This window comes from Pseudomonas edaphica, from assembly GCF_965277385.1.
GTDB lineage: Bacteria > Pseudomonadota > Gammaproteobacteria > Pseudomonadales > Pseudomonadaceae > Aquipseudomonas > Aquipseudomonas edaphica.
In genome coordinates this window covers 5,614,293-5,671,664 of the sequence record NZ_OZ255725.1, presented here as the reverse complement: position 1 = coordinate 5,671,664, position 57,372 = coordinate 5,614,293, and the positions used below count along the sequence as shown (strand labels likewise).

At 61.6% G+C, this 57,372-nt stretch carries 51 protein-coding genes (2 of these 51 running past the window's edge); 36 read left to right on the top strand and 15 right to left on the bottom strand.

What is annotated here, in order from left to right; translation table 11 throughout:
• A protein-coding gene (locus ACQY47_RS25855) for a hypothetical protein (RefSeq protein WP_099550017.1) crosses the window boundary here: on the bottom strand, nt 1-398 show its 5' portion. Its footprint begins 13 nt before the window's first position; only the first 398 of its 411 coding nucleotides appear in the window; it begins with the start codon at nt 396-398; its stop codon lies off the left edge, out of view.
• A gap of 225 nt (nt 399-623) precedes the next feature.
• Here ACQY47_RS25855 and ACQY47_RS25850 point away from each other — a divergent pair, with 225 nt between their 5' ends.
• The 3 genes from ACQY47_RS25850 to ACQY47_RS25840 are packed head-to-tail and all read left to right on the top strand — an operon-like array spanning nt 624 to nt 6,403.
• On the top strand, nt 624-3,845 hold the full coding sequence (locus ACQY47_RS25850; protein ID WP_169988159.1) for an efflux RND transporter permease subunit: 3,222 nt from the start codon (nt 624-626) through the stop codon (nt 3,843-3,845).
• The gene (locus ACQY47_RS25845) at nt 3,835-5,001 is read left to right on the top strand and encodes an efflux RND transporter periplasmic adaptor subunit (protein ID WP_428553038.1); all 1,167 of its coding nucleotides are present in this window, start codon (nt 3,835-3,837) and stop codon (nt 4,999-5,001) included. The genes ACQY47_RS25850 and ACQY47_RS25845 overlap by 11 nt, the downstream gene beginning before the upstream one ends.
• The gene (locus ACQY47_RS25840; protein WP_428553035.1) at nt 4,985-6,403 is read left to right on the top strand and encodes an efflux transporter outer membrane subunit; all 1,419 of its coding nucleotides are present in this window, start codon (nt 4,985-4,987) and stop codon (nt 6,401-6,403) included. Before ACQY47_RS25845 ends, ACQY47_RS25840 begins: the two co-directional genes overlap by 17 nt.
• A 161-nt stretch (nt 6,404-6,564) precedes the next feature.
• On the opposite strand, the gene ACQY47_RS25835 is transcribed toward ACQY47_RS25840, so the two are convergent.
• Both ACQY47_RS25835 and ACQY47_RS25830 read right to left on the bottom strand, forming a co-directional pair.
• Complete coding sequence (locus ACQY47_RS25835; protein WP_428553032.1) at nt 6,565-7,848, bottom strand: Zn-dependent hydrolase; 1,284 nt, start codon at nt 7,846-7,848, stop codon at nt 6,565-6,567.
• A 172-nt stretch (nt 7,849-8,020) separates the two neighbouring features.
• Entirely contained in the window at nt 8,021-9,508 is a 1,488-nt protein-coding gene (locus ACQY47_RS25830; protein ID WP_099550011.1) for an NCS1 family nucleobase:cation symporter-1, read from the bottom strand.
• A 593-nt stretch (nt 9,509-10,101) separates the two neighbouring features.
• On the opposite strand from ACQY47_RS25830, the gene hydA reads away from it, so the two are divergent.
• The 3 genes from hydA to preA all read left to right on the top strand — a co-directional run bounded on the left by hydA (nt 10,102) and on the right by preA (nt 14,328).
• The gene (gene hydA, locus ACQY47_RS25825) at nt 10,102-11,541 is read left to right on the top strand and encodes a dihydropyrimidinase (protein ID WP_428553029.1); all 1,440 of its coding nucleotides are present in this window, start codon (nt 10,102-10,104) and stop codon (nt 11,539-11,541) included.
• Between the two features lie 145 nt (nt 11,542-11,686).
• A complete protein-coding gene (locus ACQY47_RS25820; RefSeq protein WP_428553026.1) occupies nt 11,687-13,054 on the top strand; it encodes an NAD(P)-dependent oxidoreductase in 1,368 nt (455 codons plus the stop codon).
• A complete protein-coding gene (gene preA, locus ACQY47_RS25815; protein WP_056861379.1) occupies nt 13,054-14,328 on the top strand; it encodes an NAD-dependent dihydropyrimidine dehydrogenase subunit PreA in 1,275 nt (424 codons plus the stop codon). The genes ACQY47_RS25820 and preA overlap by 1 nt, the downstream gene beginning before the upstream one ends.
• 126 nt (nt 14,329-14,454) lie before the next feature.
• Here the strand turns inward: preA and ACQY47_RS25810 are convergent, their stop codons facing one another.
• Nucleotides 14,455-15,075, bottom strand: a complete 621-nt coding sequence (locus ACQY47_RS25810) for a TetR/AcrR family transcriptional regulator (protein WP_017136448.1) — start codon at nt 15,073-15,075, stop codon at nt 14,455-14,457.
• Between the two features lie 188 nt (nt 15,076-15,263).
• On the opposite strand from ACQY47_RS25810, the gene ACQY47_RS25805 reads away from it, so the two are divergent.
• From ACQY47_RS25805 to ACQY47_RS25755, 11 genes are all read left to right on the top strand, one after another.
• Nucleotides 15,264-16,127, top strand: a complete 864-nt coding sequence (locus ACQY47_RS25805; protein ID WP_428553021.1) for a diguanylate cyclase domain-containing protein — start codon at nt 15,264-15,266, stop codon at nt 16,125-16,127.
• A 75-nt stretch (nt 16,128-16,202) separates the two neighbouring features.
• Entirely contained in the window at nt 16,203-16,670 is a 468-nt protein-coding gene (locus ACQY47_RS25800) for a GNAT family N-acetyltransferase (RefSeq protein WP_017136446.1), read from the top strand.
• Nucleotides 16,664-17,029 carry a copper homeostasis periplasmic binding protein CopC gene (copC, locus tag ACQY47_RS25795; RefSeq protein WP_099550007.1) on the top strand — a complete coding sequence of 122 codons (366 nt, stop codon included), beginning with the start codon at nt 16,664-16,666 and terminating at the stop codon, nt 17,027-17,029. Before ACQY47_RS25800 ends, copC begins: the two co-directional genes overlap by 7 nt.
• 3 nt (nt 17,030-17,032) lie before the next feature.
• Entirely contained in the window at nt 17,033-17,890 is an 858-nt protein-coding gene (copD, locus tag ACQY47_RS25790) for a copper homeostasis membrane protein CopD (RefSeq protein ID WP_428553017.1), read from the top strand.
• Nucleotides 17,891-18,133: 243 nt separating this feature from the next.
• The gene (locus ACQY47_RS25785) at nt 18,134-19,396 is read left to right on the top strand and encodes an OprD family outer membrane porin (protein WP_169988145.1); all 1,263 of its coding nucleotides are present in this window, start codon (nt 18,134-18,136) and stop codon (nt 19,394-19,396) included.
• Between the two features lie 231 nt (nt 19,397-19,627).
• Nucleotides 19,628-20,446: an NAD-dependent epimerase/dehydratase family protein gene (locus ACQY47_RS25780; protein ID WP_170040746.1), complete on the top strand. Its 819-nt coding sequence runs from the start codon at nt 19,628-19,630 to the stop codon at nt 20,444-20,446.
• A gap of 30 nt (nt 20,447-20,476) precedes the next feature.
• On the top strand, nt 20,477-21,352 hold the full coding sequence (locus ACQY47_RS25775; protein WP_428553012.1) for an SMP-30/gluconolactonase/LRE family protein: 876 nt from the start codon (nt 20,477-20,479) through the stop codon (nt 21,350-21,352).
• Nucleotides 21,353-21,403: 51 nt separating this feature from the next.
• Nucleotides 21,404-22,366: a TRAP transporter substrate-binding protein gene (locus ACQY47_RS25770; RefSeq protein ID WP_099550003.1), complete on the top strand. Its 963-nt coding sequence runs from the start codon at nt 21,404-21,406 to the stop codon at nt 22,364-22,366.
• Between the two features lie 64 nt (nt 22,367-22,430).
• Nucleotides 22,431-22,958: a TRAP transporter small permease gene (locus ACQY47_RS25765; protein ID WP_017136439.1), complete on the top strand. Its 528-nt coding sequence runs from the start codon at nt 22,431-22,433 to the stop codon at nt 22,956-22,958.
• Entirely contained in the window at nt 22,958-24,238 is a 1,281-nt protein-coding gene (locus ACQY47_RS25760; RefSeq protein WP_428553008.1) for a TRAP transporter large permease, read from the top strand. The genes ACQY47_RS25765 and ACQY47_RS25760 overlap by 1 nt, the downstream gene beginning before the upstream one ends.
• Nucleotides 24,238-25,095, top strand: coding sequence for an aldose 1-epimerase (locus ACQY47_RS25755; protein WP_428553005.1), 858 nt, complete (start codon nt 24,238-24,240; stop codon nt 25,093-25,095). The genes ACQY47_RS25760 and ACQY47_RS25755 overlap by 1 nt, the downstream gene beginning before the upstream one ends.
• 121 nt (nt 25,096-25,216) lie before the next feature.
• Here the strand turns inward: ACQY47_RS25755 and ACQY47_RS25750 are convergent, their stop codons facing one another.
• The 5 genes from ACQY47_RS25750 to ACQY47_RS25730 form a co-directional block, all read right to left on the bottom strand.
• Complete coding sequence (locus tag ACQY47_RS25750) at nt 25,217-26,365, bottom strand: HlyD family secretion protein (protein ID WP_428553002.1); 1,149 nt, start codon at nt 26,363-26,365, stop codon at nt 25,217-25,219.
• Nucleotides 26,362-28,008 carry an MFS transporter gene (locus tag ACQY47_RS25745; RefSeq protein ID WP_017136435.1) on the bottom strand — a complete coding sequence of 549 codons (1,647 nt, stop codon included), beginning with the start codon at nt 28,006-28,008 and terminating at the stop codon, nt 26,362-26,364. Before ACQY47_RS25745 ends, ACQY47_RS25750 begins: the two co-directional genes overlap by 4 nt.
• Before the next feature lie 663 nt (nt 28,009-28,671).
• Nucleotides 28,672-29,478, bottom strand: coding sequence for a sulfite exporter TauE/SafE family protein (locus tag ACQY47_RS25740; RefSeq protein WP_428552999.1), 807 nt, complete (start codon nt 29,476-29,478; stop codon nt 28,672-28,674).
• A complete protein-coding gene (locus ACQY47_RS25735; RefSeq protein ID WP_170040872.1) occupies nt 29,479-30,723 on the bottom strand; it encodes an NAD(P)/FAD-dependent oxidoreductase in 1,245 nt (414 codons plus the stop codon).
• Nucleotides 30,724-30,774: 51 nt separating this feature from the next.
• Nucleotides 30,775-31,110, bottom strand: a complete 336-nt coding sequence (locus ACQY47_RS25730; protein WP_017136253.1) for an ArsR/SmtB family transcription factor — start codon at nt 31,108-31,110, stop codon at nt 30,775-30,777.
• A 94-nt stretch (nt 31,111-31,204) separates the two neighbouring features.
• Between ACQY47_RS25730 and ACQY47_RS25725 the strand changes: the two genes are divergently transcribed.
• Nucleotides 31,205-32,068 (top strand): MBL fold metallo-hydrolase, encoded by an 864-nt coding sequence (locus ACQY47_RS25725; protein ID WP_428552995.1) that lies wholly within the window; start codon nt 31,205-31,207, stop codon nt 32,066-32,068.
• 121 nt (nt 32,069-32,189) lie between these two features.
• Here the strand turns inward: ACQY47_RS25725 and bkdR are convergent, their stop codons facing one another.
• Nucleotides 32,190-32,678: a Bkd operon transcriptional regulator BkdR gene (gene bkdR, locus ACQY47_RS25720; RefSeq protein WP_017136255.1), complete on the bottom strand. Its 489-nt coding sequence runs from the start codon at nt 32,676-32,678 to the stop codon at nt 32,190-32,192.
• Between the two features lie 195 nt (nt 32,679-32,873).
• Here bkdR and ACQY47_RS25715 point away from each other — a divergent pair, with 195 nt between their 5' ends.
• From ACQY47_RS25715 to ACQY47_RS25695, 5 genes are all read left to right on the top strand, one after another.
• Nucleotides 32,874-34,109, top strand: a complete 1,236-nt coding sequence (locus tag ACQY47_RS25715; RefSeq protein WP_017136256.1) for a 3-methyl-2-oxobutanoate dehydrogenase (2-methylpropanoyl-transferring) subunit alpha — start codon at nt 32,874-32,876, stop codon at nt 34,107-34,109.
• Nucleotide 34,110: 1 nt separating this feature from the next.
• Complete coding sequence (locus ACQY47_RS25710; RefSeq protein ID WP_138450567.1) at nt 34,111-35,169, top strand: alpha-ketoacid dehydrogenase subunit beta; 1,059 nt, start codon at nt 34,111-34,113, stop codon at nt 35,167-35,169.
• Nucleotides 35,170-36,429, top strand: coding sequence for a dihydrolipoamide acetyltransferase family protein (locus ACQY47_RS25705; RefSeq protein ID WP_428552990.1), 1,260 nt, complete (start codon nt 35,170-35,172; stop codon nt 36,427-36,429).
• A 3-nt stretch (nt 36,430-36,432) separates the two neighbouring features.
• Complete coding sequence (lpdA, locus tag ACQY47_RS25700; RefSeq protein WP_428552987.1) at nt 36,433-37,812, top strand: dihydrolipoyl dehydrogenase; 1,380 nt, start codon at nt 36,433-36,435, stop codon at nt 37,810-37,812.
• Between the two features lie 224 nt (nt 37,813-38,036).
• A complete protein-coding gene (locus ACQY47_RS25695; RefSeq protein WP_017136260.1) occupies nt 38,037-39,056 on the top strand; it encodes a branched-chain amino acid aminotransferase in 1,020 nt (339 codons plus the stop codon).
• 66 nt (nt 39,057-39,122) lie between these two features.
• Here the strand turns inward: ACQY47_RS25695 and ACQY47_RS25690 are convergent, their stop codons facing one another.
• Nucleotides 39,123-40,016, bottom strand: coding sequence for a GNAT family acetyltransferase (locus ACQY47_RS25690; RefSeq protein WP_428552983.1), 894 nt, complete (start codon nt 40,014-40,016; stop codon nt 39,123-39,125).
• Between the two features lie 284 nt (nt 40,017-40,300).
• Here ACQY47_RS25690 and ctlX point away from each other — a divergent pair, with 284 nt between their 5' ends.
• From ctlX to ACQY47_RS25655, 7 genes are all read left to right on the top strand, one after another.
• The gene (gene ctlX / locus ACQY47_RS25685; RefSeq protein ID WP_428552980.1) at nt 40,301-41,227 is read left to right on the top strand and encodes a citrulline utilization hydrolase CtlX; all 927 of its coding nucleotides are present in this window, start codon (nt 40,301-40,303) and stop codon (nt 41,225-41,227) included.
• Nucleotides 41,228-41,238: 11 nt separating this feature from the next.
• Nucleotides 41,239-42,285 carry an ornithine cyclodeaminase gene (locus ACQY47_RS25680; RefSeq protein WP_017136262.1) on the top strand — a complete coding sequence of 349 codons (1,047 nt, stop codon included), beginning with the start codon at nt 41,239-41,241 and terminating at the stop codon, nt 42,283-42,285.
• Between the two features lie 226 nt (nt 42,286-42,511).
• Nucleotides 42,512-43,291, top strand: a complete 780-nt coding sequence (locus tag ACQY47_RS25675) for an ABC transporter substrate-binding protein (RefSeq protein ID WP_169988128.1) — start codon at nt 42,512-42,514, stop codon at nt 43,289-43,291.
• Nucleotides 43,292-43,445: 154 nt separating this feature from the next.
• Nucleotides 43,446-44,147 (top strand): ABC transporter permease, encoded by a 702-nt coding sequence (locus tag ACQY47_RS25670; protein ID WP_428552975.1) that lies wholly within the window; start codon nt 43,446-43,448, stop codon nt 44,145-44,147.
• Nucleotides 44,144-44,857, top strand: coding sequence for an ABC transporter permease (locus ACQY47_RS25665; RefSeq protein ID WP_056861353.1), 714 nt, complete (start codon nt 44,144-44,146; stop codon nt 44,855-44,857). Before ACQY47_RS25670 ends, ACQY47_RS25665 begins: the two co-directional genes overlap by 4 nt.
• Before the next feature lie 3 nt (nt 44,858-44,860).
• Nucleotides 44,861-45,691, top strand: coding sequence for an ABC transporter ATP-binding protein (locus ACQY47_RS25660; RefSeq protein ID WP_428552970.1), 831 nt, complete (start codon nt 44,861-44,863; stop codon nt 45,689-45,691).
• 4 nt (nt 45,692-45,695) lie between these two features.
• A complete protein-coding gene (locus ACQY47_RS25655) occupies nt 45,696-46,193 on the top strand; it encodes an Lrp/AsnC family transcriptional regulator (protein WP_003192319.1) in 498 nt (165 codons plus the stop codon).
• Between the two features lie 123 nt (nt 46,194-46,316).
• Here ACQY47_RS25655 and ACQY47_RS25650 read toward each other — a convergent pair whose 3' ends face one another.
• From ACQY47_RS25650 to ACQY47_RS25635, 4 genes are all read right to left on the bottom strand, one after another.
• Nucleotides 46,317-47,150, bottom strand: coding sequence for a TIGR03915 family putative DNA repair protein (locus ACQY47_RS25650; protein ID WP_056861350.1), 834 nt, complete (start codon nt 47,148-47,150; stop codon nt 46,317-46,319).
• Nucleotides 47,147-48,367 (bottom strand): putative DNA modification/repair radical SAM protein, encoded by a 1,221-nt coding sequence (locus ACQY47_RS25645; protein ID WP_056861349.1) that lies wholly within the window; start codon nt 48,365-48,367, stop codon nt 47,147-47,149. Before ACQY47_RS25645 ends, ACQY47_RS25650 begins: the two co-directional genes overlap by 4 nt.
• Before the next feature lie 115 nt (nt 48,368-48,482).
• The gene (locus tag ACQY47_RS25640) at nt 48,483-49,820 is read right to left on the bottom strand and encodes a lysine N(6)-hydroxylase/L-ornithine N(5)-oxygenase family protein (RefSeq protein ID WP_428552965.1); all 1,338 of its coding nucleotides are present in this window, start codon (nt 49,818-49,820) and stop codon (nt 48,483-48,485) included.
• A gap of 119 nt (nt 49,821-49,939) precedes the next feature.
• Nucleotides 49,940-50,422 carry a sigma-70 family RNA polymerase sigma factor gene (locus ACQY47_RS25635; RefSeq protein WP_017136268.1) on the bottom strand — a complete coding sequence of 161 codons (483 nt, stop codon included), beginning with the start codon at nt 50,420-50,422 and terminating at the stop codon, nt 49,940-49,942.
• 257 nt (nt 50,423-50,679) lie between these two features.
• Between ACQY47_RS25635 and ACQY47_RS25630 the strand changes: the two genes are divergently transcribed.
• From ACQY47_RS25630 to ACQY47_RS25605, 6 genes are all read left to right on the top strand, one after another.
• The gene (locus tag ACQY47_RS25630) at nt 50,680-51,852 is read left to right on the top strand and encodes an efflux RND transporter periplasmic adaptor subunit (protein ID WP_428552962.1); all 1,173 of its coding nucleotides are present in this window, start codon (nt 50,680-50,682) and stop codon (nt 51,850-51,852) included.
• A 1-nt stretch (nt 51,853) separates the two neighbouring features.
• Nucleotides 51,854-53,827 (top strand): MacB family efflux pump subunit, encoded by a 1,974-nt coding sequence (locus tag ACQY47_RS25625; RefSeq protein WP_428557390.1) that lies wholly within the window; start codon nt 51,854-51,856, stop codon nt 53,825-53,827.
• Nucleotides 53,820-55,223, top strand: coding sequence for an efflux transporter outer membrane subunit (locus ACQY47_RS25620; RefSeq protein WP_169988120.1), 1,404 nt, complete (start codon nt 53,820-53,822; stop codon nt 55,221-55,223). The genes ACQY47_RS25625 and ACQY47_RS25620 overlap by 8 nt, the downstream gene beginning before the upstream one ends.
• A gap of 100 nt (nt 55,224-55,323) precedes the next feature.
• Nucleotides 55,324-56,082 (top strand): alpha/beta fold hydrolase, encoded by a 759-nt coding sequence (locus tag ACQY47_RS25615; RefSeq protein WP_017136272.1) that lies wholly within the window; start codon nt 55,324-55,326, stop codon nt 56,080-56,082.
• Between the two features lie 109 nt (nt 56,083-56,191).
• Nucleotides 56,192-56,959 (top strand): FadR/GntR family transcriptional regulator, encoded by a 768-nt coding sequence (locus ACQY47_RS25610; RefSeq protein ID WP_017136273.1) that lies wholly within the window; start codon nt 56,192-56,194, stop codon nt 56,957-56,959.
• Nucleotides 56,960-57,202: 243 nt separating this feature from the next.
• Nucleotides 57,203-57,372, top strand: the 5' end (the start) of a protein-coding gene (locus tag ACQY47_RS25605) for an ABC transporter substrate-binding protein (protein ID WP_428552957.1). Its footprint extends 1,033 nt past the window's final position; the window shows 170 of its 1,203 coding nt (coding positions 1-170); its start codon is at nt 57,203-57,205; the stop codon falls past the right edge of the window.

Below are 57,372 nucleotides of genomic sequence, written 5' to 3'. Positions count from 1 at the left end.
CAATTAAAGTCCTGAGTCGCTGCAACCTCCTTGCCGCGACCGTCTTTGAGCACGGCACGCACGGTAGTGCCCAGGCTGGATTCCACCAGCGTGTAGTGCTCACCCGCCTTGAAGTTCTTGTACTCGACCCGGCCCTGGCAGTCTTGCTGGTTGTCGTCGCCCGGCTCTTCTTCAAACAGTGTCACATCCAAACGATGGTCCCCCGGCGTCACTTCAAAATAGCGACCGTCATCCACGCGGTGGCCGTCGACGCGCTCGGCCATCAGGTCATTTGGCGCTTCTTCCTTCAGACCAATCCATGCCTCGCTCGGGTCAGCTTTAGGGATGGGGCCGGCGCAGGCTGACAACAACAAAACAACACCAAGCGCGGGGATCAACAACAGAGGTTTGAATGACATGGCAGGGCTCCAAAGGGCATCAGTAAAAACGTTGAAGGCGATTCAACTGTATCGCCGCCGATGGGTTACAAGCTTGGAGAGCTGCCCTATGTAGAACAAATGAATACATATGAAACGATCTTCAGCCGTTAACTAAATGTTCCTTCACCTGGCTGAAAGGTGCGTGTTAGGTGGGTCGGGCAAGACTGCCGGGGTTTGCAATCCTGCTCCCTCGGAGGTTCACGCATGCTCGGGCTGGTAAAGACCGCACTGCAAAAGCCCTACACGTTTATCGTGTTGGCCATATTCATCTGCATCATCGGGCCGATGGCGGCCCTGCGAACCCCCACGGATGTTTTTCCCGATATCGGCATCCCCGTCGTCGCTGTGGTTTGGCAGTACAACGGCCTGTCGCCGGACGCCATGGCCGGTCGGGTGATCTACACCTACGAACGCTCCTTGAGCACCACTGTCAACGACATCGAACACATCGAATCGCAATCGCTGCCCGGCATGGGCATCGTGAAAATCTTCTTCCAACCGGGTGTGGATATCCGCACCGCCAACGCCCAAGTCACGGCCGTGTCACAGACCGTGCTCAAGCAGATGCCACCGGGCATCACGCCGCCGCTGATCCTCAACTACAGCGCCTCCACGGTGCCGATCCTGCAACTGGCGTTTTCCAGCCCCAGCCTCTCGGAAGCCAAGATCCGCGACCTGGTACAGAACAATATCCGCCTGCCCTTGAGCGCCCTGCCCGGCCTGGCCATGCCCACGCCAATGGGTGGCAAGCAACGCCAGATCACCCTCGACCTCGACCCGCAGGCGCTGGCCGCCAAAGGCTTGTCGGCACAGGACGTGGGCAACGCCCTGGCGCTGCAAAACCAGATCATTCCAGTGGGTACCGCCAAACTCGGCCCCAACGAATACACGATCCTGCTCAACAACAGCCCCAAGGCGATTGATGAGCTCAACGACCTGCCGATCAAGACGGTCGACGGCGCAATCATCACCATCGGCCAAGTGGCCCACGTGCGTGACGGCTCGCCGCCGCAGACCAACATCGTGCGCGTCGACGGCCACCGCGCGGTGCTGATGCCAGCGTTGAAAAACGGCAGTATCTCTACCCTGTCGATCATCGACGGCATCCGCCAGATGCTGCCGCGCATCAATGAAACCCTGCCGCCGTCGCTGAAGACCTCACTGCTGGGCGACGCCTCGGTGTTCGTCAAACAATCGGTGGGAAGCGTGGCCCAGGAAGGCATCATCGCGGCGCTGCTGACCAGTGCGATGATCCTGCTGTTCCTCGGCAGCTGGCGCTCCACCTTGATCATCGCCGCCTCGATTCCGTTGGCGGTGTTGTCGGCCATTGCATTGCTGGCGGCCACCGGGCAAACCCTCAACGTGATGACCCTCGGCGGGCTCGCATTGGCGGTGGGGATACTGGTCGATGACGCCACGGTGACCATCGAAAACATCAACTGGCACCTGGAACAAGGCAAGGCGGTGAAGACCGCGATCCTCGACGGCGCCGCGCAGATCGTCGGCCCGGCGTTTGTGTCGCTGCTGTGTATCTGCATCGTGTTTGTGCCGATGTTCCTGCTGCAAGGCATCGCCGGTTACCTGTTCCGGCCGATGGCGCTGGCGGTGATTTTCGCCATGGCCAGCTCGTTCATTCTCTCGCGGACCCTGGTGCCGACCCTGGCGATGTTTTTGCTCAAGCCGCATGTGCCGGAACAAGGGCCAGGGCATCACCCGGAAGATGAATTCATCAACCATCACGAAGGTGAACAACACAAGAAGCCGCGCAATCGCGTGCTGCAATCGGTGCTGAATTTCCAGCAGGGTTTCGAGCGCCACTTCTCGAATATCCGCGACACTTACCACGGTTTGCTGACCCTGGCGCTGGGCGCACGCAAGCGCTTTATCGTCGGTTTCCTGGCCTGCGTGCTGGCCTCGTTCCTGCTGTTGCCGAGCCTGGGCCAGGACTTTTTTCCGGCCACCGACGCCGGCGCCCTGGCCCTGCACGTGCGCTTGCCATTGGGCACGCGTATTGAAGAAAGCGCGGCGGCGTTCGACCGCATTGAAGCGCGGATTCGCGAAGTGATCCCGGCCGAGCAACTCGACACCATCGTCGACAACATCGGCATCCCGCTCAGCGGCATCGACATGGCCTACAGCAGCAGCGGCACCATCGGCCCGCAGGACGGCGACATCCAGGTCAGCTTGAAAAAGGACCACGCGCCGACCGCCGACTACGTGAAAAAACTGCGTGAAGCCTTGCCGCAAAGCTTCCCCGGCAGCCACTTTGCGTTCCTGCCTGCCGACATCAGCAGCCAGATTCTCAACTTCGGTGCCCCGGCGCCGCTGGACGTGAAAATCTCCGGGCGCAGCGATGCAGAAAACCGCGCCTACGCCATCGAACTGGAGCGTCGCCTGCAACATATTCCGGGCATTGCCGACCTGCGCATCCAGCAGTCCACCGGCTACCCGTCGTTGCAAGTGAACGTCGACCGTATGCGTGCCAATGGCCTGGGCATCACCGAGCGCGACGTGACCAACAGCATGGTCGCCTCGCTGGCGGGCAGCTCACAGGTGGCGCCGACGTTCTGGCTTAACCCGGCCAACGGCGTGTCGTACTCCATCGTCGCCGCCACCCCGCAATACCGCCTCGACAGCCTGCCGTCACTGGAAGCCTTGCCGGTGACCGGTGCCGATGGGCAATCGCAAATCCTCGGCGGCGTGGCGAGCATCTCTCGCGTGCAAAGCCCGGCGGTGGTGACCCACTACAACATCGAGCCGACCCTGGACCTGTACGCCAACGTGCAAGGCCGCGACCTCGGCGGCGTGGCCCGTGACGTGCAAAAAGTGCTGGACGACACCGCCTCCATGCGCCCCAAAGGCGCGGTGATCAGCCTGCACGGGCAGATCGATGCGCTGCATGAAGCGTTCAGCGGGTTGAGCTTCGGCTTGCTCGGCGCCGTGGTGCTGATCTACCTGCTGATCGTGGTCAACTTCCAGTCGTGGGCTGACCCGTTTGTGATCATCACTGCACTGCCGGCCGCACTGGCGGGGATTGTGTGGATGCTGTTCCTCAGCGGCACCTCGCTGTCGGTACCGGCACTCACCGGCGCCATCCTCTGTATGGGCGTGGCCACCGCCAACTCGATCCTGGTGGTGAGCTTCTGCCGTGAACGCCTGGCCGAACATGGCGACGCGCTGAAGGCGGCCATGGAAGCCGGTTACACGCGCTTCCGCCCGGTGTGCATGACCGCCCTGGCGATGATCATCGGCATGTTGCCGCTGGCGATTTCCGAGGAGCAGAACGCCCCGCTCGGCCGTGCCGTTATCGGTGGCTTGATCTTCGCCACCATCGCCACATTGTTGTTTGTACCCGTGGTCTTCAGCCTGGTCCACGGTCGTCACCCTACTCGCGCAGCTGCTGGAGAAACTTCACATGTCGTCTGATCACAAACCCTCGCGCAAGCGTCTGATGCTCCTGGGTGTCGGCGGCCTCACCTTGGCCGCCCTGTTGGTCGCCAACGGCCTGCACGCCCGCACCACCCACGAAGAGGCGGTTACGGCCTGGACCGAAACCGCCGCCATCCCTCAGGTGATGGTGTTCCAGCCCAAGCAGAACGCGGCCGGCGATACCCTGCGCCTGCCCGCGCACCTCGACGCCTGGAGCAAGGCGCCGATCCATGCGCGGGTGAGCGGTTACTTGAAGGACTGGAAAGTCGACATCGGCAGCCAGGTGAAAGCCGGGCAAATCCTCGCTGAAATCGACAGCCCGGACCTCGACCAGCAACTGGCGCAAACCCACGCGCGCCTGCTCCAGGAACAGGCCAACGCACGCCTGGCCGCAACCACCGCCACACGCTGGCAGAACCTGCTCGCCAGCCATTCGGTGTCGCGTCAGGAGGCGGATGAAAAAACCTCCAACGCCGCTGCCGCCAAAGCCAACGCCGAGGCCGCCGCTGCCGACTATGCGCGGCTGTCGGCGCTGGAAAGCTACAAGACCCTCCGCGCGCCGTTCGCCGGCACCATTACCGCGCGCAACACCGATATCGGCCAGTTGATCAAGGCCGACACCGACAGCGACCCGGAACTGTTCAACATCGCCGACACTCACCAACTGCGTCTGTATGTGCCGGTGCCGCAGAACTACGCGTCGGTGATCCACCCTGGGCTTGAGGCCGAGCTGACCGTACCCGAGCACCCTGGCGAGCACTTCAAGGCGCGCCTGATCGGCGACTCCACCGCCATCGACCGCCGTTCCGGCACCCTGCTTGCGCAGTTTGTCGCCGACAACCCCAACGGCGAACTGCTGCCCGGTGACTACGCCGAAGCCACGCTGCCAATCCCGACCGACACCCACGGCGTGAGCATCCCGGCCAGCGCCTTGATCTTCCGCGCCCAAGGCACCCAAGTGGCGGTGCTGGACGCGCAGAACCATGTGCACCTGCAAGACATCCACATCGGCCTGGACCTGGGCGAACGCCTGGTGATCGACCAAGGCCTCAAACCCGCCGACCGCGTGGTCGACAACCCGCCCGACGCCCTGCGCGAAGGCGACCCGGTAGAGCTTGCCCAAGCCGGAGGTGCGCATGCGCATAAGGTTTAACCCTCTCGCGGCGCTGGTGCTGCTGGCCCTGCAAGGTTGTTCGATGGCGCCCACCTACAAGGTGCCCGCCGTTGACCTGCCGGCCGGCTACCGCGAACAGACCAGCGATGGCCCGTGGCACAGCGCACAACCGTCCGACCAACTGGCACCCGAATGGTGGAAGCTCTACAACGATTCGCGCCTCAATGACCTGCAACAGCAACTGCTCAAGGCCAACCCGGACCTGGCGGCGGCGCTGGCGCACTTTGATGCGTCCCAGGCGTATGCCAGCCAATTGCATGCCGGGCTGTTCCCGCAAATCACCGCCAGCGCGCAGCCATTGCGCCAGCGGCAATCGGATTCGCGGCCGCTGCGTGGCGATACGCAGCCATCGGTGTACAACAGCAATACCGCAGCGTTTTCGCTGAGCTACGACCTGGACCTGTGGGGCAAGATCCGCAACCAGGTCGCAGCGGGCGACGCCCAGGCACAAGCCTCCGGGGATGACCTGGCAGTGGCGCGCCTGAGCCTGCAGCATCAATTGGCGACCCTGTATGTGCAGCTCAATGGGCTGGATGCACAGAGTCGGATCCTCAATAGCTCGCTGGAGGATTTCAGCCAGGCGCTGCAACTGACGCGCAGCCGATACGAAGGCCAGATTGCTTCCGAACTCGACCTGACCCGTGCGCAAAACCAGTTGGCCGAAGCCAAAGCCCAGCTGGATGAAGTGCGCGGGCAACGCAACCTTACCGAGCACGCCATTGGTGAATTGGTGGGTGTGGCAGCCAGCAACTTCACGTTGCCGCCAAGCCGGCAATTGATTGCCCTTCCGGGCATCCCATCGCAACTGCCGAGCCACCTGCTGCAACGTCGTCCGGACATTGCGGCGGCGGAACGGCGGGTGTTTGCGGCCAATGCCAATATTGGCGTGGCCAAGGCGGCGTGGTATCCGGATTTCAGTCTCACCGGGTTAATCGGTGGGCAGACCCAAGGGGTTGGCAACCTGCTGTCTGCCGGCAACCGCTACTGGGCGCTGGGGCCGTTGGTGAATCTGCCGATCTTTGATGGTGGGCGGCTGAGCGCCAATGAACGGCAGGCCAAGGCTGAGTTTGAAGAGGCGTCGGCGCAGTACCGTAGCCATGTGCTCAAAGCGGTGCGTGAGGTGGAAGATAACCTGGCGCAATTGCGGGACCTGCAGCAGGAAGCCCAGGATGAGCAAGCGGCAGCGGATGCGGCGCAGCATACGCAGGCATTGGCGATGAACAGCTATCAGGCCGGGGCCGTGAGTTATCTGGATGTGGTGACCGCGCAAACGGCGGCGTTGCAGGCGCAGCGGACCTTGCAGGCGGTGCAAACGCGGCAATTGCAGGCGAGTGTAGGGTTAGTCACGGCCCTCGGCGGTGGCTGGCAACCCGGCGCCTGACACAGTTCGCCAGCATAGCCGGGATTAAAGGTGGGAGCTGGCTTGCCTGCGATGAGCATAGGTATCTACCCACCTTTTTAAAGCTGCCACAACAGCCCGCTTGCCACAGACTTTGTATTCAACACAAGTTGCTTAGATACCTGTACTGCGATAGCACCCTATCAGGCAGCAAGCTTCCCACTGGCAATCGCCGCCGACGCGGCCAGCATCGCCCGCAGCAAGACGGCACACCCTGCCGCCAGATCATCCGGCGCGGCATTCTCGATTTCGTTATGGCTGATGCCACCTTCACACGGCACGAAGATCATCCCCGCCGGGCCCAGTTCAGCGACAAAGATCGCGTCGTGCCCTGCCCCGCTGACAATATCCATGTTCGACAAGCCCAACCCATTCGCCGCATCACGCACCGCGTCCACGCAGCCTTTGTCGAAGTACAACGGCGGGAAGTCAGCAGTGGGTTCCAGCTCGAACGTCAGCCCATGCTTGGCACAGGTCTCATCAATCACCTTGCGCACCTGCGCAATCATCGAATCCAGCCGCGCCGGTTCCAGGTGGCGCAAGTCCAACGTCATGCGCACTTCACCGGGGATCACATTGCGTGAGCCTGGGTAGGCTTGCAGGCAACCGACAGTGCCGCACGCATGCGGTTGATGCCCCAACGCCGCGGCATTCACCGCCGCCACCACGGCGGCCGCACCCACCAAAGCATCCTTGCGCAGGTGCATCGGCGTCGGCCCCGCATGCGCCTCAACACCGCGCAGTTTCAGGTCGAACCACTTCTGCCCCAATGCCCCCAGCACCACGCCGATGGTTTTCTTCTCGTCCTCCAGAATCGGGCCTTGCTCGATATGCGCTTCGAAATACGCGCCAACCTTGTGGCCACTGACAGCACGCGTGCCCGCATAGCCAATCGCATTCAACGCATCGCCCACGCTGACGCCATCCACATCAACCTTGGCCAAGGTATCGGCCAAAGTGAATTTCTCGGCAAACACGCCCGAGCCCATCATGCACGGCGGGAAGCGTGAGCCTTCTTCGTTGGTCCACACCACCACTTCCAGCGGCGCTTCGGTTTCGATCTTGAGGTCATTGAGGGTGCGCAGCACTTCCACGCCCGCCAGCACGCCGAAGCAGCCGTCGAACTTGCCGCCCGTAGGCTGGGTGTCGATATGGCTGCCGGTCATCACCGGTGGAAGGTTGGGATTGCGGCCAGGGCGCCGGGCGAAAATATTGCCGATGCCATCGATGGTCACGGTGCAACCCGCGTCTTCACACCACTGCACAAACAGGTCGCGGGCCTTGCGGTCGAGATCGGTAAGGGCCAGGCGACAAACACCGCCCTTGGGCGTGGCGCCAAGTTTGGCCAGGTCCATCAGCGACAGCCACAGGCGGTCGCGGTTGATGTGCTGATGGGTCGATTGCAGAACGTCCAGGGCAGCGTTCATGGGGATCTCCTCAGGCTGTGTTTCTTATGATTTAACTCGATCCAATGTGAACCGAGCTTGTGTGGGAGCTGGCTTGCCTGCGATACAGGCGACTCGGTATTCCCGCCGAACCGTGGTGATGCAATCGCAGCGGTGCGACGACTCGACAAGCCAGCTCCCACAGTGACCGCATTTACACAGGTGATTTGGCGGCGACCGGTCTGATGCCACGCTTGGCATTCAGGCCGTAATACAGCACCCCACCCAACGCCGAGCCGGTGAACCAGCCGTAGCTGTAAAACCAGCTGAACGCATCACTGCTCAGCGACAGCAAGGTCAGCACCACCGGCACGCCGAAGGCAACAAAGCCGCTCCAGTTCCACGCCGGGTACACGTCATCGCGGTACAAACCGGCCAGGTCCAACTGCTGTTTGCGCGTGATGAAATAGTCCACCACCATGATCCCGGCGATCGGGCCGAGCAGGCTGGAGTAGCCCAGCAACCAGTTGGAATACACGGTTTCCAGGCTCACATTCGAGACGATCAGCCCGAGTTTTTTCAGCAGTTCGTGGGCCATCAACGCGAGCCCGACCAGGCCGGTAAGAATCACCGCCGTGGTACGGTTGATCAGCTTGGGCGCGATGTTCTGGAAGTCGTTGGTGGGCGAGACGATGTTCGCGGCGGTGTTGGTGGACAAGGTGGCGATGATGATCAGCGCCATGGCGATGGCCACCCACACCGGACTCTGAATGTGCCCGATCAGGGTGACGGGATCGGAGACGCTGACGCCTACCAGCTTCACCGACGCCGCGGTCATGATCACGCCGAGGGCGGCGAACAGGAACATGGTCAGCGGCAGGCCGAAAATCTGCCCGAGAATCTGGTCCTTCTGGCTTTTGGCGTAGCGGCTGAAGTCGGGAATGTTCAGCGACAAGGTGGCCCAGAACCCGACCATGGCTGTCAGCCCGGCCATGAAGTAACCGGTGAGGCTTGCGCCTTCGGGGCGCTTGGGTGGAATCGCCATCAGTTCACTCAGCGACACATTCGGCATCGCCCACACCAGCAAGCCTATTCCCACCGCCACCAGCAGCGGCGCCGACAAGGTTTCCAGGCGCTTGATCGACTCGGCGCCGCGCAGCACCACCCACAGGTTCAGGGTCCAGAAAATCATGAAGCCGATCACTTCACCGGTGCCACCAAGGGACTTCCAACCTTCGAAAATCGAGCCCAGGAACAGGTGAATCGCCAGCCCGCCGAACATCGTCTGGATGCCAAACCAGCCACAGGCCACCAGCGCGCGAATCAGGCACGGCACGTTGGAGCCGAGGATGCCGAAGGACGAACGCAACAGCACCGGAAACGGAATGCCGTACTTGGTACCCGGGAAGGCGTTAAGGGTCAGCGGGATCAGCACCACGATGTTGGCGAGCAAAATCGCGATCAGCGCCTCGCCCACCGACAGCCCGAAATAGGCGGTGAGCACCCCGCCCAGGGTGTAGGTCGGCACGCAGATCGACATACCGACCCACAGCGCAGTGATGTGCCACTTGTTCCAGGTGCGTTCATGCACCTTGGTCGGTGCCATGTCGTGGTTGTAGCGTGGGCTGTCGAGGACGTCGGGGCCGGCGTCGAGTTCATACAGGCCGTTGCGTTCAATGACTTGCGATCTGTTCTGTTGCATGGCCGCTCCACGGTTTTTTTTAAAATTATTGTTGCTCATCCAGCGCGTGGCGCCGGATGGCCGGAGTACCTCGTAAACAACATGACATCACGGGCTCGGCCAGCCGCCACTGCACTCAAAATCCGTGCCGACAACCGCATCTGAACCCGCACCGCTTATATAACTCGCTGATGTTTATCAGCTTTCCGATTGTGCCCTGGGTACTTGTCGCCTTACTCAGGCTAAATAACGCGAAAGTTGCCCGAACTGTCAGGACTCAATCTGGTGCAACACAATTATTTTTATTTACCCACGCCGTCAAGCGGCATGTCTCAAGCGCCTGATTTGCAATAAGAAATGTTGCTCAATTCAAGAACCTGTCAAGTGCGTCAAAATGGTGAAGGGGCGCTACATTTTGGTGATTTTTAGTTTTTATCCTTATAAATCAATAATTTAATAACGATATATGCTTATAAAAAATCTTCTTGCCCATTCGAAAAACTCGGGCTAGTTTCTATTCCTGTCACCGATGACAGGATTAAACCCTGCATCGGCAAGCAGCATTACAACACTTAGAACTGGCACAAGCCGGTCAAGCCTGTGAGGAACTCGACATGTCGCTGTTGATCCGTGGCGCCACCGTTATTACCCATGATGAAAGTTACCGCGCCGATGTGTTATGCGCAGGCGGTCTAATTCGCGCTATTGGCACTAATCTGGAGGTGCCCGCCGGCACTGAAACACTCGATGGCAGCGGCCAATACTTGATGCCCGGCGGCATCGACCCGCATACGCACATGCAACTGCCCTTCATGGGCACTGTGGCCAGTGAAGACTTTTTCAGTGGCACGGCGGCGGGTCTGGCAGGTGGCACCACCTCGATCATCGACTTCGTGATTCCCAACCCGCAGCAATCGCTGATGGAGGCTTTTCACCAGTGGCGCGGCTGGGCGGAAAAATCCGCCTCCGACTACGGTTTTCACGTGGCGATCACCTGGTGGAGCGAGCAGGTGCGCGAGGAGATGGCCGAGTTGGTCAGCCACCATGGCATCAACAGCTTCAAGCACTTCATGGTCTACAAGAACGCAATCATGGCGGCGGATGACACCTTGGTCGCCAGCTTCGAACGCTGCCTGGAACTGGGCGCGGTGCCGACGGTGCACGCAGAGAACGGTGAGCTGGTGTATCACCTGCAACGCAAGTTGATGGCCCAGGGCATTACCGGGCCGGAAGCGCATCCACTGTCGCGTCCGTCCCAGGTGGAAGGTGAGGCCGCCAGCCGCGCCATTCGCATCGCCGAGACCATCGGCACGCCGTTGTACCTGGTGCATGTGTCGACCCAGGAGGCACTGGATGAAATCACCTACGCCCGTGGCAAAGGCCAGCCGGTCTACGGCGAAGTGCTCGCCGGGCACTTGCTGCTGGATGACAGCGTGTACCAGCACCCCGACTGGCAAACCGCCGCCGGTTACGTGATGAGCCCGCCGTTCCGCCCGCGAGGGCATCAGGAAGCACTCTGGCACGGCTTGCAGTCCGGCAACCTGCACACCACCGCCACCGACCACTGCTGTTTCTGCGCCGAGCAAAAAGCTGCCGGCCGTGATGACTTCAGCAAGATCCCCAACGGCACCGCCGGTATCGAAGACCGCATGGCACTGCTGTGGCACGAGGGCGTGAACACCGGGCGGTTGTCGATGCAGGAGTTCGTCGCGCTGACGTCGACCAATACCGCGAAGATCTTCAATCTCTACCCGCGCAAAGGCGCGATCCGCGTGGGTGCCGATGCAGACCTGGTGCTGTGGGATCCCGAGGGCACGCGCACGATTTCGGCCAAGACGCACCATCAGAAAGTCGACTTCAACATCTTCGAAGGCAAGACCGTGCGCGGCGTGCCGAGCCACACCATCAGCCAGGGCAAGCTGGTATGGGCCGATGGTGATTTGCGCGCCGAGCGCGGTGCCGGGCGGTATGTGGAACGGCCGGCGTACCCGGCGGTGTTTGAGCAGTTGAGCAAGCGGGCTGAGCATTCCAGGCCCACTGCTGTAAAGCGCTGAGACCGCTATCGCAGGCAAGCCAGCTCCCACATGTTGATGTGCGAACACATTCAAATGTGGGAGCTGGCTTGCCTGCGATGAGGCCGGTACAGGCAACAAAAATGCCCGCCAGAGGCAATCCCAAAAAAACCGTGAGGCCAAAACCGTGATCCAGACCCTGACCCACCTCCCCCATCCCCATGAAGATGGGCCGACACTCGCCAGCCACTTCACCGACCTGGCGCCGCCCCTCAACGCCCGCCAGGCGCAACTGGAAGCCTCGCGATGCCTGTATTGCTACGACGCGCCTTGCGTGAATGCGTGCCCCAGCGAAATCGACATCCCGTCGTTCATCCGCAATATCCACACCGAGAACGTGCAGGGCGCCGCGCAGAAAATCCTCTCGGCCAACATCCTCGGCGGCAGCTGCGCCCGCGTGTGCCCCACCGAGATTCTGTGCCAGCAAGCCTGCGTGCGTAATAACGCCGAAGAATGCGCGCCGGTGCTGATCGGCCTGTTGCAGCGCTACGCCATCGACAACGCGCACTTTCGCGAACACCCGTTCCAGCGCGCTGCACCGACCGGCAAACGCATCGCCGTGGTCGGCGCCGGGCCTGCGGGCCTGGCTTGCGCACACCGCGCGGCCCTGCATGGCCATGACGTGGTGATTTTCGAAGCACGGGAAAAAGCTGGCGGCCTGAACGAATACGGGATCGCCAAATACAAGCTGGTGGATGACTTCGCCCAGAAGGAGCTGGATTTCCTCCTGCAGATCGGCGGCATCGAGATCCGCCACGGCCAGCGCCTGGGTGGCAACCTGACGTTAAGCGAACTGCATCAGCAATTCGATTCGGTATTCTTGGGCCTCGGCCTTGCCGCCAGCAAACAGCTGGGCTTGCCCCATGAAGACGCGCCCGGCCTGCTCGCCGCCACCGACTATATCCGCGAACTGCGCCAGGCCGATGACTTGAGCCAACTGCCGCTGGCCGACCGCTGCATCGTGCTCGGCGCCGGCAACACCGCCATCGACATGGCCGTGCAAATGGCCCGCTTGGGCGCCCGCGATGTCAACCTGGTGTACCGCCGTGGCTTGGCCGACATGGGCGCCACTCACCATGAACAAGAGATTGCCAAGGGCAATCAGGTACGGCTGCTGACCTGGGCTCAACCGGATGAAGTGTTGCTGGATGATCAAGGCCGTGTGCGCGGCATGCGTTTTTTGCGCACGCACATGGAGAACGGTCGCCTGCTCCCTACTGGCGAGACCTTTGAACTGGCCTGCGACGCGATCTTCAAAGCCATCGGCCAGGGTTTTGACAACGAGGCGCTGCACGACCCGTTGGCTCAGCAACTGCACCGCGTGGGCGAACGCATCTTCGTCGACGAACAGCTGCAAACCAGCATTCCAGGCATCTATGCCGGTGGCGATTGCGTCAGCCTCGGCCAGGACCTCACCGTGCAGGCGGTGCAACACGGCAAGCTGGCCGCCGAAGCCATGCACGCCCAACTCATGCTGAACGTGGAGGCTGCGTAATGGCCGATCTCTCGATTGTATTTGCCGGTATCAAAGCCCCCAACCCGTTCTGGCTGGCCTCCGCGCCGCCCACCGACAAGGCCTACAACGTGGTCCGCGCCTTCGAAGCCGGCTGGGGCGGCGTGGTGTGGAAAACCCTCGGTGAAGACCCGGCGGCGGTCAACGTATCCTCCCGTTACTCGGCGCACTATGGCGCCAACCGCGAGGTACTGGGCATCAACAATATCGAGTTGATCACCGACCGCTCCCTGGAGATCAACCTCAAGGAAATCACCCAGGTGAAAAAGGATTGGCCCGACCGCGCATTGATCGTGTCGCTGATGGTGCCGTGCGTTGAAGAGTCCTGGAAGAACATCCTGCCGCTGGTGGAGGCCACCGGTTGCGATGGCATCGAGCTGAACTTCGGCTGCCCCCACGGCATGCCCGAGCGCGGCATGGGCGCAGCGGTCGGCCAGGTGCCGGAGTATGTAGAACAGGTGACGCGCTGGTGCAAGACCTACTGCTCGCTGCCGGTGATCGTCAAGCTCACGCCGAACATCACCGACATCCGCGTGGCGGCACGCGCGGCGTATCGCGGCGGCGCGGATGCGGTGTCGCTGATCAACACCATCAACTCCATCACCAGTGTGGACCTGGAGCGCATGGTCGCCCTGCCGGTGGTTGGCACGCAAAGTACCCATGGCGGTTATTGCGGCTCGGCGGTCAAGCCGATTGCGTTGAACATGGTGGCTGAAATCGCCCGCGACCCACAGACCCAGGGCCTGCCGATCTGCGGCATCGGTGGCATTGGCAACTGGCGTGACGCGGCGGAATTTGTCGCACTGGGCTGTGGCGCGGTGCAGGTGTGCACGGCGGCGATGCTGCATGGGTTTCGGATTGTGGAAGAGATGAAGGACGGGCTGTCGCGGTGGATGGACAGCCAGGGTTACGCCAACCTGCAGGCGTTTTCCGGGCGGGCGGTGGGCAATACCACGGATTGGAAGTACCTGGATATCAACTATCAGGTAATTGCCAAGATCGATCAGGAGGCGTGTATCGGCTGCGGGCGTTGCCATATTGCCTGCGAGGACACGTCACACCAGGCGATTGCCAGCTTGAAGCAGGCGGACGGCACGCACAAATACGAGGTGATTGATGATGAGTGTGTTGGCTGCAATTTGTGCCAGATCACTTGCCCGGTGGCCGATTGCATCGAGATGGTGCCGATAGAAACGGGCAAGCCGTTTTTGAACTGGACGCAGGATCCGCGTAACCCTTACCGCGAAGCTGTGTAGCCCTTTAGACCGCCATCGCAGGCAAGCCAGCTCCCACATTTGAATGTATTCACAAATCAAACTGTGGGAGCTGGCTTGTCGGATCGCCGCACCGCTGCGATGGCTCCCTCAGCCACACCACCAAGCTCAAGGCTCCAAGCCAATCCCACGCAAAATCACACTGGTCACCGTCTGGATTGCCTTCTCGAACTGCCTGTCCGACAACGGCTGGTGATCATTCAAGATCTTCACCTGGTGATCAAAGTCCGCATAGTGCTGGGTCGAGGCCCAAATCATATACAGCAGGCTTGACGGCTCCACTGGCAGGATGCGTTTGTCTTCTACCCACTGACGAATTTTCGCCTCTTTCATCTTGGCCCAGTCGTACAGGCTTTCGTCCAGCGCCTCACCGAGGGTCGGCGCGCCGTGGATGATTTCATTCGCCCAGACTTTCGAACCATGCGGCCGCGTGCGTGAGCGCTGCATCTTGGCGCGGATGTAACTGCTGAGCACCACGCGCGGGTCATCGAAGGTTTCAAAGCTCAGGGCGTCCTGCTTCCACAGGTCCAGCAGGTCAAACAGCACGGCGCTGTACAGCTCGCTTTTGGTGCTGAAGTAGTAATGCAGGTTGGAGCGCGGCAGTTGCACTTCTTCGGCAATATCGGCCATGGCGGTGCTGCCATAGCCCTTCTCGGCAAAGACTTTCTCTGCCGCCAGCAGGATTTTCTCGACGTTGCTGCGCCGGATACCGATCTTGTGATTGCCCATGGATGATGGAGCCCCAGTCACTTTTAAATACAATTCATTTTCAACCATCACATCATGAACCGCCTCATTAGGCTACACGCCATTGATCGCCAGATCGGCGCCAGCGCTTCAAAGCCCGCAGTATTCCAAGGCGTCAGCCTGCGTGATCGAGCTATGATCGGCGCATCTGAACCGGACACCCCTGACCTATGGCCGTTGACCTGCACGCCCTCTACCCGAAATTGATCCACTTGATGCTGGACACGGTCTTCGTGGTCGACAGTGACAACCTGATCGTGTTTGTCAGCGATGCCTGCGAAGCCCTGCTCGGTTACCGCGCCGATGAACTGACCGGCACCCCCATCACCGACTACATGCACCCCGAAGACCTGGCGCGCACCCGGGCCTCGATTGTGCGGGTGATGAATGGCCGGCCCCACGTGGATTTTCGCAACCGTTATCTGCGCAAGGATGGCAGCGTGGTGCACATCCTGTGGGCGGCGTTCTGGTCCGAAGAAGTCGGCGCGCGCATCGGCGTGGCGCGCGACGTGACGGCGCTCACCCAGGCCGAGGAGGAACTGCGTTTCCTCGCCCACCATGACCCACTGACGGCGCTCACCAACCGCTCGTTGTTCAACGATGGCCTGGCGTCGGCCCTGCACACCGCACAGCGTCATAACACCCGGCTGGCGTTGCTGTTTCTGGACGTCAATGACTTCAAGGGCATCAACGATGTGCATGGCCACGCGGTGGGCGATCGCGTGCTATGCGTGATTGCACGGCGGCTGGAACGCTGCGTGCGTGACAGCGACCTGGTGGCGCGCATGGGCGGTGATGAATTCACGGTGTTGCTGACCGACGTGCAGTCACACGAAGCGGTTAGCGCCAAAGTCGCGCAAATTCTCGCGGCCATGGCCGAGCCGCTGGGCGCTGAGTTTGGCCCGGTCAAGATGCCGTCGTGCAGTGTGGGCGTGGCGTTTTATCCGGCCGACGGTGCAGACGCCGATACCCTGCTCAGCCACGCAGACAGCGATATGTACCGAATAAAAAGGCTGCGGTTGGCCGCCGAGTGATGAAACTTCCTACGCGAACCTTTCCCGCCAAAAACGGATTGGTTAGGATCGCGGTCCACTTGAAGGATCATTGCAATGACTATTCGACCTCGCGTGGCTGCCGACGACCCGGTGCTGGGCGCACTGTGGGAGCGCTCGGTGCGAGCCACCCATGACTTCCTCCCCGAAGACGACATCCAGCGTTTGCTGCCGCTGGTGCGCGACGCCTACCTGCCAATGCCGGCCCTCGACGTGTGGGTGTATGAAGACCACCACGGTATCGCCGGTTTTATCGGCACTGGCGGGCATAACGTCGAAATGCTGTTTATCGACCCCGAGCGCCGCGGCCAGGGCGTCGGCCGCCAATTGCTCGACCACGCCCGCGCCCGTCATGACACGCTGACCGTGGACGTCAACGAACAAAACCCGCAGGCCGTGGGTTTCTATCTGCATTATGGTTTTATCCAGGTCGCGCGCTCGCCGCTGGATGGCGAAGGCAAACCCTTTCCCTTGTTGCACATGGCATTACCGACTCACTCACTTGAAGGTACTGAACAATGCTGATCAAGAAAGCCCTCACCACTGTCACCCTGCTCGCTTCCCTGCTGGGCGCTTCTGCGGCATTTGCCCACGCCCATCTCAAAAGTTCGACACCGGCGGCAGACAGCACGGTTGCTGCGCCCGCCGACCTGCGCCTGACCTTCAGCGAAGGCGTCGAGGCCACCTTCACCAAAGTGTCCCTGAGCAAAGACGGCACCGAACTCGCCATCAAAGGCCTGGAAACCCCGGACGCCGACAAGAAAACCCTGGTGGTCACACCCGCCGCGCCGCTGGCCGCCGGCAACTACAAAGTGGTGTGGAACGCCGTCTCGGTCGACACCCACAAGAGCAACGGTGAGTACAGCTTCAAGGTCGGCCAATAACCCATGGCAACCCTGCTGGTGCTGTGCCGCTTCGTGCATTTCATCGTCGTGCTGTTGATGTTCGGGGCCTGTGCCTTCAGGCCCTGGCTGCTGGGCAACGAAGTGCAACCGGCACTCGACCGGCAACTGCTGCGCATCACCCGCGCCCTGGCCTGGCTGGGGTTGTTCTCCGGCGTGGCCTGGCTGCTGTTGATCACCGCCAGCATGGCGGGCAGCTGGGACGCGGCGCTGCAACCGGCCACCGTGCAGTTGGTGCTGGGCAAAACCTTTTTCGGCCAGGTGTGGGTCTGGCATCTGTTGCTGAACCTGCTGCTGGTAGTGGTGTTGCTCAAACCCTGGCCGGCCTTGCGCCTGCCGTTGACCGCACTGCTGCTGGCGACGCTGGCACCGGTCGGCCATGGCGCCATGCTCAATGGGCTGAGCGGCCAATTGCTGATCCTCAATCAAGTGGTGCACCTGGTGTGCGTCGGCGCCTGGCTGGGCGGGTTGTTGCTGCTGGTGCTGATTCTGCGGCTGTCGCCAAAGCCTGCGCTGGAGCCGATCCTCAAGCGCTTCAGCGGCGTGGGTTATGGCCTGGTTGCCGGTTTGCTGGTAACGGGTTTGATCAATGTTCGCGTGCTGACCGGGCAGCTGTGGCCCACGCCGCTGTTTAACGGGTTTGCGCTGATTCTGTTGATCAAGGTGCTGCTGGTGCTGGGTATGTTGGCGCTGGCGCTGTTGAACCGGTTGCGTATCGAACGCTGTGAGGAGCGAGTGGGCAGTTTGAAAGCCAGTGTGATGCTCGAATGGGTGCTGGGTATTGCAGCAGTAGCCGCGGTGTCCCTGCTGGGCACCTTGCCACCGATGGTGATGGCCGGCTGAAGATCTCTGTGGGAGCTGGCTTGCCTGCGATGCAGACACCGCGGCCCCACAGTTACACCGCGTCGATGCCATCGCAGGCAAGCCAGCTCCCACATGAACCGTGCCCGCTTTTCATCGATGCGCACTTGGTCATCGTATAACTTCTGCTTGACAGCCCCCGAAAACCCCGCAAATATCCCTCGCAATGTTGTACGACAACGTATAACAAATAATAAAAACAACAAAATGGAAGGGAGCTTCACTGTGCCTCAATTCGCCCGCAATTCCTCCTCGCGTCTCGGTCTTATCAGCCTCAGCAGTCTGGCACTCGCCCTGCCCCTAAGCGCCCAGGCAGAAGGCTTTATCGACGATGCCAAAGCCACGCTCAACCTGCGCAATGCCTACTTCAATCGCAATTTCACCAACCCCACGTACCCACAGGCCAAGGCCGAAGAATGGACGCAGAACTTCATTCTCGACGCCAAATCCGGATTTACCCAAGGCACTGTGGGCTTCGGGATTGACGTACTCGGCCTGTATTCTCAGAAGCTCGATGGCGGTAAAGGCACCGGCGGCACCCAACTGTTGCCGCTCGACAGAGATGGCCGCCCTGCCGACAATTTCGGACGCCTGGGCGTGGCACTGAAAACCCGGCTGTCCAAAACCGAACTGAAAGTTGGCGAATGGATGCCGGTACTGCCGATCCTGCGCTCGGACGACGGCCGCTCCTTGCCGCAGACCTTTCGTGGCGGCCAGGTAACCTCCAATGAAATCGCCGGGCTGACGCTCTACGGCGGGCAATTTCGCGGCAATAGCCCACGCAACGATGGGAGCATGGAAGACATGTTCATGAACGGCAAAGCCGCGTTCACCTCGGACCGTTTCAACTTCGGCGGCGGCGAATACACCTTCAACGACAAACGCACCCAGGTCGGCGTGTGGTACGCCGAACTCACCGACATCTACCAGCAGCAATACCTGAACCTGACCCACAGCCAGCCGGTCGGCGACTGGACGTTTGGCGCCAACCTGGGGTTCTTCAATGGCAAGGAGGACGGCAGCGCCCTGGCCGGCAACCTCGATAACAAAACCTATTCCGCCCTGCTCTCGGCCAAATACAAAGGCAACGCCTTCTATGTCGGCCTGCAAAAACTCACCGGCGACAGCGTGTGGATGAGGGTCAACGGCACCAGCGGCGGCACCCTGGCCAACGATAGCTACAACGCCAGCTACGACAATGCCAAAGAAAAATCCTGGCAGATACGCCATGACTTCAACTTCGTGGTACTCGGCATTCCGGGGCTGACCATGATGAACCGGTATATCAGCGGCAATAACGTACACACTGGCGCCATCACCGACGGCAAGGAATGGGGCCGCGAGTCGGAGCTGGCCTACACGGTGCAGAGCGGCACACTGAAGGATTTGAATGTGCGCTGGCGCAACTCGACCATGCGTCGGGATTTCAGCAACAACGAGTTTGATGAGAATCGGATCTTTGTCAGCTACCCGATCTCGTTGCTGTAACGCGCTCCCTGCAGGCACTGACATTTGTAGCAGCCCGCTTGTGTGGGAGCTGGCTTGCCTGCGATAGCGCAGGATCAGCAAAAGAAATGTCAGTTAGCCGACCGCAATCGCAGGCAAGCCAGCTCCCACCTTTTGAGCATCACTTGCCTGCAAGGGCGTTGACAACCCAGGGAGTCCAAAACGATACTTCCACCAAGTCATACGACAACCTACAACAACAATGGAATTCCCATGACTACCACCACGCCTGTCCCCTTCAACCGCCTGCTGCTCACCGGCGCCGCCGGCGGCCTGGGCAAAGTCTTGCGCGAACGCATGCGCCCTTATGCCCAGGTATTGCGCCTGTCGGACATCGCCAACATGGCCCCGGCGGCCGGTGAGTTCGAAGAAGTGCAACCCTGTGACCTGGCCGACAAACAGGCTGTGCACCAACTGGTGGAAGGCGTCGATGCCATCCTGCACTTCGGCGGTGTGTCGGTGGAGCGCTCTTTCGAAGAAGTGCTGGGCGCAAACATCAGCGGTGTTTTCCATATCTACGAAGCCGCCCGCCGCCATGGCGTGAAACGCGTGATCTTCGCCAGCTCCAACCATGTGATCGGCTTTTACAAGCAAGACGAACAGATCGACGCCCACTCCCCGCGCCGCCCGGACAGCTACTACGGCTTATCCAAATCCTATGGCGAAGACATGGCCAGCTTCTACTTCGACCGCTACGGCATCGAGACCGTGAGCATCCGCATCGGCTCCTCGTTCCCGGAACCCCAGAACCGCCGGATGATGCACACCTGGTTGAGTTTCGATGACCTGACCCAACTGCTCGAGCGCGCGCTGTACACGCCCAATGTCGGCCACACCGTGGTCTACGGCATGTCGGATAACCTCGACACCTGGTGGGACAACCGTTACGCCGCGCACCTGGGTTTTGTGCCCAAGGACAGCTCCGAGGTGTACCGCACCAAGGTCGAAGCCCAGCCGCCAGTGGCCGCCGATGACCCGGCCGCGGTCTACCAGGGCGGCGCGTTCTGCGCCGCGGGGCCGTTTGGTGACTGAACGCACATCAACCCAAGGGAATGAGTTGCCATGACCGCTGAACTGATCGTCGACGCCCGCAATGCCGTGGGCGAATGCCCGGTGTGGGTGCCGCAGGAAAACGCGCTGTACTGGGTGGACATCCCCAACGGTGGCCTGCAACGCTGGGACGCCGCCACCGGCCACGTCGCCGCCTGGAAAGCCCCGCAGATGCTCGCCTGTATTGCCCGCACCGACGCGGGCAATTGGCTCGCGGGCATGGAAAGCGGGTTTTTCCAACTCACCCCGCATAACGACGGCAGCCTCGACACCACGCCTCTGGCGAGCATCGAGCACCCACGCCCGGACATGCGCCTCAACGATGGCCGCTGCGATCGCCAGGGCCGCTTCTGGGCCGGCAGCATGGTGCTGAACATGGGCTTGAATGCGGCCGAAGGCACCCTGTACCGCTATGCGTCAGGCGCCGCGCCGCATGCGCAACTCAACGGGTTCATCACCCTCAATGGCCTGGCCTTCAGCCCGGACGGCCGCACGATGTACGCCTCGGATTCACACCCGCTGGTGCAGCAGGTCTGGGCGTTCGATTACGACATCGACACCGGCACGCCATCCAACCGCCGCGTGTTTATCGACATGCATCAATTCCTCGGGCGCCCCGATGGCGCGGCGGTCGACGCCGAGGGTTGCTACTGGATCTGCGCCAACGACGCGGGGCTGGTTCACCGCTTCACCCCGGATGGCCGTCTGGACCGCTCCCTCAGCGTGCCGGTAAAAAAACCCACCATGTGCGCCTTCGGCGGCAGCCGGCTGGACACCTTGTTCGTCACCTCGATCCGTGATGACCACGGTGAGCAGTCGGTCGCCGGCGGCGTGTTTGCCCTCAACCCCGGCGTCAGCGGATTGCCGGAGCCCACGTTCACCCTCTAGCTGCATCGCTGTGCCTTGAATACAACAACAATAAGACAGGAGTGACACCCCATGGACTTCAAACGCACTTTGCTCGCCGCTGCATTCTTTACCCTCAGCACCGCCGCCCACGCGCTGGAAATCAAATTCGCCGACATCCACCCCGCCGGCTACCCCACCGTCGTCGCTGAACAGAACATGGGCAAGGCCCTGACTCAGGCCAGCAACGGCGAACTGACCTTCAAATACTTCCCGGGCGGTGTGCTGGGTTCCGAAAAAGAAGTGGTCGAACAGGCCCAGGTCGGTGCGGTGCAGATGACCCGCGTCAGCCTCGGCATCGTCGGGCCAGTGGTGCCGGACGTGAACGTGTTCAACTTGCCGTTCGTGTTCCGCGACCAGGCGCATATGCGCAAAATCATCGACGGCGAGATCGGCGATGAAATCCTCGCCAAAATCACCGACTCCGAGTTCGGCCTGGTGGCCCTGGCCTGGATGGACGGTGGCACGCGCAACCTCTACACCAAGAAGCCGGTGCGCAAGATCGAAGACCTCAAGGGCATGAAAATTCGTGTACAGGGCAACCCGATCTTCATCGAAGCCTTCAACGCGATGGGCGCCAACGGTATTGCCATGGACACCGGCGAAATCTTCAGTGCCTTGCAGACCGGCGTCATCGACGGCGCGGAAAACAACCCGCCGACCATGCTGGAGCACAACCACTTCCAGAACGCCAAGTTCTACACCCTCACCGAGCACCTGATCCTGCCCGAACCCATCGTGATGTCGAAGATCACCTGGAACAAACTCACGCCCGACCAGCAAGACCTGGTGAAAAAAGCCGCCAAGGCCGCCCAGGCCGATGAGCGCGCGCTGTGGGACGCCAAGTCCGCCAGCAGCGAGGAAAAGCTCAAGAAGGCCGGCGTCGAGTTCATCACCGTCGACAAAAAACCCTTCTATGACGCCACCGCAGCGGTTCGCGCCAAGTACGGTGCGGCTTACGCCGACATCATCAAGCGCATCGACGCGGTCGAGTAATCACCCTTTCCTATAGTCAGGCCCGGCGCGGTCGGCATCGACGCGCCCGGTTACGGTGAACGCCATGAAGAATTTAGTGCTGCGCATCAACGACCGCATTTACATGACCTGCATCTGGGTCGCCGGCCTCTCGGTCCTCGGGGTCGCGCTGATCATCCCCTGGGGCATCTTCGCCCGCTACATCCTCGGCACCGGCGCAAGCTGGCCGGAGCCCACCGCCATCCTGCTGATGCTGGTGTTCACCTTTATCGGCGCCGCCGCCAGTTACCGTGCCGGCGCGCATATGTCGGTGGCCGTAGTTACTGACCGCCTGCCAGCGCGCCAACGGCAAATCGTCGGCGTTATCACGCAACTGCTGATGGCCACCATCTGCCTGTTCATGACCGTCTGGGGCAGCAAGCTGTGCCTGTCCACCTGGAACCAGTTCATGAGTGCGATCCCCACCCTGCGCGTGGGCATCACCTATATGCCGATCCCGATTGGCGGGCTGCTGACGCTGGTATTCGTGCTGGAAAAACTCTTGCTCGGTGACCAGAGCCAGCGCCGCGTGGTGCGCTTCGATCTGGTTGAAGAAAACGAAGGGGCTGCCTGATGGACGCATTGATGCTGCTGGGCAGTTTTATCGCCTTGATCCTGATCGGCATGCCGGTGGCCTACGCCCTCGGGCTGTCGGCGCTGATCGGCGCGTGGTGGATCGACATCCCGTTCCAGGCCTTGATGATTCAGGTTGCGGGCGGGGTGAACAAGTTTTCGCTGATGGCGATTCCGTTCTTTGTACTGGCCGGGGCGATCATGGCCGAAGGCGGCATGTCGCGGCGACTGGTTGCATTTGCCGGGGTGCTGGTAGGGTTTGTGCGCGGTGGCCTGTCGTTGGTGAACATCGTGGCGTCGACGTTTTTTGGCGCGATTTCCGGCTCGTCGGTGGCCGATACCGCATCGGTCGGTTCGGTGTTGATCCCGGAAATGGAGCGCCGCGGCTACCCGCGTGAGTTCTCCACTGCCGTCACTGTCAGCGGCTCGGTGCAGGCCTTGCTGACGCCGCCCAGCCATAACTCGGTGCTCTACTCCCTGGCGGCCGGCGGCACGGTCTCGATTGCCTCGTTGTTCATGGCCGGTGTGGTGCCTGGGCTGCTGATGAGCGCGTGCCTGATGGTGCTGTGCCTGATCTTCGCGAAAAAGCGCAACTACCCCAAGGGCGAGGTCATCCCGCTTAAACAAGCGCTGAAGATCTGCGCCGACGCGCTCTGGGGCTTGATGGCCATGGTGATCATCCTGGGTGGCATCCTCTCGGGCATTTTCACTGCCACCGAGTCGGCCGCGATTGCGGTGCTGTGGGCATTTTTCGTGACCATGTTCATCTATCGCGACTACAAATGGCGTGAGCTGCCCAAGCTGATGCACCGCACGGTGCGCACCATTTCCATTGTGATGATCCTGATCGCCTTCGCCGCCAGCTTCGGCTACATCATGACCCTGATGCAGATCCCGGCAAAAATCACCACGCTGTTCCTGACCCTGTCGGACAACCGCTACGTGATCCTGATGTGCATCAACGTGATGCTGCTGTTGCTCGGCACGGTGATGGACATGGCGCCGCTGATCTTGATCCTCACCCCGATTCTGCTGCCGGTGATCCTCGGTATTGGCGTGGACCCGGTGCACTTCGGCATGATCATGCTGGTGAACCTCGGGATCGGCCTGATCACTCCACCCGTGGGTGCGGTGCTGTTTGTGGGTGCGGCGGTGGGCAAGGTCAGTATCGAGAAAACCGTGGCGGCGCTGCTGCCGTTTTATGCGGTACTGTTCCTCGTATTAATGGCGGTCACCTACATTCCCGCCTTGTCCCTGTGGCTTCCCGGGCTGGTGCTCTGATGATTGAACTGGAAGACAGCCTGACCCATCTCACCCTCGCCCCGGCCGTGGGTGGCAGCCTCGTCAACTGGACGGTGCGCGCCACCGGGCAGCCGCTGTTGCGCCATAGCGATGAAGCTGCGCTGAACACCGGGCTGCCGGGCAAGCTGGCGTGTTACCCGCTGGCGCCGTGGTCCAATCGAGTTGCCCACGGCGGTTTCGATAACCCCGGCGGCTGGCTGGCACTCACGCCCAACAGCCCGCTCGACCCGCTGCCGATTCACGGTTCGGCCTGGCAACAGGCGTGGCAGGTGGTAAGCCAGACGGCGGATGAAGTGGTGCTGGAGGTGGTGTGCGACACGCCGTTTGCCTATCGCGCCGAGCAGCGGTTTCGCTTACGTGGCGGCGAACTGAGTATCGAGTTGCGCGTAACGCATCTGGCCGAAGACGCCGCGTGGCACGGCCTGGGGTTGCATCCGTATTTACCGCGCAGGCCGGGCACGCGGTTGCAGGCCAAGGCTTCGCAGGTGTGGATGAGTGATGCGTCCAAGCTGCCGACCGGGTTGGCGCCGGTGCCTGCCGAATGGGATTTCACTCAGCTCAAAGGGCTGCCGCAAGGCCTGGTGGACAATGGGTTTTGCCAGTGGGATGGGCATTGCCGCATCGAACAACCGGAGCTGGGCTATGCACTGGAGTGCCAGGCGAGCGGCGCCGATTACTTCCTGCTGTTCTGCCCGCCGGGGTTGGGGTTCTTTTGCATCGAGCCGGTGAGTCATCCGGTGAATGCGCATCACCTGCCGGGCAGGCCCGGCCTGCAGCTGCTGGAAAAAGGCCAGTCAACTCACCTCAATTTCACCCTGAAATACCAACCTTTATAACTCCAAAAAACCCTGTGGGAGCCGGGCTTGCCCGCGATGGCGGTGTGTCAGCCTGCACACCTGGACCTGACAAACCGCTATCGCAGGCAAGCCAGCTCCCACATTTTTGATCCGCATGGTGTCAAGGCGGGCTGTTTTTCAGGCGCCCCGCCGTGTCGATACTCACCACCACCGACAACCCCGGCCGCAGGCGCTCGCTCTCGGCCTGATCCGGGTCCACCGTAATCCGCACCGGCACCCGCTGCGCGATCTTCACAAAGTTGCCGGTGGCGTTATCCGCCTGCAACAGGCTGAACTCCGAGCCGGTCGCCGGGGACACATGCTGCACCGTGCCGTGAAACTTGCGGTGGTTGAGCGCGTCCACGGTGAACGTCACCGGCTGGCCGACCTGCACATTGTCCATCTGGGTTTCTTTCATATTGGCGATCACCCACAACTGCGGCGGCACCAGCGCCATCAACTGCGCGCCGGAGTTGACGTAGGCGCCCAGGCGCACACCGATCTGCCCCAGCTGGCCGTCACGCGGCGCAGTGATGCGGGTGTTGGACAGGTCGATACGCGCCAGCTCCACGGCCGCATCGGCACTGGCCACCGCCGCTTCGAGGGAACCACGATTGACGATCACGGTTTGCAGGTCCTGGCGGGCGATTTCCAGGTTGGCCTGGGCCTGGGCCACCGCCGCGACGGTCTGCGCATTCGCGGCGCGGGTCACGTCCAACTCGCGCTTGGACACTGAACCATCGCTGATCAACTCTTCATTGCGGCGCAAGTCGGCGGTGCTTTTGCGCGCCTGGGCCTGGCTGTCCACCAGCGCGGCCTGGCGCAGTTTGATGGTGGCTTCGGCGCTGTTGCGCTGCTGCACCACATTGGCCAAGGAGGCTTTCTGCACCGCCAACTGTGCCAGCGCCTGATCAAGACGCTGCTTGTAGATGCGGTCATCCAGGCGCACCAGCAGGTCGCCGGCCTTGACGTACTGGAAGTCCTGCACCGGCACTTCATACACGTAGCCACTCAGTTGCGGGCCGATAATCGTCACTTGGCCGCGCACCAGGGCGTTCTCGGTGGTTTCCACCGCACTGCTGAAGGGTGGCAATTGCCAGGCATAAAGCACGATCAACACACCGACGATGGCAATCGCGGCAAAACCCAGCGATGAGATGATGCGCACTCGCAGCGAGCGCGGCTCCGTGACGGTCGAGCCCGGTGGTGGCGTGCCTTCCGGAATGGAGGCGATGGCGTTGGTCGTGGTCGTGGTGGTGGTTTCGGTCATGAAGTAACGCCGCTGGGTTGAACGGGAGGGGCTGCTGCTTTGGTGGTACTCATCAGCCACAGGCTGCGGGTGAAGATCCAGAGCATGGTGAGGATCGCGATGATCGCGATCAGCATGAATACGTCGTTGTAGGCCATCACATTCGCCTCACGCGTGGCCGCCGTGGCCAGGCTGCGAATGCCCATGAGGTTGCGCAGTTCCGGGTCGGCGATCACGCCGCCATAGGCCGAGCCGCCGCTCTGCACCCGTGCCGCCACGCGTGGGTCCAGCAGGGTCAGGTGTTCGACGATCATGCTGGAGTGGTATTTCTCGCGCACGATCTGAAACGTGCCCAGCAACGCCGCGCCAATCAGGCCGCCGAGGTTCTGGCAGATGCCGAACATCACCGAGAAGCTCACCAGGTTGCGCGGGTTGGTCAATACGTTTTTTGTGCCCAGCACCATGGTTGGCCCCAGGAAGAATGTGCCGCCAAAGCCTAGCAGGAACTGGCTGATATACAGGTTTTGCGGGCGGGTCAGGTTGCTGGAGAAACTGTCCATCACGGAGCCGGTGGCCATCAACGCCAGGGAGATGATCAACGGCATCAGCAGGTGCGCCGGGTTGATCGTCAGCGCGCTGACCACCAGCCCGGCAATCGCCCCGGCCAGCATCACCACGTAGAGGGTGTGCATCTGCTGGTAGCTCATGTTCAGCATCTGCATAAAGCCCACCGCACCGGTGGACTGCTCGGACAGCACCATGCGAATCAGCACCACCGCCAGCGCCAGGCGAATCATCGCCCCGCTGCCGAGCCAGCGCGTCATCAACATGGGGTTGGCGCGGTTATGCTCAATGGCCAGGCCGGCCATGATCAACACCAGCGAACAGGCCGAGGCCACGCCGATCCAGGGCGCTTCCAGCCACCAGTCGATACGCCCCAACGACAGCACCGCACAGAGCAACGCCACGCCGCTGGCGAGAATGGCAAAGGTGAGGAAGTCGAGTTTTTCAAAGGTTTTGAAACGGTCGCCGGGCGGCAGTTTGAGCATGAATACGCAGCCCAGGCAGATCAGCGCCATGCCCAGCTCGAACAGGTACAGCCCGCGCCATTCGGCAATTTGCAGCAAGTCTTCAGAGAACAAGCGCGCCAGTGGCAGCGCCAACTGCGCGGTGCCCAAGCCCAGCACCAGAGCTTTGAGCCGCCACTTGGCGGGGAACGCCTGGATCATGTAGTACAAGCCCAACGAACTCAGCGCCGCACCGACCATGCCGTGAGCCGCCCGCACTGCAATCGCCGAACTCAAGTCGTTGACGAACAAATGGCCGAAGGTCACCAGCGCATACAGCACCAGGAACACCTCGGTAAACGCGCGCAGGCCGAACTGCTGACGAAACTTCACCAGCAGCAGGTTCATGCACACGTTGGTCATCACATAGGCGGCCGGCAGCCAGGCCATTTCTGCGGTGGTGGCACCCAGTGCGCCTTGCAGATATTGCAGGTTGGCGATCACCAGGGCGTTGCCGAGCCCGCCGGTAATTGCCACCAGGATCCCGACCAACGCGAACAGCCAGCGCTTGTGCGTAGGGTGCAACGGCGTCGACGGCGAGCCGGGCAGGCTCGGCCGCTCGTGGGGTTGCCAGGTGTGGGGGGTGTATTTATCCATCGCATGACCTTGATGAGCCGACGTGCAAGGTCGGTAAATCCGTTACTCAGGGACCAGTAAACCTGAGAGGCGTTCATCTTGCCATGTCTCGTGCGGGCACGGTCAAAACTGTGGGAGCTGGCTTGCCTGCGATACAGACACCTCGGTGTGTCAGGTACACCGAGTTGATGCCATCGCAGGCAAGCCAGCTCCCACATTAGACCGAGTATGGCTCTGCTGTTGCTGTTGCTGTTGCTGTTGCTGTTGCTGTTGCTGTTGCTGTTGCTCCGGCCCTTACATCCTTTTCGATGACGAAGTCAGCGGTCTTTTGATCTGCGCTTTTGATCTTGATCTGAAATCGCCCCGTCAAACACGATGGCCGGAATTCGACAGGGATTTGGGGGGTAAACCGGCAGGGATGCCGGTTTAGCCGCGCTGGGCCAAGGATGGCCCATCGCGGCGGCCCCCCAAATCACTGGCGGATTGCGGGCATGCCGAGCCATAGCGAGGCACCGAGTGTTGGGGCGAAGACCTTTTGGTTACTTTTGTGTCTTTACAAAAGTGACCCGCCGTAAGGGCGGAACCCTAAGCAGCCGTTACCGCAGCAACGAATATGTACACCACCCAAAGACCGCCATCGCAGGCAAGCCAGCTCCCACAGTTGGAATGTATTGCACATTCAGATCAGAGCGCAGCCTTGACCAGCATCCCCGCAGCCACCACCACACACAGACTGGCAAAGCCCACCTGCAAGGTGCGCGCGGGCATTATCGAACACAAACGCCGACCAGCCAACATGCCGACAATACTCGCACCGATAAACACCCAGCCCATCGGCTCAATGCTCACACCGGCCTGCATCGACCCAGCCACGCCGATCAGCGAAATCAGGCTGATCACCATCAAAGAGGTGGCGACAATCCCGCGCATCTGCACATCGGTCAGTTGCTTGAACGCCGGCACGATCAGGAAACCACCGCCCACGCCAAGCAAGCCCGATACCGCGCCAGTTACCGCACCCAACGCGGCCAGAGTGGCACTGCATTTGGCAGTCCAGGCCAGGCGCCCGGTCTGCTGGTTGAGCATGCAGTTTTTCTGGCCCCAGGACGCGGCGCCATGGTCGCTTGGCCCGGCCTCGACCTTTTCGCGTTGCAACATGCGCCACGCCACCAGCACCATCAAGGCGCTGAACAGGCCCATCAGCAGGTGTTCGGGCAACTGGTGCGCAATAAACACACCCAGTGGCGAAAACAGCGCACCGAGCAAGGCGATCAATAACGCGGCGCGGTAACGCACCAGGCCATGGCGCAACCCGTCAATGGCGCCGACCGCCGCCGCTGCGCCCACGGCGAGCAACGACACCGGCGCCGCCTGGGTCATGGTCAAGCCCAGCCCCAGCACCAACGCCGGCACCCCGAGGATGCCACCGCCCGCGCCGGTCAGGCCCATGACCAGGCCCATCAATAAACCCAACAGACTTGCCAGCAGCATTTAATCCACCTTGCTCAGGCGGGTCAGCCACTCGCGGCCCTTGAGCATGCCGTTCCAGTAGAACCACGGCAGCAGCGTGGCCTTGAGGAACCACATCGAGCGACGTGCCTGGGTCGGGTCCAGCGGGAAGGTCGGCAACAGCTTGCCGCCATAGCCGAACTCGGCCAGCACCACCTTGCCCTTCTCCACCGTCAATGGGCAGGAACCATAGCCGTCGTACTTGAGCGGCAGCGGTGCCTGTTTGCGCAGGGCCAGCAGGTTTTCGGCCACCACCACGATCTGCTTGCGCACGGCGGCTGCGGTCTTGGCGTTGGTGGTGCCGCACACATCGCCGAGGCCGAAGATGTGCGGGTAGCGTAGGTGTTGCAGGCTGTGCGGGTTCACTTCGCACCAACCGGCGGGGTCTGCCAACGGGCTCTGGCGGATAAAATCCGGGGCCACTTGCGGCGGGACCACGTGCAACAGGTCGAAGGATTTTTCTTCGACGGTGGCCTTGCCTTCGGCGTCTTTGACTTCAAACCAGGCTTTGCGCGCCGGGCCATCGACCTTGACCAGGTTAGCGTTGAACGCCAGGCGGGCGTTGTATTTCTCCACGTACTTCATCAATGGCGGCACAAAGGTCGCCACGCCAAACAGCGCGGCGCCGGCCAGGTTGAATTCGACGTCGATGTTTTTCAGGTTACCCTGCTTGAGCCAGTGATCGCAGGACAGGTACATGGCTTTTTGCGGCGCGCCTGCACATTTGATCGGCATGGCCGGCTGGGTAAAGATCGCCTTGCCGCCTTGCAACTGCTGCACAAGCTGCCAAGTGTAGGCGGCGTGCTCGTAGCTGTAGTTTGAGGTCACACCGTTCTGGCCAAGGGTCTGTTCCAGTCCGTCGATTTTTTCCCAGGCCAGGCGCAGGCCGGGGCACACGATCAGGTTGTTCCAGCTCACGCGCTGGCCGTTGTCGAGCACCAGGGTTTGCTCGTCGGGCAGCAACTCGGCGACAGCGGCCTGCACCCAGGCGACGCCATTGGGCAGTACGTCGGCCAACGGCCGTCGGGTCTTTTTCAGGTCGTAGGCGCCGCCACCGACCAGCGTCCAGGCCGGCTGATAGCAGTGGTAGTCGTTAGGTTCGATCAGGGTGATGTTCAGCTGCGGGTCGCGTTTGAGCAGGCTGGCCAGCAGGCCGATGCCCGCCGAGCCGCCGCCGATGACTACGATGTCGCCACTGATGGTCGGTCCCCAGTGTTGCTCGGTCATGGTCTTTTGCCTTTTATCGTCAATGCACACAAGGGTCGCTGCCGTATGGCGTCACGCCCAGCTTTTTATGACCGCGCCGCAGTACAAGCCGGACAAGGTCTTCATCACTTGAATCACTTCGTGGCTGGCCAGCCCGTAGAAAATGTATTTACCTTCCCGACGGGTGGCGACCAACCCTTCGTCACGCAAAATGCCCAACTGTTGTGACAGTGTGGGCTGACGCACGCCGGTCATGGTTTCCAGCTCGCCGACGTTGCGCTCGCCCTGGGTCAACTGGCACAGGATCAACAGGCGGTCCTCATTGGCCAGTGCCTTGAGCAAGGAGCACGCCTTGGACGCCGATGCGCGCAACTGGGCGACTTCGCCCTCACTCAGAGTAGATTCCATTTGCCTCGGGTCCTTTATGTCACTTAAGCTCAAAACATTATGTGTAAACGCAAACTGATTGTAACCACTTTTTTCGCTTCCGGGGACCGCCGCCATGCCAGCGTTGATTCAAGCCTTTCTGGACGAGGCATCGTCGACCTTCACCTACGTCATTTATGAACACGATGGCGGCCCGTGCGCCATCGCCGATTCGGTACTCAATTACGACCCCGCGTCCGGGCGCACGGATACCGCCCAGGCCGATAAAGTCATCGCGTTCGTGCGTGAGCACGGCTTGCAGGTGCAGTGGCTGCTGGAAACCCATGCGCATGCCGATCACTTGTCCGCTGCGCCTTACCTGCGCCGCACGCTCGGCGGCAAAATCGCCATCGGCCAATCCATCAGTAAGGTCCAGGACGTCTTCAAGCGCCTGTTCAACCTGGAGCCGGAATTCCGCGTCGATGGCTCGCAGTTCGACCACCTGTTTGCGCCGGATGAAATCTTTCATATCGGCAACTTGAAGGCCCAGGCGCTGCATGTGCCTGGCCACACCCCGGCCGACATGGCGTACCTGATCGACGGTCGTTTGATTCTGGTAGGCGACACGCTGTTCATGCCGGATGTAGGCACCGCGCGTTGCGACTTCCCTGGTGGTGACGCGCGACAGTTGTATGCGTCGATGCGCAAGCTGCTGGCCTTTCCATTGGAGACTGAACTGTACGTGTGCCATGACTACCCGCCTGAAAGCCGCGAGGCCAAGTGCCTGACCACGGTCGCCGAGCAGCGCGCGGGCAATATTCATGTGCATGACGGGGTGGATGAGGCGGCGTTTGTAGAGATGCGCACCCAGCGTGATGCCGGGTTGGGAATGCCGACGCTATTGCTGCCGGCGATTCAGGTAAATGTGCGCGCGGGGAATATGCCGCCGGCGGAAGCAAACGGGGTGACGTATCTGAAGATTCCGCTTAACCAACTGTAAAAAGCGCCGATTCCTTTGTGGGAGCTGGCTTGCCTGCGATAGCGATGCATCAGTAACCCGTGTGTCAACTGGCCCACCGCTATCGCAGGCAAGCCAGCTCCCACAATTGTCCTGTGTTGTGTCAGGAACCCAGGCTGATGCCATTAGCCGGCAACGGCAGCGCGGTCTTGTAGCGCACCTGCTTGAGCGCAAAGCTCGAGCGAATATTGGCCACGCCCGGCACCTTGGTCAGAAAGTCCATCATGAAACGCTCCAGCGACTGGATCGTCGGCACCAGCACCCGGATCAGATAATCCGGGTCGCCCGCCATCAGGTAACACTCCATCACTTCCGGCCGGTCAGAAATCGCGCCTTCGAACTGCTGCAATGCCAGTTCATTCTGCTTTTCCAGGCTCACATGAATGAACACATTCACGTGCAGCCCCAGCAGATCGGCGTCCAGCAACGTGACCTGATCACGGATAAGCCCCAACTCCTCCATGGCCTTCACCCGGTTAAAGCATGGCGTGGGCGACAGGTTGACCGAACGGGCCAGGTCGGCGTTGGTAATGCGGGCGTTCTCCTGCAGGGCATTGAGAATGCCGATATCGGTACGGTCCAGTTTGCGCATGAGACAAAATCACCTGTTTATTATGTTTATGCAGTTTTTTTATCCGCAAATGGTCTTGAGCGCAATGAAACACAGATAAATATTCTTCTACGCCACGCCTATGATGTTTGTAGGACAAGATTTCTCCTATCCGGAGACTGACTGTCAGCTAGCGCGCCCACTACAAGAAATTCACAAGATCGAGCGTAGAAAGCCATGAACCAGCCGTATGCACCACTGCGCCTGCACGTTCCCGAACCCTCGGGCCGCCCAGGCTGCAAGACCGACTTTACCTACCTGCGCCTGACTGACGCAGGTACGGTGCGCAAACCCGCCATCGACGTAGAACCCGCCGACACCGCTGACCTGGCCAAGGGCCTGATCCGCGTGCTTGACGACCAGGGCCAGGCTCTTGGCCCGTGGGCTGAAGGGGTATCCGCCGAGATCATGCGTAAAGGCATGCGCGCCATGCTCAAGACGCGCATCTTCGACAACCGCATGGTGGTCGCCCAGCGTCAGAAAAAAATGTCGTTCTACATGCAAAGCCTTGGCGAAGAAGCCATCGGCAGCGCCCAGGCCCTGGCCTTGAATATCGACGACATGTGCTTCCCCACCTATCGCCAGCAAAGCATCCTGATGGCCCGCGAAGTGCCGCTGGTGGACCTGATCTGCCAACTGCTGTCCAACGAGCGCGACCCGCTCAAGGGCCGTCAGTTGCCGATCATGTACTCGGTCAAGGATGCCGGGTTCTTCACCATTTCCGGCAACCTCGCCACCCAATTCGTGCAAGGCGTGGGCTGGGGCATGGCCTCGGCGATCAAGGGCGACACCAAGATTGCCTCGGCCTGGATCGGCGACGGTGCCACTGCCGAATCGGACTTCCACACCGCCCTCACCTTCGCCCACGTGTACCGCGCGCCGGTGATTCTCAACGTGGTCAACAACCAGTGGGCCATCTCCACCTTCCAGGCTATCGCCGGCGGTGAAGCCACCACCTTCGCCGGACGCGGCGTGGGTTGCGGCATCGCCTCCCTGCGTGTGGACGGCAACGACTTTATCGCCGTGTATGCAGCGTCTGCCTGGGCCGCCGAGCGGGCGCGCCGCAACCTTGGGCCAACCCTCATCGAGTGGGTCACCTACCGCGCCGGCCCGCACTCCACCTCGGACGATCCGTCCAAATACCGCCCAGCCGATGACTGGAGCCACTTCCCGCTCGGCGACCCTATCGCGCGCCTCAAGCAGCACCTGATCAAGATTGGCCAGTGGTCCGAAGAAGAGCACACGGCAGTCAGTGCCGAGCTTGAGGCCGAAGTGGTCAAGGCGCAGAAAGAAGCCGAACAGTACGGCACCCTGGCCGGCGGCCAGATTCCAAGCGCCGCGACCATGTTCGAAGACGTTTATAAAGAGATGCCGGAGCACTTGAAGCGCCAGCGTCAAGAGTTGGGGGTCTGACATGAACGATCACAACAACAGCATCGAATTGGAAACCGCCATGACCACCACCACCATGACCATGATCCAGGCCCTGCGCTCGGCTATGGATGTGATGCTTGAGCGTGACGATAACGTGGTGGTGTTCGGCCAGGACGTCGGCTACTTCGGCGGCGTGTTCCGTTGCACCGAAGGTTTGCAGAACAAGTACGGCAGCTCGCGGGTGTTTGACGCGCCGATCTCCGAAAGCGGCATCGTCGGCGTTGCCGTGGGCATGGGCGCGTATGGTCTGCGCCCGGTCGCCGAGATTCAATTCGCTGACTACGTGTACCCGGCCACCGACCAGATCATCTCCGAAGCCGCCCGCCTGCGTTATCGCTCGGCCGGCCAGTTCACCGCACCCTTGACCATGCGCATGCCGTGCGGCGGCGGCATCTACGGCGGCCAGACCCATAGCCAGAGTATTGAAGCGGTGTTCACCCAGGTCTGCGGCCTGCGCACGGTGATGCCGTCCAACCCGTATGACGCCAAGGGCCTGTTGATCGCCTCGATCGAAAACGACGACCCGGTGATCTTCCTCGAGCCTAAGCGCCTGTACAACGGCCCGTTCGATGGCCATCACGATCGCCCGGTCACACCCTGGTCCAAACACCCGCAAGCGCAAGTGCCGGACGGTTACTACACCGTGCCGCTGGACGTGGCCGCCATCGTGCGTCCGGGCTCGGCGGTGACGGTGCTGACCTACGGCACCACCGTATACGTGTCGCAAGTCGCCGCCGAAGAAACCGGCATCGACGCCGAGGTCATCGACCTGCGCAGCCTGTGGCCGCTGGACCTGGAAACCATCGTCAACTCGGTGAAAAAGACCGGCCGTTGCGTGGTGGTGCATGAAGCCACCCGCACCTGCGGCTTTGGTGCCGAACTGGTGTCGCTGGTGCAAGAGCATTGCTTCCATCACCTGGAAGCGCCGATCGAACGCGTCACCGGTTGGGACACGCCCTACCCGCACGCGCAAGAGTGGGCGTATTTCCCAGGGCCGTCCCGCGTGGGCGCGGCGTTGAAACGGGTCATGGAGGTCTGAATGGGCACGCACGTTATCAAGATGCCGGACATTGGCGAAGGCATTGCAGAAGTTGAACTGTCGGTATGGCATGTAAAAGTCGGCGACCTGGTGGTTGAAGACCAGGTGCTGGCGGATGTGATGACCGACAAGGCGATGGTGGACATTCCCTCGCCGGTGCACGGCAAAGTGATTTCTCTGGGCGGCGAGCCCGGCGAAGTGATGGCGGTGGGCAGTATTTTGATCAGCATTGAAGTCGAAGGCGCCGGGAATGCCAAGGATGCGCCGGTGGTGGCTGAGCCGGTGAAAGCTGCGCCAGCGCCAGTGGTTGAAGCCAAGCCTGCGCCTGTGGCCGAAGCAAAGCCAACCGCCAAACCCGCTGCGGCACCGGTTGCGCGTGACGCAAACGAACGCCCGTTGGCTTCGCCTGCCGTGCGCAAACACGCGCTGGATGCCGGCATTCAGCTGCGTCTGGTGCAGGGCAGCGGCCCGGCGGGTCGGGTGCTGCACGAAGATCTGGACGCTTACCTGCAACAAGGTGCAACCCAGGCTTCGGCAACCGCCAACCCTTACGCCGAACGCAATAGCGAAGAACAGATCCCGGTGATCGGCATGCGCCGCAAGATCGCCCAGCGCATGCAGGACGCCACCCGCCGCGCCGCGCATTTCAGCTACGTGGAAGAAATCGACGTCACGGCGCTGGACGAGCTGCGCGTGCACCTTAATGAGAAGCACGGCGCCACCCGCGGCAAGCTGACCTTGCTGCCGTTTATCGTGCGCGCCATGGTCGTGGCGTTGCGCGACTTCCCGCAGATCAACGCACGCTACGACGACGAAGCCCAAGTCATCACCCGCCTGGGCGCGGTGCACGTGGGCGTCGCCACCCAAAGCGACGTGGGCCTGATGGTGCCGGTGGTACGTCACGCCGAAGCCCGCAGCCTGTGGGGCAATGCCGAGGAAATTGCGCGTTTGGCCAGCGCCGCGCGCAATGGCAAGGCCAGTCGCGATGAACTGTCGGGCTCGACCATCACCCTGACCAGCCTCGGCGCGTTGGGCGGCATTGTCAGCACGCCGGTGCTGAACCTGCCGGAAGTCGCCATTGTCGGCGTCAACCGCATCGTCGAACGGCCCATGGTGGTCAAAGGCCAGATCGTGGTGCGCAAGATGATGAACCTCTCCAGCTCCTTCGATCACCGTGTGGTCGACGGCATGGACGCGGCGCAATTCATCCAGGCCATTCGTGGCCTGCTCGAACAACCCGCCAGCCTGTTTTTGGAGTAAGGCATGCCTCAGACATTGAACACCACGCTGCTGATTATCGGCGGCGGCCCCGGCGGTTATGTGGCGGCGATCCGCGCCGGCCAGCTGGGCATCCCGACCATTCTGGTCGAGGGCCAGGCGCTCGGCGGCACGTGCCTGAACATCGGCTGCATTCCCTCCAAAGCCTTGATCCACGTGGCCGAGCAGTTCCAGCAAACCGTGCACCACAGCCAGGGTTCGCAGTTGGGTATTGAAGTGGATGTGCCTACCCTGGACATCCGCAAGAGCGTGGAATGGAAAGACGGCATTGTTGATCGCCTGAACACCGGCGTGGCCGCCTTGCTCAAGAAGCATAAAGTGCAGGTGATCCACGGCTGGGCCAAGGTGGTGGACGGCAAGACCGTCGACGTCGGCGACCAGCGCATTCAGTGCGAGCACCTGCTGCTGGCCACCGGCTCGAAAAGCGTCAACCTGCCGATGCTGCCGATTGGCGGGCCGATCATCTCGTCAACCGAAGCACTGGCGCCGACCCGCGTGCCCAAGCGCCTGATTGTGGTGGGCGGCGGCTATATCGGCCTGGAGCTGGGCATTGCCTATCGCAAGCTCGGCGCCGAGGTCAGTGTGGTCGAGGCACAGGAGCGTATCCTGCCGGCCTACGATGGCGAACTGACGCTGCCGGTGGCCGAATCGCTCAAGCAGTTGGGGGTCAAGCTGTACCTCAGCCACAGCGTCACCGGTTTCGAAAACAACAGCCTGCAGGTACGTGACCCGAACGGCGACACGCTGTCGCTGCAAACCGATCAGGTGCTGGTGGCCGTGGGCCGCAAACCCAACACCCAGGGCTGGAACCTCGAAGCGCTGAACCTGGCGATGAACGGCGCGGCGATCAAGATCGACAACCGTTGCCAGACCAGCATGCGCAATGTGTACGCCATCGGCGACCTGAGCGGTGAGCCGATGCTGGCGCACCGGGCCATGGCCCAGGGCGAGATGGTCGCCGAACTGATCAGCGGCAAACACCGCGAATTCAACCCGGCCGCCATCCCGGCGGTGTGCTTCACCGACCCGGAACTGGTGGTGGTCGGCAAGACCCCGGACGAAGCCAAGGCGGCCGGCCTGGACTGCATCGTGTCGAGCTTCCCGTTTGCGGCCAATGGCCGGGCGATGACCCTGGAGTCTAAAATCGGCTTTGTGCGCGTGGTCGCGCGGCGTGACAACCACCTGATTGTCGGCTGGCAGGCGGTGGGGGTTGGTGTGTCCGAGCTGTCTACGGCCTTTGGCCTGTGCCTGGAGATGGGTTCGCGCCTGGAAGATGTGGCGGGCACGATCCATGCGCATCCGACCCTCGGCGAAGCGGTTCAGGAAGCGGCTTTAAGAGCATTGGGCCACGCGCTGCACCTGTAAAACCGGGGTGAGGCCATCGCAGGCAAGCCAGCTCCCACAGGGCAATGTATTCCAAATGTGGGAGCTGGCTTGCCTGCGATAGCGGTGTATCAGCCAATACACACGCTCAATGGTCCGCCCACCTGCTCCCACACCGGCCAAGAATGAAGTATTGTTGCGCCCATCCAGTAAAAAACCGACAAGCCTGCCTTCGACCAGGCGGTTGACCAGAGATAGAGGGTGTCATGGGTAACGAAAGCATCAATTGGGACAAGCTGGGTTTTGACTACATCAAGACCGACAAACGGTTTCTCCAAACCTGGAAAAACGGCGAGTGGCAAGCGGGCACCCTGACCGACGACAACGTGCTGCACATCAGCGAGGGCTCGACCGCCCTGCACTATGGCCAGCAGTGCTTTGAAGGCCTCAAGGCCTACCGCTGCAAGGACGGCTCGATCAACCTGTTCCGTCCGGATCAGAACGCCGCCCGTATGCAACGCAGCTGCGCACGCTTGCTGATGCCGCATGTGACCACCGAAGACTTCATCGAAGCCTGCAAACAAGTGGTCAAGGCCAACGAGCGGTTCATCCCGCCGTACGGCAGTGGCGGCGCGCTGTACCTGCGCCCGTTCGTGATCGGCACCGGTGAAAACATCGGCGTACGTAGCGCACCGGAATTTATCTTCTCGGTATTCGCCATCCCGGTCGGCGCCTACTTCAAGGGCGGCCTGGTGCCCCACAACTTCCAGATCTCCACGTTCGACCGCGCCGCGCCACAAGGCACCGGCGCTGCCAAGGTCGGTGGCAACTACGCCGCCAGCCTGATGCCGGGCGCTGAAGCAAGGAAATCCGGTTTCGCCGACGCGATCTACCTGGACCCGATGACCCACTCGAAAATCGAGGAAGTCGGTTCGGCCAACTTCTTTGGTATCACCCGCGACAACCAGTTCATCACGCCGAAGTCGCCTTCGGTGCTGCCAGGCATCACCCGCCTGTCGCTGATCGAACTGGCCGAGACCCGCCTGGGCCTGAAAGTGGTCGAGGGCGACGTGTTCATCGACAAACTGGACCAGTTCAAGGAAGCCGGCGCCTGCGGCACCGCTGCCGTGATCTCGCCAATCGGCGGCATCCAGTACGACGGCAAGCTGCACGTGTTCCACAGCGAAACCGAAGTGGGCCCGATCACCCAGGCGCTCTACAAAGAACTGACCGGCGTGCAGACCGGCGACGTTGAAGCGCCAGAGGGTTGGATCGTCAAGGTCTAACCCCAAAAAACGCAAAACCCAATGTGGGAGTGGGCTTGCCAGCTCCCACATTTGATTTCGGTGTGCTCACAAGTCCTTGGGAATATTCACCGCAATCTTCTTGCCCATGCTGATCCTCGGCTCCACCCCATACCCCAACGCCTCGTAGAACCCCACCACCGCGTCATTGCCGCCCGTAATCTGCAGGTTGATTTTCATGCAACCCAACGCAGTCAACGCCTGCTCGGCATAGCGCACCAGCGAAGCCCCCAGGCCCTGCCGACGATAATCGCGGTGCACCGCCACCGAATACAACCAGCCGCGATGCCCGTCATAGCCGGCCAGAATAGTGCCGATCACGGCCTTTTTATCCGTCGCCACAAAGAACAACCCATCGTTTACCGCCAGCTTTTTGTCGATTGCCAGGCTCGGCAGGTTGTGCGCGGTGTCATAGCCAAACGCCTGCTGCCACAACGCTACCACCTGGGATCGGTGCGGACGATCGCGATATGGCCCGATGGGATGGCGCGATAACAAGGCCTTTTCCATCACGAGCGTGCGCTCATTGCTATGGTAAACGTCGCGTACCGTGTGAAAGCCCAGCTTGGTATAAAACGGCTCGGCCGTCAGCGATGACGGCACGCTCAGGACCGTCACCCCGGCTTCAACGGCCCGCAGCTCAATCTCGATCATCAGCAGCCGGCCAATGCCCTGCCCTTGCAACGCCGGGTTGACGAATACCGAGCGCACCACATTGCCATCAAGGGCGGCGGTGGCGACGATCATCTGATCCTGGGTCGCCACCAGCACCACCCGGCGCTGGAGCAAGGCCAGCACGGCGTCGGGTGTGAAGTTGCTGGCAACCCGAGCAATCACATCTGCCGGGTAGTCCCGCGCATTGCTGCTGTGCAAGGCTGCCAGGATGACCTGGCTGATGCCCTCGGCATCGGTGGGTTGGGCAAGACGAACAGCGGTAGACATGCATTCTCCTTCCTGGCTCGGGTTTCGCGACCGCCACCATACTAATGTGGGAGCTGGCTTGCCTGCGATAGCGGTCTGTCAGTCAGCGCATCTGGCACGGACAGACCGCCATCGCAGGCAAGCCAGCTCCCACAGTTTGATTGCATTTCAACTCGCCAGCCGATTCGGCTGCCCTACCCCACTTTTCAGCTTTCCCGGCTGAGCCGCCCCGCTATATCAGCCGGGATTCACCCGCCACAGCGCACAAAATAGCCCCACTGCTCACCCCATGGATTCGTGCCCCCATGCAAACCACCAACACCGTCTTGATGATTCGCCCGGCGCGCTTTGCCTTCAACCCGGACACCGCGATCAACAACCGCTTCCAACGCCAGCCACTTGACCCGCTGAGCGCGCAGCAAAAAGCGCTGCAGGAGTTCGACGGCTATGTCGATACCCTGCGCCAACATGGCGTAGAGGTGCTGGTAGTGCAAGACACCCCGGCGCCCCACACGCCCGACTCGATCTTCCCCAACAACTGGTGGAGCAGCCACGCCGATGGCAGCCTGGTGCTGTACCCGATGGAAGGCCAGAACCGACGACTGGAGCGCAACAAAGGTGTGCTGCAAGTGCTGGAGCAGCGTTTTGCGATCCATAGCACCATCGACCTCAGCCACCTCGAACAACAGAACATCTTCCTCGAAGGCACCGGCAGCATGGTGCTCGACCGCCAGCACCGTATCAGCTATGCCTGCCACTCCGGGCGTACCCACCAAGACGCCTTGCGCCAGTTCGCCGAACGCCTCGACTACCAACTCTGCGTCTTCCACGCCGTCGACCGCCACCACGCGCCGATCTACCACAGCAACGTGATGATGAGTGTCGGCCGCGACCTCTCGGTGGTGTGCCTGCAAGCCCTGCCCGATGCCAGCGAACGCCAGGCCCTGGAACGCTCGCTGCGCGACACCGGCAAAGACATCCTTGCCCTCGACTTCGACCAGCTCGAAGCCTTCGCCGGCAACATGCTTGAAGTCCACGACCGTGACGGCCAGCCGCTGCTGGTGATGTCGGCCAGCGCCTGGAGCGCCCTGCACCCGGCCCAGCGCACGCATGTAGAACGCCACACCCGCCCGGTGGTGGTGAACATCGACAACATCGAACGCATCGGCGGCGGCAGTGCCCGCTGCATGCTGGCGGAAGTGCACCTGCCCGCCCGCGCCTCATTTCAATAAGGAGTCTTGCCATGACCCGTTATATCGACGTCAACGACCTCAGCTACCTGGTTTCACAAAAAGGCCTGCAAACCTGCATCAGCGAAATGGCCGAATACATCCGCGCCGACTACCTGCGCTGGCAGGACTTCGAAAAGTGCGCGCGCCTGGCCAACCATTCGCCGGACGGCGTGATCGAGCTGATGCCGGTGTCCGACGCCTCGCTGTACGCCTTCAAGTACGTGAACGGCCACCCGAAGAACACCCTGGCCGGCATGCTCACAGTGATGGCCTTTGGCGCCCTGGGCGATGTCGACACCGGCAAGCCGGTGCTGCTGGCCGAAATGACCCTGACCACCGCGATCCGCACCGCGGCCACCTCTGCCCTGGTAGCCCGCTACCTGGCGCGCGACAACAGCCGCAGCATGGCGTTGATCGGCAACGGCTCGCAAAGCGAGTTCCAGGCCCTGGCCTTCCACGCCATGCTCGGTATCACCGAAATCCGCCTGTTCGATATCGACGCCAAGGCCACTGCCAAGCTGGCGGCCAACCTCAAGGCGTTCCCGGCGATCAAGGTGATCCTGGCCGCCAGCGTGGCCGAAGCGGTCAAAGGCGCGGACATCGTCACCACCGTCACGGCGGACAAGGCTTATGCCACCATCCTCACCGACGACATGATCGAGCCCGGCATGCATCTGAATGCCGTGGGTGGCGACTGCCCCGGCAAAACCGAGCTGGACCGCCGCATCGTCGAGCGCGCCCGGGTGATCGTCGAGTACGAACCGCAAAGCCGTATCGAAGGTGAAATCCAGCACATGCCCGAAGATTCGCCGGTGACCGAGCTGTGGCAAGTGATCAATGGCCAGCAGCCCGGCCGCGAGAACGCGCGCCAAGTCACGCTGTTCGACTCGGTGGGTTTTGCCATCGAAGACTACTCGGCCCTGCGTTACGTGCTGGACGTGGCCAAGGCGCTGGATGTGGGCAGCACACTTGAGCTGGTGCCGGACCTCGCCGACCCGAAAGACCTGTTTGCACGCCTGGCCCAACAGCCATGCGTACAGCACAAAAAGCGCGCCTGAAACCGCTCTGGCCTGCCGCTTTGCGCCCAAGGCAGGCCGGATTTACATCAGTCAAAAGCCGATTTTGCGCGTGCCGCAGCCGATTCCGCTGCATTGCGCTTTTTAACAGCGCAATTTGCGCTTTATGCACGGGGTAAACGACACAAAAAACGCACCACCATGAAGCATTCTCTGCTCCCAGCTATTCACCGCCCTTACATCAATTACAAAATATAGGGACTGTCACATGACTCCATTGCGATCACTCTTCGCCGCGTTGCTGTTGCCACTGTGCGCGAGCGCCGCCCACGCCCAGGACTGGAAAGAAATCCGCTTCGGCGTGTTCCCCGAATACCCGCCCTTTGAGTCCGTCGCCGCCGACGGCAGCCTGCAAGGTTTTGATATCGAGTTGGGCAACGCCATCTGCGCCAAGCTCGAAGTCAAATGCACCTGGGTGCACAACGAATTCGACGGCATGATCCCGGCCCTGCGCGCGCGCAAGTTCGACGCGATCATGTCGTCCATGGCGGTCACACCGGCTCGCGAAAAAGTCATCGACTTCAGCGACCGCCTGTTCCTCAGCCCCACCTCGGTGATCACCCGTAAAAACGCCGAGTTCGGCGACACGCCGGAGTCGCTCAAAGGCAAGCAGGTGGGCGTGCTGCAAGGTTCACTGCAGGAAGCCTATGCACGTGCGCACCTGGCCAGGCTCGGCGCGCAGATCAAGGCGTACCAGTCCCAGGAGCAGAACTACGCCGACCTGCAAAACGGCCGCCTCGACGCCACCCTGACCGACAAGCTCGAAGCCCAGCTCAACTTCCTGTCCAAGCCTGAAGGCGCCGACTACAAGACCGGCCCGGCCTTCAAGGACCCGACCTTGCCGCTGGATATCGCCATGGGCTTGCGCAAGAACGACGCCGAACTGCGTGCGCTGATCAATAAGGGCATCGCCGCCGTGCAGGCCGATGGCACCTACGCGCAGATCCAGAAGAAGTACTTCGGCGATCAGGATATCTACAACGAATAGGCCCACCTCGGCCCCTGTGGGAGCTGGCTTGCCTGCGATAGCGGTGGGTCAGCCACTGTAGATGTTGGAGGCGGCGACCGCCATCGCAGGCAAGCCAGCTCCCACACAAGCCAGCTCCCACCGTTAATCTCTGTGCTTGATCGAGACCCCCTCAATGAACGAACTCCTCAACCTGCAAGGCTACGGCCCGATGCTGGCCCAGGGTGCCTGGATGACGCTCAAGCTGGCGTTGCTGGCGCTGACCCTGAGCCTCGCCCTGGGCCTGATCGCCGCCGGTGCCAAGCTTTCGAGCGCCAAATGGCTGCGCGTGCCCGCCACCCTGTACACCACGCTGATACGCAGCGTGCCGGACCTGGTGCTGATCCTGCTGATTTTCTACAGCCTGCAACTGTGGCTCAACGACCTGAGCGAAGTGTTCGGCTGGGATTACTTTGAAATCGATCCGTTTACCGCCGGGGTGATCACCCTGGGGTTTATCTACGGCGCGTATTTCACCGAAAACTTTCGCGGCGCCATTCTCAGTGTGCCGGCCGGGCAACTGGAAGCCGCCACCGCCTACGGCCTGAGCCGCTGGCAGCGTTTTCACCTGGTGCTGTTCCCGCAACTGATGCGCTTTGCCCTGCCGGGCCTGGGCAACAACTGGCTGGTGCTGCTCAAGTCCACGGCGCTGGTGTCGATCATCGGCCTGTCGGACCTGGTCAAGGCTGCGCAAAACGCGGGCAAGACCACCAATGAGCCACTGTACTTCCTGATCCTCGCGGGCCTGGTGTACCTGCTGATCACCACCCTCTCCAACCGCATCTTCAAGCGCCTCGAACGGCGCTACAACCTCGGCATCAAGGGGATGGCGCGATGATCGAACTGTTCCAGCAATACGGCCTGGCCTACCTGTTCAGCGATGGCACAGGGTTGTCCGGAGTCGCCATGACGTTGTGGCTGTTTATCATCTCGGTGGTCGCAGGTTTTGTGCTGTCGATCCCGCTGGCGCTGGCGCGCGTCTCGCAGCACGTCTGGCTGCGCTGGCCGGTGGAGGTCTACACCTATCTGTTTCGTGGCACGCCGCTGTATATCCAATTGCTGATTTGCTACACCGGGCTTTACAGCCTGGAAGTGGTGCAGGACAACGCGCTACTTAATCAGTTTTTCCGTAATGCGCTCAACTGCACGTTGCTGGCGTTTGTGCTCAACACCTGCGCCTACACCGTGGAAATCTTCGCCGGGGCGATCCGCAACATTCCCCACGGCGAAATCGAAGCCGCGCGTGCCTATGGCCTGCACGGCTGGCGCCTCAACCTGTTTGTGGTGGTGCCCGCCGCGCTGCGCCGTGCGCTGCCGGCCTACAGCAATGAAATGATCCTGATGTTGCACGCTACCTCGCTGGCCTTTACCGCCACCGTCGCCGATATCCTCAAGGTCGCCCGCGACGCCAACGCCGAGACGTTCCTGACGTTCCAGGCTTTCGGCATCGCCGCCCTGCTCTACATGCTGCTGTCCTTTGCACTGGTGGGCCTGTTCCGACTGGCCGAACGTCGCTGGATGCGTTTTCTTGTTCCTACCCGAGGCTAACCCATGAATCAGTCCGCGCAGGCCCTGGCCGCTTACCCTGTTGACGCCCCCGTTGCCAAACCGGCAACCGCTGCGATCAAGCTTCAAGTCGAAGGCATCCACAAACGTTACGGCGACCACGAAGTGCTCAAGGGCGTATCCCTCAATGCACGCAACGGCGACGTCATCAGCCTGATCGGCGCCAGCGGTTCGGGCAAAAGCACGATGCTGCGCTGCATCAACTTTCTCGAACAGCCGGACGCCGGGGTCATCACCCTCGATGGCATCAGCATCGAAATGCGCCAGGGCCGTGCCGGCACCCGCGCGCCGCACCAGGAACAACTGCAAAACCTGCGCACACGCCTGGCCATGGTGTTCCAGCACTTCAACCTGTGGAGCCACATGACCGTGCTGGAAAACATCACCATGGCCCCGCGCCGGGTGTTGGGCGTGAGTGCGGCAGAGGCGGAAAAACGCGCACGCCTGTACCTGGACAAGGTCGGCCTGCCCGGCCGCGTGGCCGATCAATACCCGGCGTTTCTGTCCGGCGGCCAGCAACAACGCGTGGCCATCGCAAGGGCATTGGCGATGGAGCCGGAAATTATTCTGTTCGATGAACCGACCTCAGCGCTGGACCCGGAACTTGTAGGAGAAGTCCTCAAAGTCATACAGACGTTGGCCGAGGAAGGTCGTACCATGCTGATGGTCACCCACGAAATGGGCTTTGCCCGCCAGGTGTCCAGCCAAGTGCTGTTTTTGCACCAGGGCCGAGTCGAGGAACAAGGCGGCGCCGAGATCCTCGACCATCCCAACAGCGAACGCTTGCAGCAATTTCTTTCCAACCGTTTGAAGTGAACTCATGGATACCAAGGCCAACGGACCCCACTCTTCGCCCACGCTGGACCGCATCGATGAGGCGATCATCGACGTGTTGCGCCACCAGGGGCGTATCACCTACGAAAAGCTTTCCTCGCTTGTACACCTGACACCCAGGCCGTGCCTGGAACGGGTGCGCAAGCTGGAGCGACGCGGGGTGATCCGTGGTTATGGGGCGATCATCGATGTGCAGATGGTCTCGCCAGGGCTGTCGCTGCTGGTGCTGGTGGCCTTGTCCAATCAGAGCGGGCGCTCGGCGCAGAAGGCCTTTGAGGCCTGCGTCAAAGCCTGCCCGCAGGTGTTCGAGTGCCAACTGATCAGCGGGCCGTTCGACTACAGCCTGCGCATGCGTTGCCGGGATATGGAGCATTACCGGGTGCTGACGGAAACCTGGCTGAATAATGATGAGTTGCACATTGATAAGTTGGTGGCGCACCCGGAGTTGGCGGTAGTCAAAAACACCGCGACCGAACTGGCCTGAAACACACGCTCCCAAACACCGAGGACCCACTGTGGGAGCTGGCTTGCCTGCGATAGCGGTGGGCCAGGCAACTCAAGGCTAACTGATACACCGCTATCGCAGGCAAGCCAGCTCCCACATTTTTTAAGCGTGCCCGCTTGAGATTTTCTTGCCGGGCCTGGCCCCGATCAGCTTCGCCTGCCCATCCTTCTGCTTGCCCGTGCGCGCCTCGCTGATCAACCCCGGTATCAGCTTGCCCTCCGGCAGATTCTTCCAGAACCGGCTGGGCAAATGCCCTTCCATCACTTTGGGGTTTAACCGCGCCGGGTTGAAGATATGGCTGTAATAGGTCAGCCACATCGCACTGTGTGGGTCTTCGACATTTTGCGCCAACTGTTGCCATGCCTCAGGGCACTGGCGTTGATGAATCAACTGCTCACCGTCGTAATACACACCGTCCAAAGGCGTTGCGATCATCCAGCGATGGCGGCCCATGCGCCCGACAAAATGCTGGCTGGCGGACTTCAGGATGTCATGGGCCGGCTCATGCCACGCCACATACTCCGGCAGTTGCGGCCCAGCCTCTGCTGGCAAGGCAATAAACCGTACAAACGCATGCAGGTGATGGGCCTCGCGGCTGACCTGTTTGATGCGCCGCTGTAACTCACTGCCCAACTTGTCCCCGGCCAGCATCGCGGTGCGGTCGCCATGGCTGACACGCCACAACACCTCATACAACAGGCTCCAACGCTGATCACCGTGGTAACACGCGGCCGATTCCAACAACTCCAGCAACGCCTTGGGGATTCGTGCCTGAAACGGCCCGAGCTGCTCAGGCACAGGCTCGTCCGTGGCAAACAGGTCCGCCACTTCGGCCTCGCCCCAGCTCACCTGGCTGGGGTCGACCTGATGGCTGAGCAGCCAGCGCGCCTGCTCGCGCCAGGTGCTGAAGAGGTTGTCGCATTCCAGGCTGATCATCCCCACAGCCCCATCTGTTGCGGTTGCGGGCGGTCGCGCAGTTGCTCGCGCAGCAACACACTGGTGCTGTCCGCCTGTTGCGGGTGGTAGTCGCTGGTGATGAAAAACGGCTTGGCCTTGGCCAGCACGCAGCGCATGCGGGCCAGGTCTTCGAAACGGATCTTGCGTTCGCGGCGCAGGTCGACCAGGCGCTGGGTGGTGCGCAGGCCAATGCCGGGGATACGCGCGATCAGCGTGGGTTCGGCGCGGTTCAGGTCCAATGGGAACACCTCGCGGTGCTCCAGCGCCCAGGCCAGCTTGGGGTCGATATCCAGGGCCAGATGGCCGGGGCCTTCGAACAGTTCATTGGCGCTGAAACCGTAACTGCGCAGCAGAAAGTCGGCCTGGTACAGGCGGTGTTCACGCATCAGCGGCGGCGCGGCCAGCGGCACACTTTTAGGGCTGTTGGGGATGGGGCTGAACGCCGAGTAATACACGCGCCGCAGCTTGTAGTTGCCATACAGCGCCTCGGCACCATGCAGGATGGTGCTGTCGTCGGTGTCATCGGCGCCGACGATCATCTGCGTGCTCTGCCCCGCCGGCGCAAAACGCGGTGCCCGCGGCTCGTTGAACACCGTCTGCTCGCCGGTGTAGATGGTCTGCATGGCTTGCTTGATCGAGCCGATCTGCTTCTCCGGCGCCAGGGTTTGCAGGCTGGCGTCGGTGGGCAACTCGATGTTCACGCTGAGGCGATCGGCATAACGCCCGGCTTCGGCGATCAGCGCAGGGTCGGCTTCGGGAATGGTTTTGAGGTGGATGTAACCGCGAAAATCATGCTCTTCGCGCAACAGTTTGGCGACCCGAACCAACTGCTCCATGGTGTAGTCGGCCGAACGAATGATGCCGGAGCTCAGAAACAGCCCGCTGACGCAATTGCGTTTGTAGAAGTCCAGGGTCAGGGTAACCACCTCCTCCGGGCTGAAACGCGCACGGGGCACGTCGCTGGAGCGGCGGTTGACGCAGTATTGGCAGTCGTACAGGCAGAAATTGGTGAGCAACACCTTGAGCAACGACACACAACGCCCGTCCGGCGTGTAGCTGTGGCAAATGCCCATGCCATCGGTAGAACCCAGCCCGGCCTTGCCCTCGGAGCTGCGCTTGGGCGCGCCACTGCTGGCGCAGGAAGCGTCGTACTTGGCGGCGTCGGCGAGGATGCTGAGTTTTTCGATCAACTGCATGAAGGGCTACCGATACTGGTTTTTTGTACAGTATCAGGGTATAGCTGCAAGCCGCAAGCTTGAAGCTTGAAGCTTGAAGCTTGAAGCTTGAAGCTTGCAGCTTGCAGCTTGTTACTTAGCTAGCAGTGGCCAGCAGTAAATCCTGCACCGAGCGCGCCTTGCCACGGTGACGATCGTTTTCATACAACGAGGCGGCAATCTCATCGGCCCGAATCGGCAGTACCGACAGCAAGGTGTCGCTCAAACCATGGCTGGCCTGGCTGAACCCCTGGATATAGATACCGGCCTTGCAGCGCTCGTCGGTGACGATCCGATAGTCGCGGGCCACTTCGAAGTCGCCCATATAGGCTTGCAGTGGCGCCAGCAGTTCGCGGTGCATCTGGCGCTCATAGCCGGTGGCCAGGATCACCGCGTCGTAATGGCTCACGCTGGTGTCGCCGTTGGCGTTGTTGCGCAGCACCAGTTCGATGCCCAGCGGCCCGGCCGTGGCTTGCTCGACCACGGTCATGGTGCGGAAGGCCTGGCGGTTGATACCGGAGACTTTCTGGCGGTAAAAAATCCCGTAGATGCGCTCGATCAGGTCCAGGTCGACCACCGAATAGTTGGTGTTCTGGTACTCGGCCACCAGGCGCTCACGCTCGGCGCCGACTTGCTGGAACACCAGGTCGGTAAAGGCCGGCGAGAACACTTCGTTGACGAATGGGCTGTCGTCCGCCGGTTTGAGCGCCGAACCGCGCAGGATCATATCCACCTGCACCGACGGGAAGCTGTCGTTGAGGTCGATAAAGGCTTCGGCCGCGCTCTGCCCGCCGCCGATGATGGCAATGCGCATAGGCTTGCCGTCCACGCACGGCTGCTGGGCCATGCGCTCGAGGTATTGGGAATGGTGGAACACCCGGCCGTCGTCCTTGAGCGCCTTGAACGCCGCCGGCACACGTGGCGTGCCGCCGGCGCTGACCACCACCGAACGGGTGGTGCGCACATGCTGTTCGCCCTGGGCATCACGGGAAATTACGCGCAACGCTTCAACCTGCTGCTGGTGCAGGATCGGCTCGATGGCCAGCACTTCCTCGCCATACCGCGCCTGGGCCTGGAACTGCCCGGCGACCCAGCGCAGGTAGTCGTTGTACTCCATGCGGCACGGATAGAAAGTGCCCAGGTTGATGAAGTCCACCAAACGGTCGTGGGCCTTCAGGTAGTTGACGAACGAGTACGGGCTGGTGGGGTTGCGCAGCGTCACCAGATCCTTGAGGAACGAAATCTGCAGTTCGCTCTGGGTGACCAGGGTATTGCCGTGCCAGCGGTAGTCGGCCTGCTTGTCGAGAAACACCACGTCCAGTTTGCCCTGGGCTTTTTCACGCTCCTGCAGGGCGATGGCCAGCGCCAGGTTCGAAGGGCCGAAACCGATCCCGATCAGATCGTGAACCGCGGGCGAAGCAATTGCCTGTGTCATTCCAGTGTCCTCTGGATAAGCCCCTTGGCGGTGGGGCGGGAATACCTGCAAAGCCTGAACAACAGGCCATGTGTTGATAGGAAACGAGGACAATGAAATAAAATTTAACTGATCTGTGATCAGTGCGCGTCCCACTCACGCATGCGCACCCGGCAATGCTTCATGGCGTTGACGATATGTTTTTCCACCAGGCTGCGGGAAATGCTCAGGCGCTCGGCGATCTGCGGGTGAGAAAGGCCGTCGAGCTTGCGCAGCAGGAAGCTGTCTCGGCAGGCGCTGGGCAGCTCGGCCAGGGCACGTTCGAGCAGGGCCAGGCGCTGGGCCTGATCGTGGCTGGCGTGGGGCGAACTGGTGGCGAAGCGTTCTTCGCTGTCCAGCACCTCCAGCGGCTCGGACTGGCGCAAGGCATTGCGCCGATGGCCGTCGATCACCAGGTTCAGCGCAGTACGGTACAAAAACGCGCGCGGCTGTTCGATCGGCGTGTCGCTGGCGCGCTCCAGTACTCGCACGTAGGCGTCATGCACCACATCTTCGGCCACCTGACGGTTGCCCAGCTTGGCGTTGAGGAAACACACCAGCTCGCGATAGTAGTTTTCCAACATGACTCCCGACCGTCTGGGGGGACGGCATCAGTTCCTTGAGTGCTTACGAAGACAGGCCATGGATGATGGCAGTTTGAGTGCGTGCAATTTATAGTAATTCTCATCTACTTTTAAAGAAGTCTTGCATCAACCGTCGATTTTTTTATTCGACAGAGCTGTTACTACGTATGTAAGCGCCTAAATCGTCGGGCAATTTTCTCGTATAACTGTCAGCCCTCCGCTAACTGCGGTCCACACTTCCCGGCTGGAACCAACGCATGAAACGCCCTCGCCCCGCCCGACGCGCCCTGCTGGTTGTCGCGTGCCTGATTCCCATCGTTGCCCTGGCGGCCTGGCAGATACTGCCGCCGGGCCGCGACAGCCTCGCCACTGTCACCGTCACTCGCGGTAATATCGAAAACAGCGTCACGGCGCTGGGCACCCTGCAACCACGCCGGTATGTCGATGTGGGCGCACAGGCATCCGGGCAGATCCGCAAGATCCATGTCGAGGCCGGTGACCAGGTCAAAGAAGGCCAGTTGCTGGTCGAAATCGACCCGGCCACGCAGCAGGCCAAGCTCGATGCCAGCCGCTATGCCATCGACAACCTCAAGGCCCAGTTGCAGGAACAGACCGCCCAGCACCAACTGGCGCGCCAGAAGTACCAGCGCCAGCAACGCCTGGTGGCCGGCAACGCCACCCGCGAAGAAGACGTGCAAACCGCCAAGGCCGAGCTGAGTGCCACCCAGGCACGGGTCGACATGTTTCAGGCGCAGATCCGCCAGGCCCAGGCCAGCTTGCGCAGCGACGAGGCCGAACTGGGCTATACACGCATCTTCGCGCCGATGAGCGGCACGGTGGTGGCGGTGGATGCGCGGGTCGGCCAGACCCTCAACGCCCAGCAGCAGACCCCGTTGATCCTGCGTATCGCCAAGTTGTCGCCGATGACCGTATGGGCCGAGGTCTCCGAAGCCGACATCGGCCACGTCAAACCCGGCATGACCGCCTATTTCACCACGCTCAGCGGCGGCAGCCGGCGCTGGACCAGTACCGTGCGCCAGATCCTGCCGATCCCGCCCAAGCCCCTGAATGAAACCAGCCAGGGCAACGGCAGCCCCAGCAGCACCAGCAAAAGCGGGAGCGGTCGTGTGGTGCTCTACACCGTGCTGCTGGATGTGGACAACGCCGACAATGCCCTGATGGCCGAAATGACCACCCAAGTTTTTTTCGTCGCCAGCCAGGTCAAGGATGTGCTCACCGTGCCGGTTGCGGCCTTGCTCGGCAGCCACGGCAGCGACACGCAAACGGCCCGCGTGGTGGCCAAAAATGGCGCCATTGAGGAACGCGAGGTGCGCGTGGGTATCAGCGACCGCCTGCGCGTCGAAGTGCTGAGCGGCGTCAAGGAAGGCGATCACCTGTTGATCGGCACGGCCGACGCCAGTGGGGGTTGATTTGACCACGCCGCTGATCGAACTCAAGAACATCCGCAAATCCTACGGCGGCGGTGACAGCCCGCAGGTCGACGTGTTGCGCGGCATCGACCTGTCGATCCACGCCGGGGAGTTCGTCGCCATTGTCGGCGCCTCCGGCTCCGGCAAGTCCACGCTGATGAACATCCTCGGCTGTCTCGACCGCCCTTCCGAGGGCGACTACCTGTTCGCCGGCGAAAACGTCGCGCACCTGGGCAGCGACGAACTGGCCTGGCTGCGCCGCGAGGCCTTTGGGTTTGTGTTCCAGGGCTACCACCTGATTCCGTCCGGTTCGGCCCAGGAAAACGTCGAGATGCCGGCGATCTATGCCGGCATCAGCGCCACCGAGCGGCATGCCCGCGCCAAGGCCCTGCTCACGCGCCTGGGCCTGGCCGACCGCACCGCCAACCGCCCGCACCAACTCTCCGGCGGCCAGCAGCAACGGGTGTCGATCGCCCGCGCCCTGATGAACGGCGGGCATATCATCCTCGCCGACGAACCCACCGGCGCCCTCGACAGCCACAGCGGCGCCGAGGTGATGACGCTGCTGGACGAACTGGCGAGCCAGGGCCATGTGGTGATCCTGATTACCCACGACCGCGAAGTGGCAGCGCGGGCCAACCGCATCATCGAGATTCGTGACGGCCAGATCATCAGCGACTCGGCACACAGTGACACCCATGTACCGGCCATGGCCAACAGCGACGCGCTGCAAGCCGTCGACCTGCGCCAGCGCCTGGCCGACGGTGCCGAGCACAACGGTGCCTGGAAAGCCGAACTGCTCGATGCGGTCCGCGCGGCCTGGCGAGTGATGTGGATCAATCGTTTTCGCACCGCGCTGACGCTGCTGGGGATCGTGATTGGCGTGGCGTCCGTGGTGGTGATGCTGGCCGTCGGCGAAGGCAGCAAGCGCCAGGTGATGGCGCAGATGGGCGCGTTCGGCTCCAATATCATTTACCTCAGCGGCTCCTCGCCCAACCCGCGCACGCCGCCGGGTATCGTGACCCTCAACGATGTCGCGGCACTGGCGATGTTGCCCCAGGTCAAGCGCATCATGCCGGTCAACGGCAACGACGCGGGGGTTCGCTTTGGCAACCTGGATTACCTGGCCTATGTGGGTGGGAACGACGTCAACTTCCCCGAGATTTTCAACTGGCCGGTGGTCGAGGGCAGCTATTTCACTCAGGAAGACGAGCGCGTCGGGGCTACCGTCGCGGTCATCGGCCACCGTATCCGCGAAAAGCTGTTCAAAAACGTCGCCAGCCCGATCGGCCAATACATCCTGATCGAAAACGTGCCTTTCCAGGTCATCGGCGTCCTCGCCGAAAAAGGCTCCGCCTCCGGCAATAAAGACAGCGATGACCGGGTCGCCATCCCGTATACCGCCGCCAGCGTGCGCCTGTTCGGCACTTATAACCCCGAATACGTGGCGATTGCCGCCGCCGATGCGCGCAAGGTCCATGAGGCTGAAATGGCCATTGATCAACTGATGCTCAAGCTGCACAACGGTAAACGTGACTACCAGTTGACCAACAACGCCGCGATGATCCAGGCCGAAGCCCGCACGGCCAACACGCTGTCGCTGATGCTCGGTTCGATTGCGGCGATTTCCCTGCTGGTGGGCGGGATCGGTGTAATGAACATCATGCTGATGACCGTGCGTGAACGCACCCGCGAAATCGGCATTCGCATGGCCACCGGCGCGCGCCAGCGCGACATCCTGCGCCAGTTCCTAACCGAGGCGGTGATGCTCTCGGTGGTTGGCGGCCTGTTCGGCATCGCCCTCGCGCTGCTGGTGGGCGGCGTGCTGGTACTGGCCGAGGTGGCGGTGCAATTTTCCCTGGTGGCGGTGTTTGGCGCGTTTGGCTGTGCGCTGGTCACCGGTGTCGTATTCGGCTTTATGCCGGCCCGTAAAGCTGCCCGGCTCGATCCGGTTAAGGCGTTGACCAGTGAATAAACGATCTTCCCTGCTGGGCGTGTGCCTGTTGCTCAACGCCTGTACCGGCAACCCGCCGAGCGTCGACAGCGGCCTCGCGCCGCCGCCCGCCTGGCAGTACGCCGAACGCGATGCCACGCAGGCGACCAACCAACGCTGGTGGACACACTTCGGCAGCCCGCCGCTCAACCGCCTGATCGACCAGGCGCGACGCGACAGTTATGACGTGGCCGCCGCCATGGCACGCGTGCGTCAGGCCCAGGCCAGTGCGGTAATTGCCGGGGCGCCGTTGTTACCTGAGGTCAAGTTCAACCTCACCGCCAGCCGTGAAAAACTGCTGCGCGGCAGCGGCAATGCCTCGTTGGACGCCACCGACAGCAACAAGACCGTCGACAGTTTCGGTGCCAACCTCTCAGCCAGCTATGAACTGGACTTCTGGGGCGGCCGCGTTGCCGCCCGCGACAGCGCCCTGCAAAGCCTGCGCGCCAGTGAGTTCGACCAGGCCACCGTGGAGCTGACCCTGCTCAGCAACGTCGCCGACCGCTACGCGCAAACCCTCGCCGCGCAGCAACGCCAGCAGATCGCCGAGCTGAACCTGGCCAATGCGCGCAACGTGCTGGACCTGGTGCAAACCCGCTACAGCGCAGGCTCCGCCACCGCCCTGGAGTTGGCCCAACAGAAAAGCCTGGTGGCCGGCCAACAACGGCAATTGCCGCTGATTGCGCAAGTGGCCGAAGAATCGCGGATCACCCTCGCCGCCCTGCTCGGTCAACCCGTACAAGCCCTGGACCTGGGCACCGAGCCGTTCCAGGCGCTGACCTGGCCAACCATTGGCCCGGGCGTGCCGAGCCAATTGCTCAGTCGTCGCCCCGACCTGGCCCGCGCCGAGGCGCAACTGGCGGCGGCCAGTGCCGACGTCACGGTGGCACGCGCAGCGATGCTGCCCAGCGTAACCTTGGGCGCGACAGTCGGCTCCGGCGCCTATAAGGCCGAAGACATCCTGCGCAGCCCGTTCTACAACCTGACCTCGGGGCTGGTCGCGCCGATCTTCAACAATGGCCGATTAAGCGCCGAGCGCGACAAGGCTCGCGCCCGCCAGGATGAACTGCTGCAAACCTATCGCGGTGCGATCATCAACGGCTTTGCCGATGTGGAGAAAGCCCTCAGCAGCATCACGCGCCTGGACCAGCAACGCCAATGGCAGGCCGAGGAGCTGCAACAGGCCCAGGCCGCCTTCCAGATCTCCGAGAGCCGCTACCAGGCAGGCGCAGAGGACTTGCTGACGGTGCTGGAAACCCAACGCACCTTGTATGCGGCCCAAGACTCGAACGTGCAACTGCGGCTGTCGCGGCTGCAAGCCAGCATTGCCTTGTACAAAGCGCTGGGCGGCGGCTGGGATACGCAGATCCGACAATAAAACTGTAAACTCCTACACAAAGCGTTTATTCGCCCTACATTCTTCGACCCTGGGTCCTTGGTAAAAAAGCCGTCCTCATACGGCAGCCCGGACCCTCCTGATGAAACCCAGCGTTCTGGTAAAAAACCTGGCGTGTATCGGCCTCTGGCTGATCGCCGGCCAGGCGTTGCCCGAGCCGCTGATCGCGCCGACCGCGATTGACTGGCTGCTGGATTGCCCCTTCCCCGCCCAGGAGCGGCCGGACCCCGAAGTGCTGGAACGCACCCAATGCGCCAGTGTGAATGTGCCCCGCGACTATGCCGCGCCCAAACGCGGCAGTGTGCGCCTGGCCCTGACCCGCGTGGGCGCCCGCCAGCCGCTCAGCCGTGAAGGTGTGGTGTTTATCCAGGGTGGCGAGCCGCCAAAGGGCCAAGGCGCAACCTTCGCCCTGCACCTGACCAGCCGTTGGGAGTCCTATGCTACCCAGGCCTATCGCACCTTGACCAACCGCTATGACGTGATCGAACTGAGCCCCCGTGACCTGAGCCAGCCCAGCGGCGTAGAGCAAGCGGCGCGTGATATGGAGTATGTGCGCGCCCAACTCGGCGAGGCCCAGCTCAATTACCTCGGCAACGCGCAGGCCACTCGCCTCGGCAGCCGCTATGCCGCGCTGTTTCCCGAGCGCGTCGCACGCATGGTGCTGGTCAATGCCGAGCAGGCCGAGCCGGTCGCTGCCGGCATCGAGCAATTGCTGCTCAAAGAGCCAGCCCGCCCTGGCACCGCCGCCGGGTGCATTAACCGCTGGGTCGGCGATTTTCTCGTATTCGGCAAACAGCCGCCCGCGTCCACACGCTGCCTCGACCTCGGCAGTTGGGAATAACCCGCGCATTTGCGACCACTTCAGGCCGAAAACGACACCTTGCGTTGACGCTCCGGCTCAATCGTTATTAAGTGCTATTAATCCGCATTAATAGGATCAATAGAACAGCATGCTCAGCCGCCCGCTACGACGCAAACGCCAGAAGCTTTCCGATGTGATTGTCGAGTCGGTCAAACGCTCGATCGTCACCGACGCGCTCAAGCCCGGCGACCGACTGCCTACCGAGCGCGAGCTGATGGAAAGCTTCCAGTGCTCCAAAGGCTCGGCCCGTGAAGCACTCAAGGCCCTGGAAGTGGAAGGTTTGGTAAGTACACGCACCGGCCCCAGTGGTGGCGCCTACCTGAACCAGGCCGGCACTGAACCGGCCAGCCGCGCGTTGCGTAACTACCTGCACTTCCAGCACCTGGACGGCGAGCAGGTGTACCAACTGCGCAAGGTCATTGAAGTGGAGTTGGCAGTGTCGGTGCTGGGTCGTTTGAGCGAAGACGACTATCAAGCCCTGCAAGACAACGTGGATTTTTGCAGCGCCCCCGAAGACAGCGAAGCCGGCCAGCGCGAACAGCGCCTGGCGGAACTGGAGTTCCACAACCTGTTGGCCAAGGCCTGCCCCAACCCGCTGCTGAGCTTTATGGCGCAGTTTCTCAACGACCTGTTGCGCGACCTGGTGGTGCTGAAAAAAGCCTACAAGCCCAAGCGCAAACAGTTTGACGCGGCCAACCTGGACTATCACAAGCAGTTGCTGCTGGCCTTTCGCGCCGGTGATGAAACGGCCGTGCGCAACCTGATGCATGAACATATGTGCGACGCCGAACACCACATGACGGCGCTGGAAGGCGAGGTCAGCCCGCACTTTTTGCTGGAGTTCGACCATAGCTGAGGCGCACCCCATCCCAATATGAAAACCCAATCAATGTGGGAGCTGGCTTGCCTGCGATGCGGGCGCCTCGGTGTATCAGTTGAACCTGACTGATGCCATCGCAGGCAAGCCAGCTCCCACACTTGACCCGGTTCCAACCGTTACACCGTTTCACCCAATTTAATAACAGGCCTGCCCACAGGCCCTTGCTCCACCGTATCGCCCTTGCCGCTCCTGCCAATAACTAAACCAGGGAGTCACCCCATGCAGCGTCGTACGTTGTTGAAAGCCAGTCTTACCGCCGCAGCCGCGCTCAGCCTTCCGCTGAGTGTGCGCTCTGCATTCGCCGCCGAGCCTTTTACCTTTTACGGCCTCAAGTCCATGTCCGGCGCGTTTGCCAGCTATGGCAAGTTTGCCGACATGGGTTCGCGCCT

Excerpts from the sequence above, each read along its gene's own strand:
- ACQY47_RS25850 (WP_169988159.1), top strand. The coding sequence starts at position 624 with ATGCTCGGGCTGGTAAAGACCGCACTGCAAAAGCCCTACACGTTTATC.
- ACQY47_RS25845 (WP_428553038.1), top strand. The coding sequence starts at position 3,835 with ATGTCGTCTGATCACAAACCCTCGCGCAAGCGTCTGATGCTCCTGGGT.
- ACQY47_RS25840 (WP_428553035.1), top strand. The coding sequence starts at position 4,985 with ATGCGCATAAGGTTTAACCCTCTCGCGGCGCTGGTGCTGCTGGCCCTG.
- ACQY47_RS25835 (WP_428553032.1), bottom strand. The coding sequence starts at position 7,848 with ATGAACGCTGCCCTGGACGTTCTGCAATCGACCCATCAGCACATCAAC.
- ACQY47_RS25830 (WP_099550011.1), bottom strand. The coding sequence starts at position 9,508 with ATGCAACAGAACAGATCGCAAGTCATTGAACGCAACGGCCTGTATGAA.
- hydA (WP_428553029.1), top strand. The coding sequence starts at position 10,102 with ATGTCGCTGTTGATCCGTGGCGCCACCGTTATTACCCATGATGAAAGT.
- preA (WP_056861379.1), top strand. The coding sequence starts at position 13,054 with ATGGCCGATCTCTCGATTGTATTTGCCGGTATCAAAGCCCCCAACCCG.
- ACQY47_RS25810 (WP_017136448.1), bottom strand. The coding sequence starts at position 15,075 with ATGGGCAATCACAAGATCGGTATCCGGCGCAGCAACGTCGAGAAAATC.
- ACQY47_RS25805 (WP_428553021.1), top strand. The coding sequence starts at position 15,264 with ATGGCCGTTGACCTGCACGCCCTCTACCCGAAATTGATCCACTTGATG.
- ACQY47_RS25800 (WP_017136446.1), top strand. The coding sequence starts at position 16,203 with ATGACTATTCGACCTCGCGTGGCTGCCGACGACCCGGTGCTGGGCGCA.
- copC (WP_099550007.1), top strand. The coding sequence starts at position 16,664 with ATGCTGATCAAGAAAGCCCTCACCACTGTCACCCTGCTCGCTTCCCTG.
- copD (WP_428553017.1), top strand. The coding sequence starts at position 17,033 with ATGGCAACCCTGCTGGTGCTGTGCCGCTTCGTGCATTTCATCGTCGTG.
- ACQY47_RS25780 (WP_170040746.1), top strand. The coding sequence starts at position 19,628 with ATGACTACCACCACGCCTGTCCCCTTCAACCGCCTGCTGCTCACCGGC.
- ACQY47_RS25775 (WP_428553012.1), top strand. The coding sequence starts at position 20,477 with ATGACCGCTGAACTGATCGTCGACGCCCGCAATGCCGTGGGCGAATGC.
- ACQY47_RS25770 (WP_099550003.1), top strand. The coding sequence starts at position 21,404 with ATGGACTTCAAACGCACTTTGCTCGCCGCTGCATTCTTTACCCTCAGC.
- ACQY47_RS25765 (WP_017136439.1), top strand. The coding sequence starts at position 22,431 with ATGAAGAATTTAGTGCTGCGCATCAACGACCGCATTTACATGACCTGC.
- ACQY47_RS25760 (WP_428553008.1), top strand. The coding sequence starts at position 22,958 with ATGGACGCATTGATGCTGCTGGGCAGTTTTATCGCCTTGATCCTGATC.
- ACQY47_RS25755 (WP_428553005.1), top strand. The coding sequence starts at position 24,238 with ATGATTGAACTGGAAGACAGCCTGACCCATCTCACCCTCGCCCCGGCC.
- ACQY47_RS25750 (WP_428553002.1), bottom strand. The coding sequence starts at position 26,365 with ATGACCGAAACCACCACCACGACCACGACCAACGCCATCGCCTCCATT.
- ACQY47_RS25745 (WP_017136435.1), bottom strand. The coding sequence starts at position 28,008 with ATGGATAAATACACCCCCCACACCTGGCAACCCCACGAGCGGCCGAGC.
- ACQY47_RS25740 (WP_428552999.1), bottom strand. The coding sequence starts at position 29,478 with ATGCTGCTGGCAAGTCTGTTGGGTTTATTGATGGGCCTGGTCATGGGC.
- ACQY47_RS25735 (WP_170040872.1), bottom strand. The coding sequence starts at position 30,723 with ATGACCGAGCAACACTGGGGACCGACCATCAGTGGCGACATCGTAGTC.
- ACQY47_RS25730 (WP_017136253.1), bottom strand. The coding sequence starts at position 31,110 with ATGGAATCTACTCTGAGTGAGGGCGAAGTCGCCCAGTTGCGCGCATCG.
- ACQY47_RS25725 (WP_428552995.1), top strand. The coding sequence starts at position 31,205 with ATGCCAGCGTTGATTCAAGCCTTTCTGGACGAGGCATCGTCGACCTTC.
- bkdR (WP_017136255.1), bottom strand. The coding sequence starts at position 32,678 with ATGCGCAAACTGGACCGTACCGATATCGGCATTCTCAATGCCCTGCAG.
- ACQY47_RS25715 (WP_017136256.1), top strand. The coding sequence starts at position 32,874 with ATGAACCAGCCGTATGCACCACTGCGCCTGCACGTTCCCGAACCCTCG.
- ACQY47_RS25710 (WP_138450567.1), top strand. The coding sequence starts at position 34,111 with ATGAACGATCACAACAACAGCATCGAATTGGAAACCGCCATGACCACC.
- ACQY47_RS25705 (WP_428552990.1), top strand. The coding sequence starts at position 35,170 with ATGGGCACGCACGTTATCAAGATGCCGGACATTGGCGAAGGCATTGCA.
- lpdA (WP_428552987.1), top strand. The coding sequence starts at position 36,433 with ATGCCTCAGACATTGAACACCACGCTGCTGATTATCGGCGGCGGCCCC.
- ACQY47_RS25695 (WP_017136260.1), top strand. The coding sequence starts at position 38,037 with ATGGGTAACGAAAGCATCAATTGGGACAAGCTGGGTTTTGACTACATC.
- ACQY47_RS25690 (WP_428552983.1), bottom strand. The coding sequence starts at position 40,016 with ATGTCTACCGCTGTTCGTCTTGCCCAACCCACCGATGCCGAGGGCATC.
- ctlX (WP_428552980.1), top strand. The coding sequence starts at position 40,301 with ATGCAAACCACCAACACCGTCTTGATGATTCGCCCGGCGCGCTTTGCC.
- ACQY47_RS25680 (WP_017136262.1), top strand. The coding sequence starts at position 41,239 with ATGACCCGTTATATCGACGTCAACGACCTCAGCTACCTGGTTTCACAA.
- ACQY47_RS25675 (WP_169988128.1), top strand. The coding sequence starts at position 42,512 with ATGACTCCATTGCGATCACTCTTCGCCGCGTTGCTGTTGCCACTGTGC.
- ACQY47_RS25670 (WP_428552975.1), top strand. The coding sequence starts at position 43,446 with ATGAACGAACTCCTCAACCTGCAAGGCTACGGCCCGATGCTGGCCCAG.
- ACQY47_RS25665 (WP_056861353.1), top strand. The coding sequence starts at position 44,144 with ATGATCGAACTGTTCCAGCAATACGGCCTGGCCTACCTGTTCAGCGAT.
- ACQY47_RS25660 (WP_428552970.1), top strand. The coding sequence starts at position 44,861 with ATGAATCAGTCCGCGCAGGCCCTGGCCGCTTACCCTGTTGACGCCCCC.
- ACQY47_RS25655 (WP_003192319.1), top strand. The coding sequence starts at position 45,696 with ATGGATACCAAGGCCAACGGACCCCACTCTTCGCCCACGCTGGACCGC.
- ACQY47_RS25650 (WP_056861350.1), bottom strand. The coding sequence starts at position 47,150 with ATGATCAGCCTGGAATGCGACAACCTCTTCAGCACCTGGCGCGAGCAG.
- ACQY47_RS25645 (WP_056861349.1), bottom strand. The coding sequence starts at position 48,367 with ATGCAGTTGATCGAAAAACTCAGCATCCTCGCCGACGCCGCCAAGTAC.
- ACQY47_RS25640 (WP_428552965.1), bottom strand. The coding sequence starts at position 49,820 with ATGACACAGGCAATTGCTTCGCCCGCGGTTCACGATCTGATCGGGATC.
- ACQY47_RS25635 (WP_017136268.1), bottom strand. The coding sequence starts at position 50,422 with ATGTTGGAAAACTACTATCGCGAGCTGGTGTGTTTCCTCAACGCCAAG.
- ACQY47_RS25630 (WP_428552962.1), top strand. The coding sequence starts at position 50,680 with ATGAAACGCCCTCGCCCCGCCCGACGCGCCCTGCTGGTTGTCGCGTGC.
- ACQY47_RS25615 (WP_017136272.1), top strand. The coding sequence starts at position 55,324 with ATGAAACCCAGCGTTCTGGTAAAAAACCTGGCGTGTATCGGCCTCTGG.
- ACQY47_RS25610 (WP_017136273.1), top strand. The coding sequence starts at position 56,192 with ATGCTCAGCCGCCCGCTACGACGCAAACGCCAGAAGCTTTCCGATGTG.